The organism is Blastocatellia bacterium (genome assembly GCA_035275065.1).
GTDB lineage: Bacteria > Acidobacteriota > Blastocatellia > UBA7656 > UBA7656 > DATENM01.
In genome coordinates this window covers 1-57,671 of sequence record DATENM010000004.1, presented here as the reverse complement: position 1 = coordinate 57,671, position 57,671 = coordinate 1, and the positions used below count along the sequence as shown (strand labels likewise).

General features: G+C 56.1%; 56 protein-coding genes (1 of these 56 running past the window's edge). 23 read left to right on the top strand and 33 right to left on the bottom strand.

All coding sequences use genetic code 11. The features are described from left to right. From VJ464_01610 to VJ464_01555, 12 genes are all read right to left on the bottom strand, one after another. Positions 1-225: the 5' end (the start) of a methyltransferase domain-containing protein gene (locus VJ464_01610; protein ID HKQ03800.1), read on the bottom strand. Its footprint begins 684 nt before the window's first position; the window shows 225 of its 909 coding nt (coding positions 1-225); the start codon lies at positions 223-225; its stop codon lies beyond the left edge, outside the window. 49 nt (positions 226-274) lie between these two features. Further along, positions 275-1,396 (bottom strand): glycosyltransferase family 4 protein, encoded by a 1,122-nt coding sequence (locus VJ464_01605; protein HKQ03799.1) that lies wholly within the window; start codon positions 1,394-1,396, stop codon positions 275-277. Continuing rightward, on the bottom strand, positions 1,381-1,773 hold the full coding sequence (locus VJ464_01600; GenBank protein ID HKQ03798.1) for a 6-carboxytetrahydropterin synthase: 393 nt from the start codon (positions 1,771-1,773) through the stop codon (positions 1,381-1,383). The genes VJ464_01605 and VJ464_01600 overlap by 16 nt, the downstream gene beginning before the upstream one ends. 26 nt (positions 1,774-1,799) lie before the next feature. Continuing rightward, entirely contained in the window at positions 1,800-2,840 is a 1,041-nt protein-coding gene (locus VJ464_01595; protein HKQ03797.1) for a zinc-binding alcohol dehydrogenase, read from the bottom strand. Next, positions 2,837-4,243 (bottom strand): GTP cyclohydrolase II, encoded by a 1,407-nt coding sequence (gene ribA / locus VJ464_01590; GenBank protein HKQ03796.1) that lies wholly within the window; start codon positions 4,241-4,243, stop codon positions 2,837-2,839. Before ribA ends, VJ464_01595 begins: the two co-directional genes overlap by 4 nt. Before the next feature lie 79 nt (positions 4,244-4,322). Then, positions 4,323-5,078 (bottom strand): methyltransferase domain-containing protein, encoded by a 756-nt coding sequence (locus tag VJ464_01585; protein ID HKQ03795.1) that lies wholly within the window; start codon positions 5,076-5,078, stop codon positions 4,323-4,325. A 46-nt stretch (positions 5,079-5,124) separates the two neighbouring features. Continuing rightward, positions 5,125-6,039, bottom strand: coding sequence for a glycosyltransferase (locus tag VJ464_01580; GenBank protein ID HKQ03794.1), 915 nt, complete (start codon positions 6,037-6,039; stop codon positions 5,125-5,127). Positions 6,040-6,530: 491 nt separating this feature from the next. Then, positions 6,531-7,319 (bottom strand): formate dehydrogenase subunit gamma, encoded by a 789-nt coding sequence (locus VJ464_01575; protein HKQ03793.1) that lies wholly within the window; start codon positions 7,317-7,319, stop codon positions 6,531-6,533. Beyond that, positions 7,316-8,215: a formate dehydrogenase subunit beta gene (gene fdxH / locus VJ464_01570; protein ID HKQ03792.1), complete on the bottom strand. Its 900-nt coding sequence runs from the start codon at positions 8,213-8,215 to the stop codon at positions 7,316-7,318. The genes VJ464_01575 and fdxH overlap by 4 nt, the downstream gene beginning before the upstream one ends. 15 nt (positions 8,216-8,230) lie before the next feature. Further along, positions 8,231-11,011: a formate dehydrogenase-N subunit alpha gene (gene fdnG, locus VJ464_01565; GenBank protein ID HKQ03791.1), complete on the bottom strand. Its 2,781-nt coding sequence runs from the start codon at positions 11,009-11,011 to the stop codon at positions 8,231-8,233. Between the two features lie 21 nt (positions 11,012-11,032). Next, the gene (locus VJ464_01560; protein ID HKQ03790.1) at positions 11,033-11,614 is read right to left on the bottom strand and encodes a hypothetical protein; all 582 of its coding nucleotides are present in this window, start codon (positions 11,612-11,614) and stop codon (positions 11,033-11,035) included. Positions 11,615-11,722: 108 nt separating this feature from the next. Continuing rightward, positions 11,723-12,529, bottom strand: coding sequence for a formate dehydrogenase accessory protein FdhE (locus tag VJ464_01555; GenBank protein HKQ03789.1), 807 nt, complete (start codon positions 12,527-12,529; stop codon positions 11,723-11,725). Positions 12,530-13,056: 527 nt separating this feature from the next. On the opposite strand from VJ464_01555, the gene VJ464_01550 reads away from it, so the two are divergent. Together VJ464_01550 and VJ464_01545 are read left to right on the top strand one after the other, a co-directional pair. After that, entirely contained in the window at positions 13,057-14,655 is a 1,599-nt protein-coding gene (locus tag VJ464_01550; GenBank protein HKQ03788.1) for a serine hydrolase, read from the top strand. 296 nt (positions 14,656-14,951) lie between these two features. Then, positions 14,952-16,160: a heparan-alpha-glucosaminide N-acetyltransferase domain-containing protein gene (locus tag VJ464_01545; GenBank protein HKQ03787.1), complete on the top strand. Its 1,209-nt coding sequence runs from the start codon at positions 14,952-14,954 to the stop codon at positions 16,158-16,160. A gap of 186 nt (positions 16,161-16,346) precedes the next feature. Here the strand turns inward: VJ464_01545 and VJ464_01540 are convergent, their stop codons facing one another. Next, on the bottom strand, positions 16,347-17,594 hold the full coding sequence (locus VJ464_01540) for an amidohydrolase family protein (protein ID HKQ03786.1): 1,248 nt from the start codon (positions 17,592-17,594) through the stop codon (positions 16,347-16,349). Between the two features lie 402 nt (positions 17,595-17,996). Here VJ464_01540 and VJ464_01535 point away from each other — a divergent pair, with 402 nt between their 5' ends. Genes VJ464_01535 through VJ464_01515 form a run of 5 tightly spaced genes read left to right on the top strand, consistent with a single transcriptional unit; the run spans position 17,997 to position 26,289 of the window. After that, positions 17,997-20,189, top strand: a complete 2,193-nt coding sequence (locus VJ464_01535; GenBank protein ID HKQ03785.1) for a bifunctional rhamnulose-1-phosphate aldolase/short-chain dehydrogenase — start codon at positions 17,997-17,999, stop codon at positions 20,187-20,189. 30 nt (positions 20,190-20,219) lie between these two features. Next, positions 20,220-21,707, top strand: coding sequence for a rhamnulokinase family protein (locus tag VJ464_01530; protein HKQ03784.1), 1,488 nt, complete (start codon positions 20,220-20,222; stop codon positions 21,705-21,707). 34 nt (positions 21,708-21,741) lie between these two features. After that, complete coding sequence (locus VJ464_01525; protein HKQ03783.1) at positions 21,742-23,259, top strand: sugar ABC transporter ATP-binding protein; 1,518 nt, start codon at positions 21,742-21,744, stop codon at positions 23,257-23,259. A 2-nt stretch (positions 23,260-23,261) separates the two neighbouring features. Further along, positions 23,262-24,233, top strand: a complete 972-nt coding sequence (locus tag VJ464_01520; protein ID HKQ03782.1) for an ABC transporter permease — start codon at positions 23,262-23,264, stop codon at positions 24,231-24,233. Beyond that, a complete protein-coding gene (locus VJ464_01515; GenBank protein ID HKQ03781.1) occupies positions 24,196-26,289 on the top strand; it encodes a substrate-binding domain-containing protein in 2,094 nt (697 codons plus the stop codon). Before VJ464_01520 ends, VJ464_01515 begins: the two co-directional genes overlap by 38 nt. Positions 26,290-26,351: 62 nt before the next feature. Here VJ464_01515 and VJ464_01510 read toward each other — a convergent pair whose 3' ends face one another. Further along, positions 26,352-27,023 carry a class I SAM-dependent methyltransferase gene (locus VJ464_01510; protein HKQ03780.1) on the bottom strand — a complete coding sequence of 224 codons (672 nt, stop codon included), beginning with the start codon at positions 27,021-27,023 and terminating at the stop codon, positions 26,352-26,354. A gap of 305 nt (positions 27,024-27,328) precedes the next feature. On the opposite strand from VJ464_01510, the gene VJ464_01505 reads away from it, so the two are divergent. Beyond that, complete coding sequence (locus VJ464_01505) at positions 27,329-28,033, top strand: DUF2780 domain-containing protein (protein ID HKQ03779.1); 705 nt, start codon at positions 27,329-27,331, stop codon at positions 28,031-28,033. 233 nt (positions 28,034-28,266) lie between these two features. Here VJ464_01505 and VJ464_01500 read toward each other — a convergent pair whose 3' ends face one another. The 6 genes from VJ464_01500 to VJ464_01475 all read right to left on the bottom strand — a co-directional run bounded on the left by VJ464_01500 (position 28,267) and on the right by VJ464_01475 (position 33,257). Continuing rightward, positions 28,267-28,875, bottom strand: a complete 609-nt coding sequence (locus tag VJ464_01500) for a glycosyltransferase family 25 protein (protein HKQ03778.1) — start codon at positions 28,873-28,875, stop codon at positions 28,267-28,269. A gap of 86 nt (positions 28,876-28,961) precedes the next feature. Continuing rightward, positions 28,962-29,483, bottom strand: coding sequence for a DinB family protein (locus VJ464_01495; protein HKQ03777.1), 522 nt, complete (start codon positions 29,481-29,483; stop codon positions 28,962-28,964). Between the two features lie 140 nt (positions 29,484-29,623). Continuing rightward, positions 29,624-30,400 (bottom strand): alpha/beta hydrolase, encoded by a 777-nt coding sequence (locus tag VJ464_01490; protein HKQ03776.1) that lies wholly within the window; start codon positions 30,398-30,400, stop codon positions 29,624-29,626. A gap of 153 nt (positions 30,401-30,553) precedes the next feature. Next, positions 30,554-31,051: a hypothetical protein gene (locus VJ464_01485; GenBank protein ID HKQ03775.1), complete on the bottom strand. Its 498-nt coding sequence runs from the start codon at positions 31,049-31,051 to the stop codon at positions 30,554-30,556. A gap of 133 nt (positions 31,052-31,184) precedes the next feature. Further along, positions 31,185-32,066 (bottom strand): nucleotidyltransferase domain-containing protein, encoded by an 882-nt coding sequence (locus VJ464_01480; GenBank protein ID HKQ03774.1) that lies wholly within the window; start codon positions 32,064-32,066, stop codon positions 31,185-31,187. A gap of 240 nt (positions 32,067-32,306) precedes the next feature. Next, positions 32,307-33,257, bottom strand: a complete 951-nt coding sequence (locus VJ464_01475; protein HKQ03773.1) for a hypothetical protein — start codon at positions 33,255-33,257, stop codon at positions 32,307-32,309. Positions 33,258-33,917: 660 nt separating this feature from the next. Here VJ464_01475 and VJ464_01470 point away from each other — a divergent pair. Both VJ464_01470 and VJ464_01465 read left to right on the top strand, forming a co-directional pair. After that, positions 33,918-34,502 carry a DUF1579 domain-containing protein gene (locus tag VJ464_01470; protein ID HKQ03772.1) on the top strand — a complete coding sequence of 195 codons (585 nt, stop codon included), beginning with the start codon at positions 33,918-33,920 and terminating at the stop codon, positions 34,500-34,502. 199 nt (positions 34,503-34,701) lie between these two features. After that, positions 34,702-35,748 carry a toll/interleukin-1 receptor domain-containing protein gene (locus VJ464_01465; GenBank protein ID HKQ03771.1) on the top strand — a complete coding sequence of 349 codons (1,047 nt, stop codon included), beginning with the start codon at positions 34,702-34,704 and terminating at the stop codon, positions 35,746-35,748. A 241-nt stretch (positions 35,749-35,989) separates the two neighbouring features. Here VJ464_01465 and VJ464_01460 read toward each other — a convergent pair whose 3' ends face one another. Together VJ464_01460 and VJ464_01455 are read right to left on the bottom strand one after the other, a co-directional pair. After that, complete coding sequence (locus VJ464_01460; GenBank protein ID HKQ03770.1) at positions 35,990-36,880, bottom strand: carbon-nitrogen hydrolase family protein; 891 nt, start codon at positions 36,878-36,880, stop codon at positions 35,990-35,992. A gap of 165 nt (positions 36,881-37,045) precedes the next feature. Continuing rightward, positions 37,046-37,378: a hypothetical protein gene (locus tag VJ464_01455; protein ID HKQ03769.1), complete on the bottom strand. Its 333-nt coding sequence runs from the start codon at positions 37,376-37,378 to the stop codon at positions 37,046-37,048. A gap of 401 nt (positions 37,379-37,779) precedes the next feature. Between VJ464_01455 and VJ464_01450 the strand changes: the two genes are divergently transcribed. The 3 genes from VJ464_01450 (at position 37,780) to VJ464_01440 (ending at position 40,513) form a co-directional block, all read left to right on the top strand. After that, the gene (locus tag VJ464_01450; GenBank protein HKQ03768.1) at positions 37,780-38,808 is read left to right on the top strand and encodes a hypothetical protein; all 1,029 of its coding nucleotides are present in this window, start codon (positions 37,780-37,782) and stop codon (positions 38,806-38,808) included. 30 nt (positions 38,809-38,838) lie between these two features. After that, complete coding sequence (locus tag VJ464_01445; GenBank protein ID HKQ03767.1) at positions 38,839-39,084, top strand: hypothetical protein; 246 nt, start codon at positions 38,839-38,841, stop codon at positions 39,082-39,084. 88 nt (positions 39,085-39,172) lie between these two features. Continuing rightward, positions 39,173-40,513 (top strand): phospholipase D-like domain-containing protein, encoded by a 1,341-nt coding sequence (locus VJ464_01440; GenBank protein HKQ03766.1) that lies wholly within the window; start codon positions 39,173-39,175, stop codon positions 40,511-40,513. Positions 40,514-41,067: 554 nt separating this feature from the next. Here VJ464_01440 and VJ464_01435 read toward each other — a convergent pair. Next, positions 41,068-42,162, bottom strand: a complete 1,095-nt coding sequence (locus VJ464_01435) for a hypothetical protein (protein HKQ03765.1) — start codon at positions 42,160-42,162, stop codon at positions 41,068-41,070. A gap of 59 nt (positions 42,163-42,221) precedes the next feature. Next, the gene (locus VJ464_01430; protein ID HKQ03764.1) at positions 42,222-43,229 is read right to left on the bottom strand and encodes an alpha/beta hydrolase; all 1,008 of its coding nucleotides are present in this window, start codon (positions 43,227-43,229) and stop codon (positions 42,222-42,224) included. Between the two features lie 742 nt (positions 43,230-43,971). Here VJ464_01430 and VJ464_01425 point away from each other — a divergent pair. Continuing rightward, a complete protein-coding gene (locus VJ464_01425; protein ID HKQ03763.1) occupies positions 43,972-44,730 on the top strand; it encodes a hypothetical protein in 759 nt (252 codons plus the stop codon). A 356-nt stretch (positions 44,731-45,086) separates the two neighbouring features. On the opposite strand, the gene VJ464_01420 is transcribed toward VJ464_01425, so the two are convergent. From VJ464_01420 to VJ464_01400, 5 genes are all read right to left on the bottom strand, one after another. Beyond that, the gene (locus VJ464_01420; GenBank protein HKQ03762.1) at positions 45,087-45,584 is read right to left on the bottom strand and encodes a hypothetical protein; all 498 of its coding nucleotides are present in this window, start codon (positions 45,582-45,584) and stop codon (positions 45,087-45,089) included. Between the two features lie 837 nt (positions 45,585-46,421). After that, positions 46,422-47,081, bottom strand: coding sequence for a hypothetical protein (locus tag VJ464_01415; GenBank protein ID HKQ03761.1), 660 nt, complete (start codon positions 47,079-47,081; stop codon positions 46,422-46,424). Between the two features lie 187 nt (positions 47,082-47,268). Continuing rightward, the gene (locus VJ464_01410) at positions 47,269-47,529 is read right to left on the bottom strand and encodes a type II toxin-antitoxin system RelE/ParE family toxin (protein HKQ03760.1); all 261 of its coding nucleotides are present in this window, start codon (positions 47,527-47,529) and stop codon (positions 47,269-47,271) included. Next, a complete protein-coding gene (locus tag VJ464_01405) occupies positions 47,522-47,713 on the bottom strand; it encodes a hypothetical protein (protein HKQ03759.1) in 192 nt (63 codons plus the stop codon). The genes VJ464_01410 and VJ464_01405 overlap by 8 nt, the downstream gene beginning before the upstream one ends. Positions 47,714-47,907: 194 nt before the next feature. Further along, positions 47,908-48,504 carry a hypothetical protein gene (locus VJ464_01400; protein HKQ03758.1) on the bottom strand — a complete coding sequence of 199 codons (597 nt, stop codon included), beginning with the start codon at positions 48,502-48,504 and terminating at the stop codon, positions 47,908-47,910. 234 nt (positions 48,505-48,738) lie between these two features. Between VJ464_01400 and VJ464_01395 the strand changes: the two genes are divergently transcribed. From VJ464_01395 to VJ464_01385, 3 genes are read left to right on the top strand one after another with little or no spacing between them, the layout of a single operon-like run. Then, entirely contained in the window at positions 48,739-49,254 is a 516-nt protein-coding gene (locus tag VJ464_01395; GenBank protein HKQ03757.1) for a helix-turn-helix domain-containing protein, read from the top strand. A 6-nt stretch (positions 49,255-49,260) separates the two neighbouring features. Further along, complete coding sequence (locus tag VJ464_01390; GenBank protein ID HKQ03756.1) at positions 49,261-49,401, top strand: hypothetical protein; 141 nt, start codon at positions 49,261-49,263, stop codon at positions 49,399-49,401. An 18-nt stretch (positions 49,402-49,419) separates the two neighbouring features. After that, positions 49,420-49,899, top strand: a complete 480-nt coding sequence (locus VJ464_01385) for an integrase core domain-containing protein (protein HKQ03755.1) — start codon at positions 49,420-49,422, stop codon at positions 49,897-49,899. 61 nt (positions 49,900-49,960) lie between these two features. Here the strand turns inward: VJ464_01385 and VJ464_01380 are convergent, their stop codons facing one another. Both VJ464_01380 and VJ464_01375 read right to left on the bottom strand, forming a co-directional pair. Further along, positions 49,961-50,215, bottom strand: a complete 255-nt coding sequence (locus VJ464_01380; GenBank protein ID HKQ03754.1) for a type II toxin-antitoxin system RelE/ParE family toxin — start codon at positions 50,213-50,215, stop codon at positions 49,961-49,963. After that, a complete protein-coding gene (locus tag VJ464_01375; GenBank protein ID HKQ03753.1) occupies positions 50,215-50,418 on the bottom strand; it encodes a hypothetical protein in 204 nt (67 codons plus the stop codon). The genes VJ464_01380 and VJ464_01375 overlap by 1 nt, the downstream gene beginning before the upstream one ends. Positions 50,419-50,682: 264 nt before the next feature. Between VJ464_01375 and VJ464_01370 the strand changes: the two genes are divergently transcribed. Further along, complete coding sequence (locus VJ464_01370) at positions 50,683-51,231, top strand: hypothetical protein (protein ID HKQ03752.1); 549 nt, start codon at positions 50,683-50,685, stop codon at positions 51,229-51,231. Positions 51,232-51,266: 35 nt separating this feature from the next. On the opposite strand, the gene VJ464_01365 is transcribed toward VJ464_01370, so the two are convergent. After that, complete coding sequence (locus VJ464_01365) at positions 51,267-51,512, bottom strand: hypothetical protein (GenBank protein ID HKQ03751.1); 246 nt, start codon at positions 51,510-51,512, stop codon at positions 51,267-51,269. A 205-nt stretch (positions 51,513-51,717) separates the two neighbouring features. Here VJ464_01365 and VJ464_01360 point away from each other — a divergent pair, with 205 nt between their 5' ends. The 4 genes from VJ464_01360 to VJ464_01345 all read left to right on the top strand — a co-directional run bounded on the left by VJ464_01360 (position 51,718) and on the right by VJ464_01345 (position 55,877). Further along, entirely contained in the window at positions 51,718-52,569 is an 852-nt protein-coding gene (locus VJ464_01360) for a hypothetical protein (GenBank protein ID HKQ03750.1), read from the top strand. Between the two features lie 756 nt (positions 52,570-53,325). Then, positions 53,326-54,303 carry an IS1 family transposase gene (locus VJ464_01355; GenBank protein HKQ03749.1) on the top strand — a complete coding sequence of 326 codons (978 nt, stop codon included), beginning with the start codon at positions 53,326-53,328 and terminating at the stop codon, positions 54,301-54,303. 8 nt (positions 54,304-54,311) lie between these two features. Beyond that, complete coding sequence (locus VJ464_01350) at positions 54,312-54,503, top strand: hypothetical protein (GenBank protein HKQ03748.1); 192 nt, start codon at positions 54,312-54,314, stop codon at positions 54,501-54,503. 372 nt (positions 54,504-54,875) lie between these two features. Continuing rightward, positions 54,876-55,877, top strand: a complete 1,002-nt coding sequence (locus VJ464_01345; protein ID HKQ03747.1) for a hypothetical protein — start codon at positions 54,876-54,878, stop codon at positions 55,875-55,877. Here the strand turns inward: VJ464_01345 and VJ464_01340 are convergent, their stop codons facing one another. Continuing rightward, the gene (locus VJ464_01340; GenBank protein ID HKQ03746.1) at positions 55,878-56,297 is read right to left on the bottom strand and encodes a helix-turn-helix transcriptional regulator; all 420 of its coding nucleotides are present in this window, start codon (positions 56,295-56,297) and stop codon (positions 55,878-55,880) included. A gap of 270 nt (positions 56,298-56,567) precedes the next feature. On the opposite strand from VJ464_01340, the gene VJ464_01335 reads away from it, so the two are divergent. After that, positions 56,568-57,545: a hypothetical protein gene (locus VJ464_01335; protein ID HKQ03745.1), complete on the top strand. Its 978-nt coding sequence runs from the start codon at positions 56,568-56,570 to the stop codon at positions 57,543-57,545. Positions 57,546-57,671 lie beyond the last annotated feature (126 nt).

The window sequence follows — 57,671 nt, the reverse complement described above, 5'->3', positions numbered from 1 at the left end:
CAGCAGCCGGTCGTTGACGTGCTCCAGTCCCGCCGTCCGCCCGTGCGCCGCTTCACTCGGCGGCGGCACCGCCAGTTGTTTGTGCATGGTGAAGCTGGCGAAGCGGTCGCGATACGCCAGCCAGTTGGCGAGCTGGACGTAGCGCGACAGCCAGTCGTAATACGCCGGAATTTCGTTGTAGGTAATCAAGATTACTAACCTCCATTGCGGGCTCGTTCGTCTCATCGTGACGCGGCGCCCGCGGAATCATTCGGCTTATCAGGAGTGCTGCCATTCATCCCCGCTCGACGGTCTGGACTGACCACGACCTGCCGCGATTTCCGGCCAGCGATTGCAAGTAGTCGCGCACCGGCAAGAAGCTTTGTTGCCACGTCGGGTGGGCGCGGCTGCGATGATAAGCCGCAAGGCTCATTTCGAGCAGTTGTTCAGGCTGTTGCTGAATTCGCCGCAGATAGCCGGCGAGCGTCTCGGCGTCGCCCGGAGGGGTCAAGAACCCGACCTCGCCGTGGCGCACAATTTCGTGCGCGCCGCCCGCCGCCGTCGCGATGACCGGCAGGCCGCAAGCCATGGCCTCAAGATAGACGATGCCGAGGGCTTCGTAACGTGACGGCACGACCAGGAGGTGGTTGCTGTCGAGGCAGCCACCAATCTCTTCATTCGACACGGCGCCCGCCAGGGCCACCGAGTCCGTCAATCCGGCGCGGGCGATCTGCTCGCGGATGCGCCGCGCGAACGCCCGATCCATCGTCAGGCTGCCGACGACCTTCAACCGCCAACTGTCGGGCGGCAAGCGGCGCAATGCCTCGATCAAGGTGTCAAGCCCTTTGCCGGGAAGCACGTTACCGACAAAGATGACGCGCAAGGGGCCGGGCCACTGCGCCCGCTCGGCCACTCGCGCCAGCGACGGCTCATAGCGCAAATGGTCGCTTGCGGGATAGGCGACCACGCCCGGAACCTCGCGCCCTGTGAGCTGCTCCGCGGCTTCGCGCGTCGTCTGGCTATTGAAGATCGCGCCATCCACAGTCTTGAAGTATTGGCGCTCGACCGCCTGATAGACTCGCTTGCGCCAGGCCGCATGTGATTCGCTGCCGCGCAGGAGATGCACAAGTGTGACGATTGGATAAGCAACGCGGCGCTTCAACCAGCGGTTCATCATCCACACTGAAGGGTGAGTCAGCTCGTCTTGAATGAGCACGTCGGGCCGCGCCGCCCGCAAGCGGCCCCACAGGCGGGGCGACAGATTATCCGCAAGATGGCGGCCATAGTTTCGCCACGGCAGCGAGATAATCTCGACGAAATCACCCTGCTCCCGCAAGTAAGCGACGAGCTGGCGGTCGTAGAGAAAGCCGCCCGTCAGCGTCTCAGGGTCGCCATAAATCATCAGTCCGACGCGCATGCAGGCTCCTGCCGGTACGCCGCCCAGGCGCTCTCGTCTTCCCAGATTTTCGTCGTGATGGCGCTCAAGTTCGGCGCCGCGATCTGCCCCGCAAGGCGTTGACAGAAGATACGCGCAAACTGTTCGAGGCTGGGATTCAAGCCGGCAAACTCCGCCAGGTCATTCAGCCGCCGGCTGCCGAAGTAATTTAGCAGCGATTCCATCTGCGCCTTGACCGCGACAATGTCGAGCAGGTAGCCATGCCTGTCTAAAGCCGCGCCTTCAAGTTCTACCTCGATCAGGTAGTCATGCGCATGCGGCTGAGTCTCCGGCCCCCAGTCGCCGCCGACCAGGAAGTGCTCGGCGCGCAAGTTTCGTCTCACGGACAATCTATACATCGTGGCATTCTCCGGCTGCCGACGGCTCAAAGCCGTTGGCCGTCGTAAGTGAGTATGATCTGAATCGCCTCCTGCGGACGCCGGTCGAGCAGCGCGTATGCCTGTGCCGCTTCGGCCAGCGGGAAGCGGTGCGTGATCAAATGCGCCGGGCGTATCTGCTCAAGCATCTGCAAGGCGGTTTGCAAGCGGCGGGGCTTATTCCAGGGCCCCCGGCACCCGTCCGCGATGGTGCTGACCTGACTGCTGATGAGGCGTATGCGGCTGCGGTGGAAACGCCCGCCGAGGTCCAGGCCAACCGCCTGCCGACCATACCACGAGCCGATGATGATGCGCCCTTCGAAGCCGCAGCTCGCAATCGCCTGATCCAGCGCCTGTGGATTGCCCGACAGCTCGTAGATCAGATCGGCCCCGGCGTAGGGGCGATCCTTTTGCAGTAAGCCCGCCAACTGATCACTGGCCCCGACAGCCTCGGGGTCGAGGCTGGCATGCGCACCCATCGCCTGGGATTTCCTGCGCCGTAGCGCGAAGCGGTCGAGCGTCACCAGGCTCGCCAGCGGCAGCCGTGCGAGCAGCGCGGTTGTCAATAAGCCAATCGGCCCCTGTCCGAAGATGGCCACCTGCTCGCCGATCAATGGCTGGCCATCCAACAGAAAGTTGACGCTCGTCTCCATCATCGGCAGCAGCGCGGCTTCCTCCGCCGAGAGCGTCGCCGGCACAGGCAGCAGGTCTGCGACCGGGCTGAGGAAGTGGCTGGCGTGCGGTTGAAAGGCGAAGACCGTCTTGCCTTGCCATTCAGGCGCGACCTTCTCACCGATGGCAATGACCCGCCCGGCGGCGGCGTAGCCATACTTCAGCGGGTAGCCGAACGGGCCGGCGAGCGCCGGAATCGTCTCGTCAACGCGGAGGCCACCCGGCATCTGGCCGCGATAGATCAGGCCCTCTGTGCCGGCGCTAATCGCCGACGCCAGCGTCTCGACGCAAGCCTCGCCGGCGCGTGGGGCTGGCAGAGTCTCTTCGCTCACTGAGACTTCGTAGGGTGCGCGGAAGTAGAGAGCCAGTCGCTTCACGCTTCTCTCCAATCCGGGTTTCCCCAAAGCACCAGGTCGTCGCCCAGCGATTGGTAATGCGGATTACGAAGCTGCGGGAACCGCGGGCGCTCGCAGCGGTCCGAGCGGTTGACGGCAGCCAGGCCGCCGACGATCCGCGGTGCCACCGTCAGCACGAGTTGGTCAAGCAGCCGCTCGGCGAGGAAGCTGGTGATGATGCCCGCGCCGCCCTCGACCATCAGGCGGTTGATGCCCAGCTCGGCGAGACATCGCAGCAGGGCCGCCAGATCAACCTTCCCTTGAGGGTCCGCCGGCAGGCGCAGGACGCGAGCGCCTGCCGCTTCCAACCGCTCTTGACGTTGACGGTCGGCGGCTCCCGTCGTCGCCACCCAGACCGTCCCGGCTCCGGGACGCAGCAGGTTTGCGGTCAGCGGCAAGCGCAACTGACTGTCTACGACAATGGCCTGCGGGTCTTTGCCTTCGACGAGCCGCACCGTCAGCCGCGGGTTGTCGGCCAGCACCGCACCGATGCCGACCAGGATGGCGTCATGGGCGGCGCGCAGTCTGTGAGTCAGTCGCAAGGATTCACTGCCGCTCAGAGCCAGCGGCTCGCCCGAGCGCACGGCGATACAGCCATCAACACTCTGCGCATAACTGAGCGTGACAAAGGGGCGGTCGGGTTGTCGGCCACACTCGGACAGCCTCGCCAACAAACCGTCGAAGCGATCATCAGAATCAGTTGGCTGGGGATGCGCCGCCGGCGCATGGCCTCGTCGCCCGTTCGAGCGAGGGCGGGCGTCGGCCAGCGCGACCTCAGATCGGTCGAGGCTCAGCACATGGCGCATCCGCTGCGCCTTGGTCAGCAGGTAAGCGGCGTTCTCGGAAGTGACACCGGATTGCAATGGCAGGCGGGCGCTCACGGTAATCCCGCAGTGCTCCAGGCCCTCTGTCTTCGACGGGTTGTTGGTCAGCAGGCGCACGGAGTGAATGCCGAGGTGCTTGAGAATCAGCGCCGCAATCGTGTAATCGCGTTCGTCGGCGCCGTGGCCCAGCAACAGGTTCGCCTCGACGGTGTCGAAGCCCTGATCCTGAAGGTTGTAAGCGCGCAGCTTGTTGAGCAGGCCGATGCCGCGCCCCTCCTGACGCATATAGATGAGAATGCCCTGGCCGGCTTCCGCCATTAGCTCCATTGCCTGACTTAGCTGGGCGCCGCAATCACAGCGCAGCGAGCCGAGCACGTCGCCGGTGAAACATTCTGAATGCACCCGCACCAACATGTCTTGCTGACGAGCGACATCGCCGATCAGCAGGGCGAGATGCTCCTTATCATCCCGGTTGCTCGCATAAAGGAGTAGTTGAGCCTGGCCGCTCGGCGTCGGGATACGAGCGGAAGCGATTTGGGTTACTTTCACCTCATCGGACATCACTTTGGCCTCCAAGCTCCGAGCCGCGGCCGGCAGACCGCAGCCGACCCGCCGGCCCGGTCTGAATGACAGTCGCGGCTCACTCTGCTTTCCAACCGCACACCCACAAGCCGCCGCGCCAGGCGGGCACTCTAAACAGCCTGCCAAGCAGGTCCAGCGCACGGCAGACCGTCCCCCACACGGCGGGCATGTCGCCTCTGGGAATGAATGTCCAGCAGCCAGTCTCGACACCAGAGAACCCGGATTCGAACAGCAGGCGCAGCAGTTCATCGCGGTTCAAGAACCTGTCGGTGGAAAGGTGACAGGTCGCCAGTCCGAGCCGGGGGGCGAGTCGCTGATACCAGACATGGCCGCCGTTAATCGTCAGGCAGAAGAACCGCCCGCGCGGCTTGAGCACCCGGCGCACATTGGCCAGCACCGCTGGCTTATCGAGCATGTGCTCGAAAGCGCCCACACAGATCGCCAGGTCAATTGACTCGGCGGCGAGCAGTCCGAGCGTCTGGGCGTCGTCGCTGAAAAAGCTGAGCCTTGCCTGCCCAGTTGACTCGCGCTGCCGCACCCGGGCGATTTCGATCATGGCCGGAGACAGATCAACGCCAATGCCCTGGCCGATGTCGGCGGCGAGCGCCTGAAGGTGATGGCCATTGCCGCAACCGACATCAAGGACGACTTCGTGGTTACGCGGGCGGGCGTGGCGTTTGATCAAGCCGACGCGGTACTTGAGCAGGCGGTCAGGGTGGCCGTGCTGCTCGGCATACGCGGGCGCCGCCCGGTCAAAGAAATCTCTGACGTCGGCCGTACTCCGCACTGGTGTGGTGAACAATCTCGTTCGCATACGTCAAACCCAGAGCCGCCCCTCCGATGCCGGTTGCCCTGTCGTTTTAAAGCCGATCATGGATAAAGTCCAGGAGCGGCTTTCTGGTTTCTTTCAGCGAAAACTTCTTCGCCCATGCCGAGCCATCCAGGCGGATGTCGCGGCTCAATGCCTTGTCCAGCAAGTCAAGGATCGGGCCCCGCTTTGCGGTGGTGTTGCCATAAACGTGCGGCATGATGTCGGCTTCGTCAAAGCCCCAGTAATTGCCATTGATTACACAAGTCGTCCCACAGGCCAGGGCCTCGATTAACGCGATACAGAAGCTCTCTTTCGGCGAAGCCATGACGAATAGCCTGGCGCGGTTACAGAGAGAGGCGACTTGTTCAGGAGGTCTCCAGGCGGTCTTGGCCAACGGCGCCTGGGGGTCTATGGTTGACCGAACGCTGACTTGATCGATGTATTGGCCTACGTGCTGGAAATAATCCGCGTCGCCGACGCCGCCCACCAGGTACAAGGGCAGGCCGTATTTTTCGTATATCCGCTCTTTGTAGCCACTGACCAATTCCAGTTGATTCTTATCCGGGTGGATACGGGCAACGGATAAAATAAACTCTTCCTGCCGCCGGTCGGGGGAGAAAATATCCGAGTTATAACAAGCGCCCAAAAGCAGCGTGTCTTTATGCGGGCTGGTGCTGCGGTGCGTCATAATCCCCTTGAACAGGGGGTCGGGCAGATCGTCTCGCGGGTGCGTATCAGTCAGACAGAAGGAAGGGATTTGAGCGACCAGCTGGCGCGTGAACGCATTCCCCTTGAAGCCGACGAACAGGGCAAATTGAAAATCACGGGCCACTAATTCTTCGATGGCGACGCTGCTTGAGATGAGCTGGTCCCGGTGAAATAAGGCGAGCGGCTGCCAGGCTTCCGAGCCGGTCAGCAGAAAATAAACATCGTAATCCGACAACAGGTGGCGTTGATAGTCCAAAATCAGCCTCTCACACCCACTGGTCACAACCGGGTAGGGGCTTGCGGAAGAGGCTAATAGGACTTTCCTTTTCATACTGAGTAATGGTTGCCAAACGCTGCTCTGGTTTCTGGGTACTTGTCATTAGACGAACTACGCTTTGGCTGCTGTCTGCGTAAACGATGGCGACGCGATCACTTCTCGGTCAACCGCACCGTTTCCGGTTCCTCACCGGAGACAGCGCCGCAGAACGGATGATGAGAAACAGAGACGGTCCTTCCTCCAGGATCATATAGGACAATTATCATAGTGAATTGAAGCTTAGAATAAAATGCCGAGGGATACTGCATCTAGCTTCAAGCCTTTAGCCATATCTTTACCTGTTAATGGCTAATCTCTGGGATGTAACAACTTGCCCCACGATACTTCGCGGCCAGTATAGTATAAGTTATTTTTGAAGTCACGGAAAAAACTGCGCGCCATCATCGCCCCGGCAAAGCGCAGCCCGACACCTAGGGCTCGCGCGGCGGTGGGCCGGCGGCGGGCTCGCCGGGGTGGCTTTCGCGCTGCCGGCGTTGACGCTCGACGGCACGCTGGTAATCTTCGCGCGGGTCGCGCCCGGTCGCGTCCCTATACCATGCCGGATGATGCGTCCACGCCCAGGCGCGCGTCACCGCGCCGCGGGTCATCGCCCTGAGCGTCCCCGGCTGCCCGACCGTGCTCAGGTAGATGTGAATCCAGATGCCGCCCAGCATAATTAATGCCGAGAGGTCATGCAGCACATAGCCGATGGCGACCGCAAGGCGTCCGAAGACTTCCGGGAACCACATGAACAGGCCGGTGATCAGCAGGACGCCCGCGCCGATGACGATCTCCCAGAATTGTAGCTTCTGGCCGCCGTTGAAAAAGCCGACGTACTCCGGCTCGACCGCATCAGTGCCCTTGACGTATTCCGGCAGGCGGCCGAGCCACTTGCGGTCAGCCGCCGTCCAACGCATCAGTCGAAGCCAGTTCAAAAACTGAAAGAAGTAGACGATGACCAATCCTAGCCCAAACCACGGGTGCAAGAATCGCGTCATCGGCCCGCCGCCGAACAGCGGCGTTAGCCAGCGGAACATCCAGGGCGAATAGATCGCCAGCCCCGAAAGCAGCGCCAGGAAGAAGAAGATCGCCACCGTCCAGTGCAGGAAGCGCGTGTAGACGGGATGGCGCAACAACTCGCCTTCATGCACCGTCGTGCGCCCGAGACGACCGAAGCCGCGCCGCGCCCGCTCATCGAATTGCTCAACCGAGGTTGTCATAGGTCCTCCTCTCGCACGGGGGCTTCGGGCTGCGGCAGCTTCGGGCCGGTGAAGATGTAGTGGAAGAAAACCGCCAGCAACCCCATCATCGTGATAAACAGGCCGATGGGCTTGACCAGGTATTTCCAGAAGGTGAAGCTCACAGGAATCTGCGGATTGGCTGGCAATCCGCCATACAATTCCGGCTGGGTGATGTCGTGCAGCACGTAGAGCACATGCGTGCCGCCGATAGACTGCGGATCGTAGACGCCGGCATTCGGTCGGGGGAACAGCGGGTCGTCGCGTAACTGCGCGGCGCGCGTTTCGGCCATCGCCTTCATCTCGTCTTTGGTTCCGAAGTGCAGGCAGCCGGTCGGGCAGGCTTTGATGCAGGCCGGCTCAAGCCCTGCGCCGACGCGATCCGAGCAGAGCGTGCACTTGTAGACCTTCTTGGTGACCGTGTTGAAGCGCGGAATGTTGAAGGGGCACCCCGAGACGCAGTACTGGCAGCCGATGCAGTTCTGTTGTTGAAAATCGACGATGCCGTTGGCGTACTGAACAATCGCTCCATCCGCAGGGCAGGCGCGCAAGCAGCCAGGGTCGGCGCAGTGCATGCACTGATCTTTGCGCATCAGCCATTGAAAATTGCCGTCGCCGTCCTGGTGCTCGTTGAACTTGATGAGGTTGTAGTAGTTCCACTCGGTCGTCGGCATCGTCTGGTAAGTGTTATCGAAAACGGTCTCGCGAAATGGGTGATCGTTCCATTCGACGCAGGCGACCTCGCAGGCTTTGCAGCCGATGCAGGTGGTCACATCGATCAGCTTGGCGACCTCCAGCTCGCGCCTGGCGTCACGACCGGGCACGGTGCCGGGATGACCGGAGATGGCTTTGATTTGCAGGGTTCTTTCAATGTCCATCGGGCTTCCTCCCTTTTATGCTTTCTCGATTTTCACGAGGAAGCCTTTGAACTCCGGCGTGTAGGCGTTCGGGTCCATCACCGTCGGCGACAGCAGGTTGGTCGGGTCGAGCGCCGTCTTGCCCTCATCTTCCTTGATGCCGCGATAGCCCCAGTGGATGGGGATGCCGATCTGGTAAGTCTTTTTCCCGTCGATCATCATCGACTTGATGCGCCGCGTCACCAGCGCCTTGGCGACGTAAGAATTGCGCGCGCTGGTGACGCGGACTTTTTCACCACCGCGCAGGCCCATTTCATCGGCAAGCTCGGCGGGAATCTCGACGAAGGGCTCCGGCACCAGCTCGACGCTCATCGGGTTGTTCTTCGTCCAGTAGTGATAGTGCTCGGTCAGCCGGTAAGTGGTGCAGACCACATTGAAGCCCTGGTCGGGCGTGCCATACTTGTCCAGGTCGGTCTTGAACTTCTTGACCACAGGGTTGGTAGATTGCGCCGGGTGCAGCGGGTTGGCAACCGGGCTTTCAATCGGCTCGTAATGTTCGGGGAAAGGCCCTTCGGCAAAAGCCGCCAGCGGCGCGAAGATGCGCCCGACGCCTTCGGGGTTCATGATGAACGGCCCCATGTGCTCGGCAGGCTTCGAGTCCGCCTTGAAGTCGGGCACATCGTTGCCAACCCAGCGCCCCGCCGATTCGTTCCACCAGACCTGCTTGCGCTCCGTGTCCCAGGGCTTGCCCGCCGGGTCGCACGAGGCACGGTTGTACATCACGCGACGATTCGCCGGCCACGACCATGCCCAGTTGGCGTAGACGCCGAGTCCCGACGGGTCGTCGGTGCCGCGCCGTTGCGACTGCGCCCCGGCTTCAGTCCATGAGCCGCTGTAGAGCCAGTTGCCGCACATCGTGGTGCCGTCGTCGCGCAGCCAGGCGAAGCCCGGCAATTGCTGGCCGGCTTTGATCGTGACGCCGGGCTGTTTCTCGTCGGTGAGGTCGGCGAGCGCCCGGCCATTGATCTCTTTGGCGACTTCGGCGAGCGGCGGGTTGGTCGGGTTCGAGTAAGCCCAACTGGCGTTAAGAATCGCGTCAGGAAACTTGCCGCCCTCCTTCTGGTAAAGCTCGCGCACCTTTAAAAAGATTCGCGCCAGAATCTCCTGATCCATCCGTGCCTGCCCCGGAGTCGGCAGCGCGATGTACTTCCATTGCAGCCAGCGCGCCGAGTTGACGAAGGTGCCGTCCTTCTCGGCAAACCCGGCGCCCGGTAGGCGGTAGACCGCCGTCTTGATATTCTTCATCTCGTCGGGAGTGATGCCCGGCGAGCGCCAGAACTCGCTCGTCTCGTCGGCGAAGACTTCGCAGACGACCAGCCAGTCGGCCTTCTTTAAGGCTTCGATATTCTTCTGCGAGTTCGGGCCGATCATCACGCCGTTCATGCCGAAGGCGATGTGGCCTTTGACCTCGCCTGTGTACATGCGATCCCACATCTCGACCCAGGAATAGCGCCGGTCGATCTTCGGCAGATAGTGGAAAGCGAAATCGTTCTCCTTCTTCGCCGCGTCGCCGAACGTCGCTTTGAGGTACGACACCATGAATTTTGGCGTGTTCGACCAGTAATTATACGAATCCCATTCGGTGGGCTTTGAGACGGTCGGCGTCGTGCGCTTGAGATAAGTCGCAAGGTCCGTGTCGGTCGGGTTCGGCATCTTCAGGTAGCCGGGAAAGATGTCGAAGACGCCGCCCATGTCTGTAGCGCCCTGAATGTTCGAGTGGCCGCGCAGCGCATTGACCCCGCCGCCCGCCCGCCCGACGTTGCCGAGCAGCAGTTGCAGCATGGCCGCCGCGCGGATGATCTGCGTGCCGAAGGTGTGCTGCGTCCAGCCGACGGCGTAGATGATCGTCGCCGCCTTCTTCATGTCGCCATCCTTGCGCACAGAGGTGAAGAGGTCGGCGGCTCTGAGGAACTGGTCGCGCGGGATGCCGGTGATGCGCTCGACCATCTCCGGCGTATAGCGCGCGTACTGCTGCTTGAGCAGTTGAAAGACCGAGCGTGGGTGCTGAAGCGACAGATCATAGGCGGTGTTGGGCGGGAGCGGCGGCGGCGGGTTGGGGCCGCCTTGCCCGGATGCGCCCGGCCCGCCCGCGGCCTGATGGCCGCCGCCGAGCGGCCCCTGGCCGCCATTGCTCTTTTCTTTCGACGCGCCACCGGACAGACTTCCGCCGCCTTGCGCCGACCCTTTCTTCTGCTCGGGGCGCGACGCGGATTGCTGTCCCGCCTGATGTTGCTCAGCAGTCGTCCGCGCTGAAGCCTGGCCGCCGCCGGCAGAGGTTGCCGCCGCAGAACCGGCTCCCGCAGCCGATTGTCCGGCAGCAGGCGTCATGTTGCCGCCCTCCTGGTAATTCCACGTCGCCTTGTCGTAAACCTGGGTGTTGGCATCGAAGCCTGAAAAGAGTCCGTCTTCGGACAGCTCGAACCCATCCTTGATGATGAAGGCGGCGTTGGTGTAATGCTTGAGGTAATCCCAGGCGATACGGTTATTGTTGATCGCATAGTTGATCATGCCGCCGAGGAAGGCGATGTCTGAGCCGGCACGAATCTGTAAGAAGAGGTCGGCGACCGCCGCCGTGCGCGTGAAGCGCGGGTCAACGACGATCATCTTGGCGTTGCGGTTGCGCTTGGCTTCGACCGGCCACTTAAAGCCGCAGGGGTGGTTCTCGGCGGGGTTGCCGCCCATGATCAACATCATGTCGGTGTTCTTGATATCGATCCAGCCGTTGGTCATCGCGCCGCGCCCGAAAGTTGGTCCCAAACTTGAGACCGTCGGGCCATGTCAAACACGGGCCTGGGTTTCGAAATAGACCACCCCGAGGCTGCGCATCGCCTTGACGGCGAGGTAATTCAACTCGTTGGTGTCGGTGCAGCCGCCGGCCCAACTGATGCCTTCGCAGCGATTGACGGTGTGCCCTTGCGCGTCCTTTTCGATGAAGGTTTCGTCGCGCGTCTTCTTGACCAGCCGGGCGATCTCGTTGATGGCATCATCCCACGAGATGTCTTGCCAGTCGGTCGCGCCCGGACGCCGCACCTGCGGTTTCATCAAGCGGCGTTCATTGTGAATGTCCTGCTCAAGCGAAGCGCCCTTCGGGCAGAGCGTGCCGCGGTTGATCGGATGATCGGGGTCGCCTTCGACGTGGACGACCTGCGGCGTCGAATTCTTGCCCTTGTCGCTCAGTGTGTGGATGATGACGCCGCAACTGACCGAGCAGTATGGGCAAGTCGAGCGCGTTTCAGAAGTGCGCTCGATCTTCAGCGCTTGCGTCTGCGCGTAGACCGGCGCGAGATTGAAGCCAAAAGCCGACAGCCCGGCGCTGCCGGCGAGCGTGGCTTTAATGAACGTTCTCCTGGAGACTTCCATGATGACCTCCGTTGCTTGGCCGCCGCCTCCACGCGCGGGCGGGTTGCGAGGCGGGCGCTGGCCGACACCTTGCTGTGAGAAAGGCTACAGACTCGTTCCCCGCGGCAATCATAGCCCGACGAGGTTCAATTCAATCTTGGTATAACCATGCTCGCGCGCCCACAGATCGAGCGCGGCGGCGGCAATCTCATCAACCAGCGGCGCGGCGACACCAAGCCGCGTGAGATCGACGCCCTTAATATAATGGCCGCAGGTGTCGCATGATTCGACGCGAAGATGATCGTATTCCGGCGTGTGGAAATAGGCGAGTTGCGCAGGATGCTCTTCGCCACAGTTGGCGCAGACGACGCGCCGGAAAGTCCAGGCCGACAGGCAGGTCGAGCAGAGCAGGTAGCGGCCTCCGCCGTCGCCGCCTGCATCCTGGGGCTTCAGCACAGAAAGTTGCGGTTTGCCTGCGCAGAATGGGCAGCGATTCTCGCCGCCTTCTAAGTTTCGCTCTACCGGCTTGCGGTCAATCTCGGCCAGCCGGCAGGCGTAGGGTTGCAGGAAGGCCTTGGCAAAGAACTGCGTGTCGGAGGGCGCGTGCCAATATCGCAGCAGCAATTCATTCTGGTCTTCCCTGCTCAGCTGCTTAAGACGGCGCGCTTCGTCGGCGAGCTGCGCCGGCCCGCTGGCCGCAACCATCTCTAGCAGTGGGCGTAAGGCCGGACAGAGGTCGTTGATGTCCTGCGCCAGCGATCCCGAAGGGTGCCAGTCGCGACGACCGCAAATGAACCCGTGGACTTGCTGCTGCGCGCCGAGCAGTCTGGCGTAAAAGGTCAACAGCTCTGCCACTTCACAGCTTTGGGTTCGCAGCAGGTCCGCACGCTTAATCAGGGTATCCCAGGCGACTTTATGCTTGATCCCGCCTACCATAACGCACGCCTTCCGGTTTCCCGTTTGGCAATCTAATCACTTAGCGTCCGGTAAGGCTGGCCTCGGTGAGTCATATTGAAAGTGCCCGAGGTGAGCTCGGTAAAATCATTGCAGAACAAGGAACATTGTTATTATGTACACATTGTACTGCGCCGACCTGCGGGGGTCAATGTGGCAAGGCTGTAACAAAGCCGCTTGTGTGCATGCGCCACTCGTGATCCTTTGTGGCTTGGTGGCTCGGTGGCTAAGGCTTAACGCATTTGCAACCCGCACACCTGCCGCGAGAAATATTCCGCATATTTTTGCCGCCGGTTTAGTGAGTTGTTTCGTATAGGTTGATGGCCACACTCCGAAAGTGTTCTAGTGCCCGATGATCGGCCCTTATAAAACTATTCACAGGTGGTGATCGAATGAGAAAGCTGGTTTTTGGTTTTACCCTCTTGGCTCTTATTTGTGTCAGCGGGCACGCGCAGAGCAACGCCCCTAAAGCAGACGTCTTGGCTCAGCATGATTCGATAGAGTCGAAAGTGGACAAACTGTTTGCGACCTGGGATAAGCCCGACAGCCCCGGCGCATCGCTCATTGTCGTCAAGGATGGGGCGGTGCTCTATAAGCACGGCTATGGCGTTGCCAATCTCGAATACGACATTCCGATTACCCCTTCGACCGTCTTTCATGTCGCGTCCGTGTCGAAGGAGTTCACCGCTTTTGCCATCACCCTACTCGCCAGTCAGGGCAAGTTATCGTTTGATGATGACATTCACAAGTACCTGCCCGAACTGCCCGACTACGGCAAGAAGATCACTATCAGCCACCTGATTCACCACACCAGCGGGCTGCGCGACCAGTGGGAGTTGCTGGCTATGGCGGGGTGGCGGCTTGACGACGTGATTACCAAGCAACACATCCTCAAGGTGGTCAGCCACCAAAAGGAACTGAACTTCGCCCCCGGCGACGAGTACCTCTACTCCAACACCGGCTACACGCTGCTGGCGGTGATCGTGGAACGGGTGACCGGGCAGTCCTTCCGCCAGTTCACCCAGGAGAACATCTTTAAGCCGCTCGGCATGGCGAATACTCACTTTCACGACGACCACGAGATGATCGTCAAAAACCGGGCCTATTCGTACGAAACGCAAGAGCGCGGCGGCTACAAGCTGAGCGCCCTGAACTATGCCAACGTCGGCGCGACCAGCCTGTTTACGACCGTCGAAGACCTGGCGAAATGGATTCATAATTTCGATGACGGAAGAGTCGGCGGCAAGCCGCTGATCGAACAGATGTACCAGCAGGGCACGCTCAACAGCGGCAAGCAGATTAGCTACGCCTTCGGACTAGACATCGGGACGTACAGAGGGTTGAAGCGGGTCGAACACAGCGGCGGCGATGCCGGCTACCGCAGCCACGTCCTCTGGTTCCCATCAGAGAAGTTCGGCGTTGCGGTGTTGAGCAACCTGGCCGGCTTCAATCCGGGCCGGCTGGCGCAACAGGTCGCCAACCTCTACCTCGCTGACAAGCTTGCGCCTGAGAAGGCGAAGACTGAAACGGCTGAGGCGGCAGCCGTTAAGCTAGACCCCGCGGTCTACGACAGGTATACCGGCAAGTACCTGCTGCAAGACGGCACGGTGGTGGACATCACTAAAGAGAATGGCCGACTTTTTGCGCAGCCGGCGGGCGGGCCGAAGCTGGATATGACACCGGAATCAGAGAGCAAGTTCCTCTTGAAGGCATTCGGCATCGAACTCGCCTTCGACGCCATAGAACAAGGCAAGGCTGGCAAATTCACCGTGCTGACGGGTGACCAAACCATTCCCGGCAAGCGGTTGGAGATGGAAGCGTTGAAGCCGGCTGAACTGGCGGAATACGCTGGCGATTACTACAGCGATGAGCTTGGCACGACTTATACGATTGCAGTCGAAAGCGGGCAGCTCGTGGCGCAGCACAGGCGGCATGACGACATTAAGCTGACGGCGACGCAGCGCGACAGCTTCCTGGGCGCTCAATGGTTCTTCCAGTCCGTGAAATTCACGCGGGACAAGGACAAACGGGTGATAGGATTCAGACTGAGTGGCAGCCGGGTTAAAAACGTTCGGTTCGACAAGCAGACGTCGATCAAGGGGCTATAGCGAGCAACCCCAAGTACAGCCGAGAGGCGGCGACAGCATCGCCACTATGCGGCGGCGTGAGGCTTAGTGCGAGAGCGCAAGAAGGGCAGAAGCTTTTGCACTGCCGACCCGTGAGTCTTATCGGCAGCACTCATGGACTTAACCAGATGGGTCAATAGAACCTCGTTAACCCTCCGTAAAATAACCACTCGTTCCGCTGTCGGAGAGCTTCGTGGCTTCATTCGGCGTGTTCGTGCCAATATCCTTGCCCCTGTTTAGCAATTACTTTAGAGTTGGGCCGGTAAAGGGGGATAGGTATGCAGAGCGCCTTCAAGAAGCACCTGGGCACGCAAGCCGAGCGCATTAATGCCGTTGATCTGCTGCGCGGCATCGTGATGGTTATCATGATGCTTGATCACACGCGCGACTACTTTCATCGCGAGGCGTTAAACTTCGACCCGTCCGATCTGACGAAAACCAACACCCTACTGTTCTTCACGCGATGGGTCACGCATTTCTGTGCGCCGGTGTTTGTCTTTCTCGCAGGCACCGGCGCGTTCCTGCAAATCGCTCGTGGCAAGAGCAAATCCGAGTTATCGAGGTTTCTCATCACGCGCGGCCTCTGGTTAATTGTGCTGGAACTGACCGTCATCCGCGTCATCGTCTGGTTCAATCTCGATTATCACTTCGCCTTTATGTTGCAAGTGATATGGGTCATCGGCGTTTCGATGATCTTGCTCGCGGGCTTGATTTACCTGCCATTGCGGGTCCTGGCCATCGGGAGTATCGCCATGATCGCGCTGCATAACCTGCTCGATGGTATCAAGGCACAGTCGCCGCCTGACGCAACCGGTGCGATTTGGATGATTCTGCATCAGCAAGGAGTGATTTTTCTATCGCCCGGCGTTTACGGGCTTGTGCTTTATCCGCTGATTCCCTGGGTTGGCGTGTTAGCGGCGGGTTATTGCCTGGGTGCGGTCTATCAATGGGAGGCCGCGCGCCGTCGGCGTTTCTTAATTCGCCTGGGTGGCGGCGCGCTTGCGGGCTTCATCGTGCTGCGCGGCCTCAATGTCTATGGCGATCCGAGCCGTTGGGTGGTGCAAAAAAATGCGCTGTTTACGGCGCTTTCATTTCTGAATGTCACGAAATACCCGCCGTCGTTCTTGTTTTTGCTACTGACGCTGGGGACGGCGCTGTTGGCATTGCCCTGGTTCGAGCAAAGGGGAGATGGATTCATCTCACGCATTCTGATCACCTTCGGCCGCGTGCCGATGTTTTTCTACATTGGCCAATGGCTGGTCGCGCATGGGCTGGCGGTGCTTGTCGGTTATCTCGCCGGGCAGCCGATTGGCTGGCAGTTTGTCGGGCTGATGGATCAGCCGCGACCCAACCCCGGCAATCTGGGCTTTGGATTGTGGGCGGTGTATGTGTTCTGGCTGTTCGGGCTTTTGCTGCTCTACCCGCTTTGCCGCTGGTTTGCCGAGGTCAAGCGTCGTCGTCGCGATTGGTGGTTAAGCTATCTATAGGCTAAGGGCAATCGCGAATGGCTATGGTAGACGGAGCCATTACCTCAAGCGGCGGCTCAACTGTCGGCGCCTCGACTGCTTAGGCAGGGCTTGAGCTACAGAGAGGCAAGTGCCGGCTGTTAAACACCTGTGGCTTCCCTGCCCTTTGTCTGTGGCGGGTCTGTTCAACAGGAATCCAGAACCGCCTCAGGATTTTCGCAGCCTATTTGTGTCCACCGTAACGGGCAAGGCATTCCCATCCTTGCGCAGCTTATAGAGGAGGTCATTCTCTATAGCCTTGCGAGCCGTATTGATGTCGATCTTGAATATTCGCGCCGCATTTTCACCGAGTATCTTCCGCTTGACCTCTTCCGTAAGCGGCGCATACTTATTCTTCTCAATCAATTCTTCGGGAATCTCGAAAGCTTGGAAAGCTTGAATCTGCCAGTGCGGCGGCCCGATCACAGGGGTATCTGTCCCCCAAAGGATGTGGTCCGGCCCCAGGCCATCGAGCAGCGTCCCCATGAGCTTCGCATACCTGGCTGGCTCTGCAAATATCCGGTACGCCAGCCCGCCAAGCTCGGCGTAGATGTTCTTAACCTTCGCTCGTTTAGCTTGTTCGGCCAGTTCGGCGTCAAATGGATACGCGCTGTGAAAGGCGATGAAGTTCAGGTCGGGAAAGTCGGCGGCGGCACGCGCAAGGTCTTCGGTGTGGCAAAACTCTTCAAGGAAGAGGCCGGGAAGCCCTTTATGCACGCAGATATTCTTCACCCCATGTTTGCGCAGCACCTCGTATAACGGATAGGTGTGTTTCTCGTCGTCCATCCTCCAGCCGCGCGTATCCGGGCCGGGCGGGTAAAGTTTAAGGCCGTCGATCTTAATCGTCTCGCACTGATAGCTGAGCGACTCGACCGCTGATTGACCATCGGGCGGGTCTACGGTGCCGAGCACGCGGATACGGGCCGGCGCCATCGAGCGAATCATTGCCGCTTCGCGCGGCGGGAAGAGGTCTACGCCGTCAAAGGCCGCGCGCATCCCGAAGCTATTGAGAAAGGCGATGTCCGTCTCGCTCTTTAAGAAGAGATCATCGATGAACATGATCCGCCCCATGTCAGCAATGGGGACAGGTTGGCCGATGATGCTCGCTCTTGCCCCGGCCAGCGCCTTAAGAAAGGCTTCGCCCCTGGGCGCGATTTTAGGCAAGCCGCCTTCCCGCCACCAGACATGGGTTTGCGCGTCTATCAAGATGGGCGGATGCAGGTGAGGATCGCGGTCAGAAAGGCGCTCCAGGCTGGTTGAATTGAAGAAGCGGGACGGCGATAGCGGCAGGGCGCTGGCGCGGCGTTGTAAAAAGGTGAAGGCCGTTGCGCCCGCCGTAAGGCGAAGCAACTTCCGTCTCGAAAGTCGCGCAGATTGTCGGGAATCGAAGGTGTCGGGTTGATCCTGGTCTGCCATTGCCGCCTCCTCACAGGTTTCTCAGTCAATGCCTTCTCAAAATAAGTAGATCGTCTTGAGCATAATTGGCTTAAAGCTTCGCACCATCAGAGCCGCCCCGCAGCATATGGCCAATCATCCAATATTGCAAGGTCGCGCCGCATCTCCCCAGGGTCTATTCATTCTCCGGGCTTAAACCGCCAAGACGCCAAGGACGCCAAGAGAACGCCGAGCTTTTCTTGGCGGTCTTGGCGTCTTGGCGGTTCATCCCTAATGGTTATTCGAGAATGAATAGGCCCTGCGCATCTCCCGACCGTCAAATCGTTAGTCGAAGTGTCGGTCAACGGCACGCATTTGGTATTCTCTACAGGTCATACTGCGCGGCGGAGGTCTAGCTCGCGCATAAATCAACCGGAGGGCAGCGTGACCAGGGAAGAAGAACGATTTACGTTTGTGAAGTATTTGTGGAAGGACGATGAGGCCGCACACCTGACGGGTGTAGACCGGTTGGTTTATCGCTCAAACAGGCTCGGTGAAGACCTGAGGCTCACGAACACCGGCGGCGGCAACACTTCGTCCAAGTTGGTTGAAAGGGACCCGCTCAGCGGCGCGAGCGTGGAGGTATTGTGGGTCAAAGGGTCGGGCGGCGATTTGCGAACCGTCAAACGCGATGGCTTCGCTTCGTTTTATCTCGACAAGATTCGCGCGATGAAGCCGATCTACCTCAACCACCCTGGGCGCGGCCCAAAGACGGAGATCGAGGACGCGATGTATCCGATGTATAGCCATTGCGTCTTTAACCTGAACCCGCGCGCCGGCTCGATTGACACGCCGCTGCACACGCTCGTCCCTTACAAGCATGTGGATCACCTGCACCCGAACGCCGTCATCGCCATCGCGGCCTCAGTCAATCAGGAGAGGCTCTGCAAAGAGGTTTATGGCGACGAGGTGATTTACATTCCCTGGCAGCGCCCCGGCTTTGACATCGGCTTGAAGATCGAGCAGTTGATCGCCGATAACCCGCGGGCCAAAGGCATCCTGCTCGGTCATCATGGCATGAGCTCCTGGAGCGACGACGACAAGACTTGCTATGAAACGGCGCTGGAAATCATTGACCGCGCGGCGCGCCACATCGAAGCGCATGATCGAGGCGATGCGACGTTTGGCGGGCAGAAGGTCCAGCCGCTAGCGGAGGCCGAACGAACGCGCGTCATTAGCGAGATCATTCCCTTCCTTCGCGGCCAACTCTCTACGGACAAGCGAATGGTCGGCACCGTGCAGGACGATGAGAAGATGCTGCGCTTTGTCAACAGCACAGACGCCGCGCGACTGGCCGAGCTTGGCACCTCGTGTCCCGATCACTTCTTACGCACCAAGATCAAGCCGTTATTCGTCGCCTGGGACCCGGAGGGCGGCGATGTCGAAAAACTGAAAGCGGCGCTCGAAGAAGGGCTGGTTCAATACCGTAAGGACTACGAGGCTTATTACAATCGCTGCAAGCGCCCTGATTCGCCGCCGATGCGCGACCCCAACCCGACCGTCGTCTTGATTCCGGGCCTTGGCATGATCGCCTGGGGCAAGAATAAGAGTGAGTCGCGCGTCACCGCAGAGTTTTATAACTGCGCCATCGAAGTGATGCGCGGCGCAGAGGCCATAGACCAGTACGAGGCGATGGATCAGCAGGAAGCCTTCGACATCGAATACTGGTTGCTGGAAGATGCCAAGCTGCGGCGGCAGCCTCCTGAAAAAGAGCTTGCCCGGCAGATCGTCGTTATCATCGGCGCGGGTTCAGGCATCGGCAAGGCGGCGGCACATCGTGTGGTGAAGGAGGGCGCGCACGTCGTCTGCGTTGACCGCGACGAGGCGGCGGCTGTGGGAACGGCGCGAGAGATCATCGCCCAGTATGGCGAAGGTATCGGCGTCGCCGGCACAGGGATCAGCAACTGTGGCCCTGCCATCGGGCTAGCGTGTGACATCACGGATCGTGAGAGCGTCGTGCGAATGTTCCGTGACGTCATGCTTGCCTATGGCGGTGTGGATGCCGTCGTCGTCACCGCAGGTATCTTTGTCGCGCCAGACAAGTCGGGTCATATTGATGACAGCAAGTGGGCGCTGACGTTTGCCATCAACGTCACAGGCGCTTACATCGTGACCGACGAAGCCCATGAGCTTTTCAAGAAACAGGGGCTGACCGGTAATATCGTGCTCACCACGAGCGCCAACGCGGTCGTGGCGAAGAAAGGCAGCCTCGCCTATGACACCAGCAAGGCAGCGGCCAACCATCTGGTGCGCGAACTGGCTATCGAGATGGCGCCGCTGGTTCGCGTCAACGCCGTCGCGCCGGCCACTGTGGTCAAAGGCAGCACGATGTTCCCGCGCGACCGCGTGATGGCTTCGCTTGCCAAATACAATATCGCTTTCAGCGAAGATGAAACGAGCGAAGCATTGCGCGACAAGCTGGCCGCTTTCTATGCCAAACGCTCGCTGACGCAGACGCCCATTGAGCCCGAAGATCAAGCCGAAGCGATTTTCCTCTTGCTAACTGAACGGCTCGCCAAGACCACAGGGCACGTCATTCCGGTTGATGGCGGGCTACAGGATGGCTTCTTGAGATAGCGGCCTTGAAAGAAAGAGTCGGCAATCGCCATGAACGATTCGCTCTACATCGCGGTTGATCTGGGCGCGGGCAGTGGGCGCGTCTTCCTCGCAGGGGTCGCGCCGGGCGAGCTTCTGCTCGAAGAGATTCGCCGGTTTGAATATCCGGCAAGACGCTCTGCCGACCACCTCCGCTGGAATCTCAGTTACATCGTTGACGAGATCAAAGCCGGCTTGTGCGAAGCCGGCGCGCGGGCGCGCGAAATCGGGCGGCCTATTCAAAGCGTCGGAGTTGATAGCTGGGGTGTTGATTATGGCCTTGTGGATAGTGACGGTGGCCTCCTCGAAGAACCTGTCTGTTACCGTGACGAACGAACTCAGGATGTGATGGAGCAGGTTTTCGCGCGCATTCCGCGCCATCTGATATTCGAGCGCACAGGCATCCAATTCCTCGTTTTCAACACCCTCTTCCAACTCTATGCACACGCGCAAACGGGTATCCCAAATGCAGCGGCACGGTTGCTGCTGATTCCCGACCTGATCAATCTGAAGCTTACGGGCAGGGCCGTCACCGAGTACACCAACGCAACCACGACCCAGATGATCAATGCACAGACACGAACCTGGGACGCAGAGATCATGGAGAGTCTCGGCTTGCCAGCCGCTTTGTTTGCAGAGATCGTCCCTGCCGGCACGGTTCTTGGCCCTCTCAAACCGGCGCTCGCTGACGAGCTCAGTCTTCATGGCGCGCAGATCGTAGCAACGGCAACCCATGATACCGCGAGCGCAGTCGCGGGCGCGCCGCTTGAAGACGGCAGCGCTTATATCTCCTCCGGCACCTGGTCTCTGGTTGGCGTCGAGCGTGACAGCCCGCTCATCACCCCGGAAGTCGCCCGTCACAACTTCACAAACGAAGGCGGCGCGTTCCGGCGGTTCCGCTTCTTGAAAAATGTGATGGGCTTATGGATTCTGGAAGCCTGCCGAAAGGAATGGAAGGAGCGCGGCCTGGAAGTTGACTATGACCGTCTCTTGCGGCAGGTCGAAGAGATTGAAGGAAGTCAGGGATTGATCTTCGCCGACGACCCGCGCTTCTTCAACCCGCCGAGCATGCTCGCGGCGATATCAGAGCAGATGAACGAGGGCGGACAGCGCCCGCCGGCTGCTCCCCCGGCTGTCGCTAAAGTGATACTCGACTCGCTGGCTTTCCGCTATGCGTCAATCGTCCGCATTATCGAGCAGCTAACGCACACGCGGATCAAGCGAGTGCATATCGTCGGCGGGGGCAGCCGAAATGACTATCTCAACCAGATGACGGCGGGCGCCACCGGCTTGCCGACCCTGGCCGGCCCGGTAGAGGCAACGGTCATAGGCAACGTATTGGTCCAGGCAATCGCGGCAAACCGTTTCGCGTCGTTGGCGGAAGCCCGGCGGCACGTCGCCGAAAACGTGCGACTGAAAGAATTCACCCCGCGACGCTTGCCGGCCTTGGAAGAGGCCGCCGCCCGCTATACGGAAATCGAGGCGCGATACGTGAATTGACTCGAATCATATTATGGATAATGCAAGCCACGGCATGACTGACAGCCTTCTGCTCTGCGCCAGCGATCTGACCAAGTCCTACGCCGGGGTGCAGGCGCTCAAGCGCGCGTCGTTCGAATTGCGCGCCGGCGAAGTCCATGCCTTGATCGGTGAAAACGGCGCGGGCAAATCGACGCTCATCAAGATCATTACCGGCGCCATCGAGCCTGACGGCGGCGAGACGACGCTCAACGGAGAGATCATCACGCGCCTCTCTCCGCGCGCCGCCCGATCACTCGGCATCGTCGCCATCTATCAGCAACCGACGCTTTTTCCCGAGCTCACCGTCGCCGAGAATATCGCTCTCGGCCAGGAGCAGGCGGGACGGTGGGGGCGTGTTGACTGGAAGAAGCGTCGCCGCCGCGCCGCAGAACTGCTCGCGCGCGTGGGGGCCAATATTGATACTGAGATTGCGGCAAGCGACTTGACCATGCCGCAACAACAGTTAGTCGAAATCGCCCGCGCTCTGGGCGCCGAGGCCAGAGTCTTAATCCTCGACGAGCCAACCGCCTCGCTCTCCGAGGCCGACACGCAGAACCTGTTTCGCGTCATTCGAGAACTGCGCGCACAGGGCGTCGGCATGATATACATCTCGCATCGGCTGGATGAATTGCCGCAAATCGCCGACCGCGTGACGGTGCTACGTGATGGCCGCACCATCGCCACGCATCTGATGTCGGAAGTGAATCGCCATCAGTTGATTCAGTTGATGGTCGGGCGCGAGCTGTCAGCGGTCTTCCCAAAGAAGACGGTGACGGCAGGCGATGTCGTCCTTGAGCTTCGCGATCTTGGCTGCACAGAAACGGGGATAAAGCAGGCGAGCCTGTCGTTGCGTGCCGGCGAAATTGTCGGGCTGGCCGGCCTGGTTGGCGCGGGGCGAACCGAGCTGGCGCGCACGATCTTTGGATTGACGCCGGCAGATCAAGGAACCATCTTGCTGCGCGGCGAGGCGGTTAAAATCAACAGCCCGCGTCAGGCGATCAATAGCGGGATCGCTTACCTGCCCGAAGACCGGCGGCGGCACGGCGTCATACTAGAGATGCCCATCAGTGCCAACCTGACACTTGCCTCACTCGATCAGCTCGCTCGTTTCGGCGCGATGGATTTCCGGCGCGAGAAAGCAATCGCCGCCGATTACACGCGGCGGCTCGCCATTAAGACGCCGGCGATCTTCGCTCCTGTCTCGACGCTGTCAGGCGGCAATCAGCAGAAGGTCGCCTTGAGCCGCTGGTTAATCACTCGCCCATCTGTGCTCATTCTCGACGAGCCGACGCAGGGAGTAGATGTCGGCGCCAAGTCAGAGATTCATGGCCTGATGAGCGAGCTGGCCGCAGAGGGTGTAGCCATCTTAATGATCTCTTCCGAGTTGCCGGAGATTCTTGGCATGAGCGACCGCATCGGGGTGATGCGCGGGGGAATGATTGTCGGCATATTGGATCGCAGCGAGGCGAGCCAGCAAGAGATTCTCGGGCTGGCGCTTGGGCACGAACGCGCCGGCAGGCAGGATTCTTGAGGATGAAGCTGAGGCGTTACAAACGAGAACTGGCCGCGGCGATGGCGTATGCGCTGTTGCTCGCGGTGGTCGCCGTGCTGGCGCCGGCGTTCTTCAGTGTTGCCAACCTGCGCGACCTGGCGATCAATAATGCGCCGGTGCTAATCATTGCCACAGGGATGACGGTGGTTATCCTGGTCGGCGAGATTGACATCTCTGTCGGCTCGCAGTTTGCCGTCGCCAGCGTGGCTGTTGGCCTTCTGGCGAAGACCGGCATGCCAATCGGCCTTGTACTGTCGTGTGTTCTCCTGCTCGGCGCGGCAATGGGTGCAGTGAATGGCTTTCTCGTCGGCCGTCTCGGCCTGCCTTCAATTATCGTCACACTGGCCATGCTGGTCGCGTGGCGCGACGCTTTGCGGTGGGTTACAGAGGGCGCCTGGGTGCAAGACCTTCCCGCCAACTTTCAATGGTTCGGGATGGGGCAGACCTGGGGGCAATGGCTGATCCTTCTGATAGCGATGGCGGTGCTGGCTGGTCTTAGCTGGATACTGCGAAACCTGAGCGCGGGCCGCGCCGTTTACGCCGTCGGCTCGGATGCCGAAGCGGCGCGGCTCGCCGGCATTGAGCCGCGGCGGATCGTCTTCGGCGTCTTTGTATTGATGGGGGCTCTTGGCGGGCTCGCGGCCTTACTCAATGCCGTGCGCTTTACGAGCGTGCCGAGCAACACCGGCCTGGGGTTGGAACTGAAAGCCGTCGCGGCGGTCGTCGTCGGGGGGACGCTGATTACCGGCGGGCGCGGGCGGCTGCTTGGCACGTTGATCGGCGCGGCGCTGCTCGGGACTATCGGCCCGGCGTTGACTTTTGTAGGCATCAATCCATTTTGGGAGAAAGCCATTCAGGGAGCGATTATCCTGGCGGCGCTGATTTCAGATGTTGCGCTGGGACGTTTGGAACATCATGGAAGAATCAATCCCATCCGCCCCAACGTCAGTTAAGCTCGAAGCGCCCTGGCGCGAGCGGTTGTTCCCGAATAATGAATGGATGCTGCTCGTCGTGCTGGTAATCGAGTGCGCCATTTTCAGCCTGACCGGCAGTCATTTCTTCAGCGCGGCGAATGCATTCGAAGTCGCGCGGCTCGGCGTCGAGGTCGGGCTACTGGCACTGGCGCTGACGCCGATCATCATCAGCGGCGGGATTGATCTTTCCGTCGGCTCGATGATGGGATTAGCGGCGGTCGTGATGGGCGGCCTCTGGCGCGACGCGCATCTGCCGCTGCCGCTGGCTATCGCTCTCACATTACTCGTCGGCACGCTCGGCGGAGGGTTGAATGCGCTGATCATCACACGGTTGAGCTTTCCGCCGCTGATCGTCACGCTCGGAACCTTCTCCTTGTTTCGCGGGATCGCTGAAGGGCTGACGCGCGGCGTCGAAAACTATTCAGGCTTTCCGTCGCCGTTCCTTTTTCTGGGACAGGGATATGTCGGCGGCGTGGTACCGACGCAGCTATTCATCCTGCTTGCGGCCATCGTCGGCTATGCCTGGTGGCTGCATCGCACGGGGTTCGGGCGCACGCTTTACGCCATCGGTTATTCAGCCGAAGGCGCGCGCTACGCAGGCATTCCTGTCCGCGGGCGACTGGCCATCGTCTATACGCTGTCGGGGCTGTTATCGAGCCTCGCCGCCATCATCTATGTGGCGCATCTCGGACAAGCGAAGTCGGACGCCGGCACCGGCTATGAACTGATGGCGATAACCGCCGTGGTGCTTGGCGGCGCATCAATCTTTGGTGGGCGCGGCACAGTGATGGGAACTGTGCTTGGGCTGTTGGCCATCATCATGCTGCAAAACGGGCTGCGGTTGAGTGCGCAGCCCGCCGAGCTGACCGGGATACTGACGGGCGGGCTACTGGTCGCGACGATTCTGGTTGATCGTTTGTCGAAACGCGCCAAGCGGTTACCGCGCGCTCACATTCTTGCAAAGGAGGACGAGGTGAAGAATTCGCAAGTCGCTATTCTGAGTGCAGTCATCCTTGCCGCCGCCTTGATTGTCGCGGGCAGCAATTGGTGGCTTGCCGGCTCGCTGCGGCAAGAGATGAAGCGCCTGTCGGGCGACGCCCAAACAGCGCCAGGCCCGACCGCCAACGGCCATAAGGTTGTCATTGCGATGATGCCCAAAGCCAAAGGCGATCCCTATTTCATTAGCTGTAAGAAGGGCGCTGAAGAGGCCGCTCAGGAAATAGGCGCCGAGTTGCTGTGGGATGGCCCGACCGACCTCGACCCGGCGAAGCAGAACGAAGTGATTGAAGCCTGGATTACCCGCGGCGTCGACGTGATCGCGGTGAGCGTTGAGAATGAAGTGGCGATCTCAACGGTGCTCAAGAAGGCTCGTGAGCGCGGCATCAAAGTGATTACCTGGGATGCCGATGCTCAAAAGGAAGCGCGCGACTTCTTCATCAATCAGGCGACGCCGCAGGGCATCGGGGTTACGCTAACGGATGAGGCCGCAAGAATACTCGGCGGCAAGGGCGATTTTGCCATCATCACGGCGTCCCTGAGCGCGGCGAATCAAAATGAGTGGATCAAGCACATCAAAGCGCGGCTGGCGGAGAAGTACCCAGACATCAGGCTTGTCGCGATTCAACCGAGCGAAGGCGACCGCGACCGCGCCTTTGCCGAAACCCAGACGGTGCTGAAGGTCTATCCAAACGTCAAGCTGATCATGGCGATTGCCGCGCCGGCTGTCCCAGGGGCGGCGGAAGCGGTAAAGCAAGCGGGCCGAGCAGATGTAAAGGTCACAGGGCTGTCGCTGCCGAATATGTGCAAGCCCTATGTCCATGACGGGGTGATCGAGAGTTTTGTGTTGTGGAACACGGTTGATCTCGGCTATCTGACCGTCTATGCAGCGCGAGCGTTGAGCGCAGGCGAGCTGAAACGCGGTAGCCGCGAGATTGAGGCGGGGCGGCTGGGCAGGATTGGCGTGCAGGATGATCAGGTTATGCTGGGCGCGCCCTTTGTCTTTAACAAACAGAATGTTGACCGGTTCGACTTTTGATCCCTTCTGTCTTCAATGGGACGATGAGAACAGTGCTTTGCGGCCTCCGCTTCGACGGTTGGCTATACCGCCGCTGGCTTGCGCCACACGATGGTATATCGCCATAGCAGATGATATTTCACATCGCCTTCTTGCAAATGTCGATCTCGCATTGCCTTCACTTCCCGCTTTGTCAAGTATCGCTCATTCTTGCCATGCTCGGCCCACGCTTTCCTTACCTCCGGTTCTGCCCATGGCCGCCCTGTTCGAAACCATCTGACAGCGACATTTATCGGCAACCTCACCACGTCGGCCAGCCTGTCGAGCAAGCCGGCTGGTCTTAGCAGATCATGAAGGATGAACACCCCGCCAGGGGTGAGCCAGCGCTTGACCTTTTCGAGAGCTTCTTCAGTCGCCATGTGGTGTAGAGTCGCAATCAAGACAATGCAATCGAATTGGCCAGGGGCCAGGTCCATCTCTAAGACATTCCCGACCGTAAAATCTATGTTGGGATAAAGGGTTGAGCGTTCACCAGCAACGCGTATCATTTCGCTGGATAGGTCTATTGCGGTAACCTGGCCAGCCCGCTTCGCGAGTTGCCGCGTGAAGGTGGCCGTGCCGCACCCGACTTCGAGTGCGCGATGACATGGGGCCGGTACAAAGTTGAGCAGGTAGCCATCGTATATTCCGCCAATGTCACTTTCGCGCTCCGACAGAACGGCAATGTGATCAAAGTCCTGCTGTAGCTTCTGCATAGGTTTCAGCCGATGCCAAGGTGCGATAATGAATAGGCAACGAATCCTGTTGTCGAAAGTAACAAGACCCGACTCACCGCTTCTGACTCCGCAATATTCACCCCTGTCAATTCTGCCAGTTCAAATGCTCTGAAGGTGGCATTAGGATTATGGCATGTAGGTAACAATGAATGAAGGCGGATTTCCAGGTGATCTCTCCACGCCCCTGCAAATCGCCCTTCAACGCCAGCCGTAATTAAATCGAATTTGGCGGAACAATCTCAGCCAAGGTGAGAGGGTTGTTGCTCTAAGAAAGGATAGATACCATGTCGAACAAGCTACGAATCGCGATTATCGCCGCATGCTGCTTCACCGCTTTCGGCGTTGCGAGCGCGCAGCCCGCACAGGCGCAGATACCAGATCAAATCCCAATGCCTAAGGCGCAAATTCCGGCTCAAGTACCGAAGGTGCAGATGCCAAAGGCGCAGATACCCGCTCAACTACCACAGGCTACAGAGACGCAGAATCCAAGCCCGGAACTGATCGACAACCTCACCAAGGAGCTTTCAATCACGCCGGCGCAGGCCACCGGCGGGTCGGGGGCGCTCTTCGGCTTAGCCAAAAGCCGATTGAAACCCGAAGAGTTCGCCAAGGTGTCTGATGCCGTGCCGGGTATGGATGGCCTCTTAAAGGCCGCGCCTAAGCCGGCAAGCGCAGGCGGGCTCGGCGCAATGAGCAACGCGATGTCAGGTCAGGCAGGCGCGCTCGGTGCGATGAGCGGCGTGCTGCCCGGTAAAGCTGGCGCGCTCGGCGCAATAAAAGAGGTGCTGCCAGGAAAGACAGGCGGGGCTGATGCCGTGGGCAGCGTGCTGCCCGGTAAGCCGGGAGGTCTGGCTTCGCTCGATGACTCCTTTAAGTCGCTGGGGCTTTCGCCTGATATGGCGGGCAAGTTTGTCCCCATCATGACGAAGTTTGTCGAAGCCAAAGGCGGGGCAAGCGTCGGCAGCCTGCTTTCAGGCGCGCTGAAATAGCTCGCCGGTGTCGCGTTCAGACCGCATTGTGTTGCGGATAGATGGCGCAGTGACTCGCGCCATCTGTCCGCTCAGACATGCCTTTGCGGCTCGGAAATCAACATCCATCACAGAATGCCCCTCGGACGATATAAAGTGTGATGGCTACTCCCGCGGCAATTGCTACCCCGATGATTACCTTCGTTCTCGTTGATAGATTGTTCCCCTTCACCTCAGCGAACTTCTCCTCTTCCTTATCCCCGGGTATCGGAGTCGATGCGCTCCTGCCAGATCAAATCCGGAACAAAACAGTAACAGTTATAGTCTTTCTGTAATGTCGCCGTATGGTCATCTATAGCTCCTTGGCCTCCCTCACATAGCTCAATTAGCACATCATAGAGGCGGTGTTTTACCGCATAGGCATGGGTTAGGTAGGTCATCTTTGCCCTCGCCACGTTCTCAGAAATCTGAATGGGTTCTTCAAAATGTCTGCCCCCGAAAAACAGAATATCCCAATCTGCGGGCACCTGCTTCATGTGGGACGCAAATTTCTTATTAAACTCAGGATCAAATATGCAATCGTCCTCAAAGATTAGAATGATAGGGACTTCATTTTCTCGGGCCAGCCTGAGTATCGCCAGATGGCTTTGCAGGCAACCGTAGTGACCGGAGGAATAAGGCCAGGTCGCGGGAGTTTGGACGCCCAGGCCATCTATACCTGCGAACCTGATGACCGATAATATCCCATGCTGAGCAAACCTTTCCTCCATTCTTCTCCAGCGTTCAGGCCGCCTATCTAAGTTGATACAGACCTTGTGGGGGAAGAGACTATTTAGGTTATCGGCTTGGTTCTTACTTTCCATAAAAGAGCTCTGAAATTGGAGTCTATGTATCTGTCGTATCGAGGGCAACTGCCCGCGCTCCGGTGCGTGTCCTTGTTCGTCGCCGCTTACACCTCTCCCGCCAACCATTCCGCTGCCGGCTTTCCACGCCATACCCATACGAAGTACTCCGTCAGCGGCGGCTCGCACCCCAACTCTCGCAGCCGGGTGCTGATCTGGCCTCGGTGGTAGGTGCTGTGGCTGACCACCTGCAACACGGTATCCCCTATTGTCGGAACCGCCGCCCCAGAGCCGAGTCGCGCCTCAGCCTTGCTCAACAAGCTCACTGGCACCTGGCCGTCAAGCCCCTCTTCGTTGAACTTCCCGATCTCAGAGGCCATTCCCTCATAAAAGCTTTGCGCCCAACGAGCCAGCGAGGCCATATCGAGATCATTAGCTGCCGGTATCTCGGCAGGCTTGCCGCTCCAGACCTGAAAGAATCCATGCTGCGTGGCATGCACATGGTAGAGTCGGTCAAGTAAGGCCGCATCGGCGGCGGCGGCAGGCGAGGAAAGCACCGTCCTCCAAATCAGCGCGTCTGCCCACTGCATGTGCCTGAGCAGGTCGTCAATGGTATTGGCTAGGGTCATTGGCTCTATTCCTTTCAGATTTCACACGTTGATGTGATCTATGCAATTGCAGTCGCCTGACGCTCGCGTTCAGCGGTCGCGCGAGCGGCACTTCGATATGCATGAGGACTCCGCTTCACGGCCTCCGCTGCAACGCCTTGTTATGCCGCTTGCTCCCACCCCCCGCCGAAAAACTCCAATGCTGTCTCGACAAATCTCTGTCCCATCTCGCCGAAGATTGGCCCGTGCCCCCCGTTCGGTATAATCCATAGGTATGCGCTGGGGATCGCTTCGTACATCTCCACTGCCAGCTTCACCGGGTATAATCGGTCTCTGTCTCCATGCACGATCAGCGTCCGCGCCTTGATCGTCGATAGCAGCGGCGGCGTGAAGTTCATATCCCTATAGCTCTCCTTGAACTGATCTGCCAAGCTCCATAACCACTTGATTTGCTGATCACCCTGCTTATGCCACTCGCGCATCTGTCGCCACTCCGCCTCACTATGGCTGGCAGCTGTAAACTGCCCCATCACTTCGCGGGCTTGCTGCGGAAAGTAGGGCGCCCCACTCACCAGCACCATCGCCTCGACCCGCCCCGGCTGTTGTGTCGCCATGTGCAAAAGCGTCTTGGCTCCCATGCTTAGGCCAATGGCTTTGAATTTTGTGATCCCCAAATGGTCGAGCAAGGCGAACACATCGAGTGCCGACTGCCGAAAAGTGAACTCACCTATGGGGTTGGTTGACCGGCCATGGCCGCGCAAGTCGGGCAAGATCAATTGATAGGTAGCCGGTACGGTTGTGAAGATCAGTTGCCAGTTCGCGCCGACGCCACCGCCGCCATGCAGCAGGACAAGAGGCTGTCCGTCGCCACGAGTTTCAAAGTACATCTCAATGCCGTTGATGGATACAGTTTGCCCTGACGCAGATGTTTCTTTCATTTTGCTCTCCCACTATAAACGGCCACCCTTCAGCGGCATAACGCCCGACATTACCGGGCCGCCGAACGGCATTGAGAGGGCGCTTGAGAGCTGCGCTGCGCCGACTCCAGTGCAACGCCTTGTTCGGCGCGGCTCCGCAATCTGCGCCAATGCCTACACCCCCTCGTACAACTCCCTGGCCGGTGCCGGAGGCACTTCTTCCGCTCGCACCTTTTTCACAAGCACACGCCGCACCAGTTCCCTCTCCGGCAGCAGCACCAGTGTCCCTTCCATACGCCCTCCTGTCACCGTGAATTGCCACAGCCCGTGCGTCTGCCCCCTGGTGAACTCGCAAGTCAATTCCCCTTTCGCCTCGTCGTTCTGGAATTCTAACTTGCCCATCGGCACCCGTCGGCCCTCAATGATCTTGTCCGCCAGCAGGACTACGACGCCCGCCTTACCGGTGACCGCCTCAAAGCGGTATACGACGACCTCGTTCTTACAAGCGGGGTGGTTACCGACACAGAGGGACTCGCCTTTCCAAGTGCCTAATGCGGCGGGCGGGGCGAGGGGCGAAGCGGTGGCCGGGGGTGAGTGGTGGAGGCTCAAAATCCAACCCCATGCAAGGAGCAGCGTCAGAATGAATACGGGCTTCAGTTGGTTACGAATCATGTCCCCTCCTGTAATCCTGGGTATCACGTCATGCGCCGAACGCAAACACATCAACGGACGCGGGCAACGGCACCGGTGAACGTTTAAGAACCGCGCTGCCCGCGCCCCGGTGCATGTCATTGTCAGGCGGCCTTCACTCTGGCAGCCTGAAACGTGGTCGGTATTGTCCCTCCGCCAACTCGACAACCTCCCTGACCAGCTGACCGACCCTGCCTACGGCAGCATTGAGTTCCGCCGCCGTATTGCCCAGATGAGCCAGTATCTGCTCGACGCGTACCCTGAATTCCAGTGGCGCACGGTCGAACTCCGCTGCCTCCGCTAGCACCGTCTTGTCGTTGACCGGATATTTATAGTTCAAGGCGAACAGCACCAACACCAGTTGGTTGATCGCGCGAGTCAGGCAAGCACATGTCCCATAGGCGTCTGCACGAGCGGCGAACTTGGAGGCGAACGCCGCAAGGCCGAATTCAGCCGCCCAGAGGTAGTCCTGTACCACGGCCCGGCGCAGCGCCTCAGGATATTTCTCCACCCGCCGTTTCAACAGTTCGACCCAGCCCTCTTGGTCGTAGAGCGGGATACTCACCGCCATCTCGCCAAGGTACGTTGGCCCAAAGAAGCCGAAGGGCGGCTGCTGTGCATAATCCAGTTCGTAGCGGCCAGCCTCCGCTTCGGCGATGACCCGTTGCAAATGTTCGAGGCTGCGATAGATGAAATCAACCCGCTGGCCGCCGACGGTCAGCCACGCCCCGCCATTGACCCACGGGCCCCATTCGTAAAAGCTCGTGACAACTGGCCCCGGGGTGTCGTTGATCTCCTCGGCCAGGTCACGGACGGTGTTGACGAAGAAAGGGTCCGCATCTGAATAGAAGATTCCAAGGTCGATGTCTGAGGTAGCATGAGCGCGCCCACGCGCATACGAGCCTGCAAGCACAACCGCCCTGATTCCGGGGATCGCTGCAAGACGATTAGCGAGCGAAGTCACCAATTCGCGCTGCTGTGGTGAGAGTTGTTCCACTTGTAAATCTCCGGCATGCCTGCCGCACTCCCGACCCGCGGATCGGGACGCCTAACGCCCGCGTTCAGCTACGGTCACGGATAATATTGCCGCCGAAATAAATCATGCAGAGAGGAGAAAACACATTTATGATGGTTTCAACCAAAGGCTTTTTATACACGTACAGAACACACAAAGCAATCATTAGCAGGGCTGGGAGGAAAAGCTTTATTTTATTTATCGTGAATCTCCGTTCTCGGCTCACTCTAGGCTTGAAGAGGCATGTGCTCCCTTCCAGATCACGGCCGCGTCATAGCCATAGATCGTCCGAACGACGTCGGGGTTCCAGCCCTCGAGGCCACGCATTGCCAGTGGCCGCAGGGTGCGAAGGTCAATCACTTCATGACCCGTGGCATTGGCGTCTGAAAGCACCCGCGTGAGACGTTGGTCGCCGGTTCGGAATTCGTCGAACTCATCGCTCGAAACGGAGACGAAGCTCCGCCCTGGCCCGGGGACAGCCTGACGAGAACCCGGACCTGGGAGGACGAGGATGTGGAAAGCGCGACCCCCGCTGAGGGCCGCCACTTCGTCCGCCATTGCGCCGAGATCGAAGACATTGAAATAATTGGCGCCTCGGATCATGTGGTTGTAGCCAAATTTCAGCATGACCTTTGCGGGCACTTTGCGCCCCTGCTCTTCCCTTAGCCGCGCGGCCATGTTATCCCGGTTCCATTGCGTGCGGCGCTGCGAGTAAGTCCAGTTGCTGGTCCGTGCCGCGACGTTGATGGCAAGTGATTCCTCAAGCGTGCGCAGGATTGTGTCACTCTCAGGGTCTGGATTGGGCCAAGCGGCCCGGACCGCCGACACCACTGCGGGGTCCTGCGACATCGTGAAAATGTTTCCCCGCGCCCAGGCGTTCGTTGATGCCTCCTTCAGACGCGTAAAAGACTCTCTTGCGCGCCGCGGCACCCTGGCTTCGAGCTTGGAGATTAAATAGCGATCACTGAAAATCTCACGGTCGAATCCCCATAGAACCCGCTCACTTCTGGGCGCGGCCTTGATTACATCCGCGAGGAACCGAGTTTCCTCATGCAGGTTGTAAAAGGTAAAAGTGCCAGGGGCAGCAAGGAAATCCACAATCCCCTGGAGGCCATTGCGCCTCGCCGCCGCCTCAATGTCCTGCGCGATGATCGGCGAAAGCTCAATGGCCATTCGGCTGTAGCCGTATCCGCGGAGCGCATTGAAGAGGGCCGCTGAGAACTGCGCGGTCTCCGCGACTCCATGCTCTTCGCCGATTAGAGTGAAGCGGGCATCCCGCGCTTCCTGGACGAGCCAATCCCATCCGCGTCCTGCGGGAGGGGCGCTCATTGTAAGGGGAAGCCTATTTCCTTGCAGAGCTTCGAGAAGGCGCGCTTGCGGACTATTGGGAGTCTGGGACTGTGCGCGAGGAGGCGCGGCGCCCTGCCCAAAAGCGCGCGTGCCCGCAAGCAAGGATAACCCACTTGCGAAGAGTAGGTCGCGTCGGTTTATCTTCATATCCATTACCCCTGCACTACTTTTTACAAAATCAGTTCGCAGCCGCGGCTGCTTTTGCCGGTGCCGCATTTCCTGGTGACGCTGCCGAAGGCGCTGCGCCTCCTACCTCGCTCGAAGCAGAATTGTCTCTATAACGTCCTCTTTCGCGCAACCCAACGGCCCACGTTACCGGGCGCGGGCCGTAGAGAGGAGAATGATCCAGCCATCCGGCGATTTGAAGCCATCATAATTATTTTGATCGAGTAACACGGCGAGGCTTGGATTAACATTATGGCTTGCCAAGCCTGGTCAAGAGTTGGCACTATGTGACAACCGCAATCTAAAGAGGAAGAGATAATGATAAGACATCTACTTGTAACGTCGGCACTCCTGATCATAGGAGGGTTAACATTAACGGCTTCAGGACAACAGGGGCGCCAGGACCCTGCCACACTCATCGCGGCCCAGCGAGAAGCAATGGCCCGGCTCTCAGTTATGGATGGAGTGTGGAGAGGGCCAGCTTGGACCATCCTGCCGTCGGGCGAGAAGCACACCATCACCCAAACCGAGCGGATAGGACCTTTCCTGGATGGGTCAGTCAAGGTCATCGAGGGGCGGGGCTATGAGCAGGAGAACAAGGTCACCTTCAATGCGTTCGGTACTATTTCATATAATCCCACGACACGTGTTTACACTTTACACTCGTATGCGCAAGGCTACGTCGGTGATTTTGTGCTCACACCAACGACCGATGGCTACATATGGGAAATTCCTGCCGGATCAATGACAATCCGCTACACAGCGGTAATCAAGGAAGGTGGATGGCGGGAGGTGGGCGACCGTATCATGCCCGGCAAAGAGCCCGTCCGATTCTTCGAGATGAATCTGAAGCGAGTGAGCGATACGAACTGGCCCGCTGCTGGAGCGGTCAGCCCTAAGTGAAGATACCCTTCCGTCGAAGCCTAACAAGGCGTTGCAGCGGGGGCCTCGAAGCAAGGTTCTTATCGCCCCATCAATGCCATTCGCGGCCCCGCTGAACGCGGGCGTTAGACGGCTCAATGGCGCACTGACTATTAAACCGTGTAGTTGTCGGATCGCGTTATACGGTAGACAGGCTCATTGAGCCTGCGGGAGGCACGCCATGTATCCTTTTCGTGTATTTCTTAGTTATTCAAGTGCAGAACGCGAACTGGCAGAGCAGATAGTTTCGGTTCTTCAGCAGACGGGCCTTTTTGTAATGTGGGACCATGCTTTAGTGCCCGGTCAGCCGTTTACTGAAGAGATCAAAACTCAGATTTCCCGATGCCATCTTTTCATTCCGCTGCTTACACGTAAATCTTTGCCTAAACCTTGGGTCCACCAGGAAACCGGATATGCGATGGGAGTTGGCGTGCCAATTCTTCCAATCGTAATCGGAAACATTGCCCCTGTCGCATTGATCCAACAGCTCCAAGCAATCAGAATCGGCGAAGACGTGGGCCAACTTCGGTCTGTACTCACTGAAGGTCTTGTTGACGCACGTATCGAAGATGGCGCTAAGACCGCTCATCCCAATTATGAGTCTATCGATCATCCAGAACGGCGCACCCAGATGATCGTGCAATATGCTAGGGATGTGCAGCGTCGTGGGGGAGGTAGAATAAGGCAGCGAGGTGCTATGAGTTCCTTTGCTCTGCCCGAGCTACCGCCGGCTCATAGCATATGGCGTGAACGCGATGGCCGCGTTCAGCGAAGCCGATTCTTGTACGAACAGCTATGCCAGGAGCGCCTGGTTCTTGGTGAAGTCGTTGCCCGGTATGGATGCGATATAGTTATTGACCCCACCGTTGAGCTAAAAGCTTATGGATCAGAGGCTCGGCGTATTCGACTGGAGCAACTAAGGAAGTTTCTGCTAGATGAGGAAAGATATCCTGATGTGCGAGTCGCCGTTCGCCCTCGAACAGAACCGGGCAATCTCCTGATCGTGGGCGATTGGTTCTACGCAGAGTCCATTATGCCAGTAGATGGGGCAGGATACCGTCAGACCCTGGTCACTTGGCATGCCCCGACCGTATGGGCACGGATCAAAGAATTTGACCGGGAGTTCACAAACATTCTGAAATCACAGGGAATAACCAACGAACAATCTCGGTCCAAAGCCGCTGCTGCTATAGAGGCAGAGATAAGTACCTCTAGCAGCGCCGGCTAACAAGCGCATGCCGCCAGCAGGCGCTCAACCCGCTTCCTGCACAACCCACGCCTTGAGGTCGCCGAACTGGCCAGCCAAACCGCTCGCGTCCTGGTCACGCAACTGCCACTGGCGGACACCCCTAAGAGCCAAACAACTCTAGCAACCATAAGAACGGCGCTTCGTGGCCTCCGCTGCAACGCCTTGTTATGCGGCTTTGCCGGTCATCAGACATAACACTAACGCTTCGTTGCTGATCGTGTTATCTCGTCGCATTCGACCGAATAAAAGGCGGCTCTACTTCTTCGTCTTTCAGTATCCCGTAGAGACGCGGCCTCCGGTAAGCGTTGCCCCAACTCTCTCGCTCACGGTAGCGGCGGATGCTGCCAATATCGAACGCTGCCATGTATATACCTTCGCTCTCTCCGGCTTCAACAACAAGCGTATCCCTTGCCTCACCATCTTCCACCGGGTAAGCCATCGCGTCAAAAGCTATGCTGTGCCCGTTGTTTTGCGGGCTGGCATAATTAGCCATCGCCACCCCAACCATGTTCTCAAATGCGCGTGTCTTGAATTGGCTGAGGCGATGCTCGTCTAGGCAGCAGGCGTTAGGAGTAAGAACCAGTTCCGCCCCCTTGAGCATTAGAATACGCGCTGACTCAGGAAACTCTCGGTCAAAGCAGATCATAAATCCTACTCGCACATCACCCTGTTCAGTATCCAAAGCGCAAACCGGGAAGCTGTCGCCGGGTGTGAGGGCAGACTCAATATCGAACTCGCAGGTGTGGACTTTCGCGTATGTCAATACGATTTCGCCATGCCGATCAATGAGCGATACGGAATTGCGCGGCCTGCCGGCCCACTTTTCAAGGTAGGTAATCGCCACCGCCATATTTAATTCTTTGGCAACTCTTCGAAAGTGAGTGACGAACGAGTCCTCCTGGCTAATGGCCTGTGCTTCCCAGTGCTGGCGTGCGCCCTCTTGCTTTGGGTCGAAGAAGGTCATACCGACGCTCCACATTTCAGGGAATAGGGCAACATCAGCCCCCATATCCTTAGCGCGGCGACAAAAGATGTCCCCTTTTGCAAGGCTCGCGTTCCTGTCAATACCGCAGCCTATCATTTGTAGCAATGCAATATTGATTGGCTTCACAGATCTCCCTTTGCAGTGTTACGTGTAGCCGCCTAACGCTCGACATTACCGAGCCGCCGGACGGCACTCATTCAACGCATGAGAATTACGCCCGGCGGCTCCGGTGCATGTCTTTGTTAGGCATCGTTTGGATTGCAATGTTATCTTTGCATCCAAATCTCTGTGTCACCAACCATGAATGGCGCTGGGGTCCTGCTTTGTCCGCCGCGCTTCTTTTTTGGAGATCGTTCGTCCATCAAATACCCACAACTCCCCAGGGCCGATCTCTTGCGATACCCATTGCAGAGGTTGGCCTCCGGGGTGATGCTTTAAGACCACGACGACGTAGACGCGCTTGTGCTTCTTAAAACGGCTGTCATCTACCAAGCGGTAGTGCGTCGGCCCGACCGCAGCATTTCTACCGATCTCACTCTTTAGCTTGATAGGCGTGCTGGCGGGGTCGTTTTTTGTGGAGAGGAAGAGATAGGTCCCCTTTGATTTATTCTGAACCAAAGACATGGCGGCTCCTTTCCTGGGCTTATTGTGCCGAATACTTTACACCTTAGTAGGCCGCATCTTGGAGGCCTCAGGTAGCGCAATGAGAGCCAACATTATAGCAGGGGGTACTTTTCTAGCAAGATGCCTAACGCCCGCGTTCACCGGGCGCGCGAGCGGCGCTGGCGGAACCTTAAGAAGCTCGCTTCGCACGCTCCGGTGCATGCCGTTGTTAGATGGCGGCGCTAATAAGTTATAGATTTTACACCCGCGAATGATGGCCCCTTCTTTTGGCTCATCTACCCGTTAGAGTTTTTAATTAGTTTCATATACAGTCCGAAATGTTTTTACCATTTTTCTCATAACTAAGTGGATTCACAGTTTTCAATTACGCAACTGACATACAGAAACGGAGGATGTAACCCATGGTATCTGAAAAAACACTTGTTCGCGCTCTGGATCTTTTAACTGTAGCCCCAAAAGGTGAAGTCGAAAGCTTGAGGGCCGGAGGGCCAGGCCATGTAAAAGAGATTCGTCGTGTCATTGATTCAAAAAACATTGTTGCTGTCGGCATTAGCGAAAAAGTCTCGGCAGGACGACCAACCGGGAATCTCGCCATAACCTTTTATGTTGAACGTAAAATCGCCAAGAATAAACTGAAAGGCGATGAAGTTATCCCGCCGGCTCTGCCCGAAGTAATCAGCGGACCACAGGCCATACCTACAGACGTGATTGTGATCGGCCGCCCACAACTTGAAGTTCAAGACTTGGCTTCGCCATTGGTGAAACGCACTCCGATTCAGCCCGGTTTTAGCATCGGCCACGTGAAAGTCACAGCCGGAACGCTTGGCGCGATTGTTAAACAAGGAGATCAATTAATGCTATTGAGCAATTGCCATGTGCTTGCTAACAGTGGCAAAGCAAGAAAGGGCGATAAGATTCTCTATCCGGGCGACGCTGATGAAGGCCGTTTACCTGATGATTTAGTCGGAGAACTTGCTGATTTCGTGAAATTCAAAACCGGCGGAGATTTTGTCAATAGGGTAGACTGCGCCGTAGCGATTCCTCTGCCTGCGCGCCTTGCTGAAGTGGTGGCAGAGATCAAAGGTCTGGGAATTCCTAAAGGCGTTATCAAGCCGAAGCGAGGAATGAAGGTAACGAAAGTAGGGAGAACAACCGGCAAGTCAACTGGTACGATCAAGGATGTGAATTTTAGAATGACGTTGAATTATCCGGGCGTTGGTGAGGTTGGCTTTCTGGATCAAGTTTTCTGTTCGCGCTACACGAACAACGGCGATTCCGGCTCTATCGTCATTGATAACGCCTCGGGCAAAGCCGTCGGCTTGCATTTTGCAGGGTATCCAGACCAAGATGGTGTAAAAGGTAGCGTCTTTAACCCGATTGATGCGGTGTTGGATGCCTTGAAAGTAAAATTGGTAACGACGTCAATCTAGTTGGCATGAGAGTTTTGAAAGGTGTTCGCTGTGGCTACAGAGAAAGAAGCAAACAAAGCCCGAGAAGCGCATTCGGATTTTCTGAGAAAATCCGGCGCGCACGCAATCTTGGTTGATAAAGTCAAGAGCAGTCAGAGCAAAGATACTTTTGGTGTAGTTGCCTTTTATGAAGAGTTGCCTGATGAACTGCCGGATGATCTCGAAATCGAGATTCATGGAAAGAAAAAAAAGGTTCCCTTGAAAGGCAAAGTAATCCCTATGGCAACTCTTGAATAGCTTCACGAGACCCTGCAAGGAGAGCTTTGGGAAGGGACATCAACCCCTCTCTGTCACCTGTTAACCTGTTACCGAAAGGAGAATCATCATGCCCCAGTTTGTTAAATACCCTGCAACAGTCGAATCTGTAAGTACCGAGAAAGCCGGCGCGCTTGAAGCCTTCGGTTGCTCGCTTGAAGACACAAGCGATATCCTACTCAAAAACATCAAATCATTTCCCACAACGAGCGAATTCATCGCTTATGCCTCGCCCGACTCAACCTATGCCGTAACTAAACGGCTTATGGACAGCGCGAAAAAGTCAATTTTGATTGGCATCTATGATTTTTCTGCCAGCTACATGAAAGCCCTCCTGCGCAACGCCATGATTAGAGGCGTGAAGGTTTCTCTCATGCTTGATATAAACAGCACAGCGGAGCAGCAGTTGATGAAAGACCTGAGTACTTTCGGAGCTGAAACGGTAGCGGCCCCCTCCTGCTCCAGCAAGTTTATTCACTACTTCAGTAATTCACACGAAAAAGTCATCGTCATTGATGATACGTGGGTGATGGTTCAAAGCGGAAACTATTCGGAGAATAGCATTCCCTTTAATGAAAAAGACGGCGGCGACCCGGCCAATTTCAGAACCGGAAACCGGGATATGGGTGTCGCAATAAAATCAAAACCGTTGGCAGATTTTTTCACCAAGGTTTTGCGCGGTGATATGAAGTTGGAGCTTGATGCCGAAGGAACTGAAGCTTTGCTGGAAGCTAGCACAAAAGATTTCCCCCTGCTTGTCGAAGCCGCGCCCGCGAAAATTCCCGTCAAGCTTTTTAAGAGCAAAAGCTTCAATCCGACAAACAAAATCAAAGTGCTGCCCGTTCTTTCGCCGGATAATTACATGAGCGTAGTGCCTGGCTTTTTGAAATCCGCTACTAAATCAATCTTCATTGAGCAACAATACATTCGCAGCAATCAGAAAGCCGTCGGCCAGTTGCTTTTAGCCATACGAGAAGCGATGGACGCCCACCCAAATATGGATGTGCGAATCATTCTCGGGAAAATATTCAGCAAAGCTGACATCAAGAAAGAAAAAGCCAATCTTGATAACCTGAACAAAAAGTTCGGTCTTAAATTAGGAACGAATGTCCGCTACATTGATACGGACAGGTTTGTGCATTGCCACAATAAGCTTATTGTGGTTGATAATCAGTCTTTGCTTGTAAGCTCACAAAACTGGTCAGATACAGCAGTGCTGCAAAATCGAGAGGCCGGGCTTATGTTTGAATTCCCTGAGATCGCCAGATACTACGCCGGAATTTTCGAGGCCGATTGGAGTACGGCAAAGAAAACGCTGCCGCAGGTAGGTGCACCGGAGACGATTTCTCCAACTAAGGTTGCAAAAGGAAACTTCATAGAAGTAAGCCCGGCTGATTATATGGAAGTCTAAACTAGATCTGTCCGAAATCAGGCAAGACAATTGCCAGCTTAAAAACTTGAGGCGCGGTGAAATTCACCGCGCCTCAAGTTTATCCGCTAACTCTGCGGGCACTTCATCGTCAACGGGTCGGCCAACGGCATGCGAATGACCTTGCCGTCTTGGGGGAAGTGGGGCAGCTCAACTGCGATTTATCAGCATTGCCTTTCGTGATGTCGTCAACGTTGCCAACGACCAGAATCACCAGCTTATCGGGTTGCAGGTATTTTTGCGCCGCCCGCGTTCCGCGTTTTCTCCTTTTTCAGGGCGGCATAGGGCATACGCCAAAAGCAACAAGGCACCGAGTACCAGCCCCCACATCAGACCGTTCTCAATAGTTTTGGCCCATCGCCAAGTTGGTTTATACGATTTCGTAACCTCCTTGGACATCTTTCGGCGATTAACTGGTCAATATGATTATACGCTGTTGCGCCTAACGCCCCGGTTCAGCGGGCCGCCAAGCGGCATTGGTAGAAAGATGAGAGAGGTGCTTCGGCGGCTCCGGTGCAAGGCATTGTTAGATGGCTTCATTCGGACATATGCCATTTGAATCCCGGGTTGCCTTTGAAAAAGTACTGGAATTCTATTTTGGTCCTAGCTTTAGCTCCGCTGAAGTCATAAAACCATAGAGGATGTGTTAGCCCTGATTCATACTCACCTATCGTTACCATTCCGAAAACGGTTATGATTGTCGACAACATTAGTTTGTGCCCTTCAGCTATTTCCTGGGGAAGATCAATCGCTGCTGCCGGTAGATACGCCTCTGCAGAGCACGTTCTCCTGCCTCTTTTCCTTGCAAGTTCCAATGCCTCTTCGGCGGTCAGGTCGAATACTTTGCCGAGCTTAATCCTCGCCCCACCGGCGTGCTGCGTCACTGGAAGCGGCTTATCGCTGTCACGATCCCCTGGCACGAACTCGTTGCGAGGATCGCAGAGGTTGGCATCTATGGTGACGCGCTGTGGAATGAAGATACCACTGGCGCATAGCTGGGGAGCCAGGTTGAGGGTGATCGCCAGCTGGGGCTCTTTACTTAGCGCCTTCTGCATGGTTTCAGTGATGACCATGTGGGGCGGGTGAGGATGAGCATATGACGCGGCGTCGCTCTGGATATAGCCCCGCACATAGTCCTCCACCCCGAAGGCCAGAGCAATATGCCGCGCAGACTCTAGTGATCGAGCGTGTATGTCGAGCAATGTAAACTGAATCTGGTCGGCTTTGAACTGTGTGGTCAACGGAATAGCTAAAGGGGCAAAGGGCCCACAGCCGGCGTAAAGGATTTCAATTGCGCCATTAGGGAAACGCTGTTGCGCCTCCAGTAATGCAGCGTATATCCCCCGCAGGAACTTCGACGTCCGGGCAGCATCGATGACACACCGCGCAGCATTTCTAGGAGAGAGGGCTTCCCCCACCGGTAAGACCGAATTAAGAGAATCGGAAGCATCAATCGGATTGTCATTTATACCTGAAATCGCCGAGAGTAAAGAATAAAGCTTTAGGACAGTGTCATTAAGTTCCTTAGGATTGTCTGATAACAATAGGACATCGGTGATTTCTTGCAGTTGCTCGATACGCGAGGGTCGAGAAGAAGGCAAGTAAGAAGTTGTTTTCGGCTTTATGTCCATTGCTTGTTTGATATGAGCTGCTGAACGCGGGCGTTAGATGGCTAAACAGGCGAGCAGCACTATCGCCTAGCAGCCTGGTTCGCGGCACCGCCGCTTCCTGACGCTGCCGGCTTCAGCATACCGTGCATGCTGATCCAGCGCACAAAGGCTTCGAACCAACCGGTGCTCGTCGTTTCCTTGGGATACATCCCGAAGCCATGGCCACCCTGTTCATAAAGATGGAACTCGACGGGGCGCTTCGCTACCTTCCAGCTATCAATGAGCCCATAGCCCCCGTTCGCGAAGAAAGGATCGTCGGCAGCAAGGGCGATGAACAATGGCGGAGCGTCGGCCGGCACGGTGACCGGCGCGAGAGGACCGTAGATGATGCCGATGAAGGCTGGCTTCGCGTCCCCGCCCGCAAGCGTGGTCGCCATTGTCAGCATCGCGCCGGCGGAAAAGCCAACCATGCCGATCCGATGGGGGTCGACGTGCCACTCGGCAGAACGCTTCCGGATCAGTGCAAACGCCGCGCGGGCGTCGGCGATCTGCGGAGCGAGGCCGGCCATCGCCTTCTCAGGGTCGGGGCGCGGCGGCCGCGGTGTTGCCGAAAACATTTCCCGCATGGACCGCTCGAACCCCGGCATGTCCGCCGGGGTCTGGTTCAAGCGATACTTGAGGACGAACGCGGCGACGCCCCTTTCCGCCAATGCGCGGGCGACGTTCCAGCCTTCATTTTCCATGGACAAGGTGCGGAAACCGCCGCCGGGCGCGACGACGACGGCGGCGCCGCTTGCCTTGGCGGGATCCGGCAGAAAGGGTGTCAGCGTCACAACCGTTACATTGCGCGCAAACCGGCTGCCGTACTGGCTATGCCAGGACTCCGGGTTCTTCGCGTCAGGCAGCGGACCGGTCCCAATTTCAATCGCATTGGGCTGCGAAGGCGTAGGGATGGGCGTCATCCGGTCGTCTTGTGCCTGGGCCGGCGCCGCAAGCGCAGCGACGAACGCAAGCGCAACGACCGCCAAACGAGAAATGGTAGACCCCGCGAAAGCCCGCTTCGTCCAGAGATTCGACACTTGCCTCATGCCCCCTTCTCCTCCAACTTTGTTTTATTCGTAGGCAAGCGATACTACTCTATAGATCGAGCCGTGTCATGCGAAAGAGGCATACGAGGGGATGTAGAGAAAAACCTTGATAGGGCAGTGCGCGCCGAGCAAGCCGTTGCACCGTAGCCGCCGAAACGCACCTCTTATCGTTGCTTGTGAGGCCATTCGGCGGCCACGACAGGTTATCGGAGACAGAAGATCAACGGGAACCTGATATGCAAAGAAAACGGATCAGAGAGCTGGAGGGCAAACTATAAGCCGTCTAACAAGGCGTTGCAGCGGAGGCCGCGAAGCGTAATTCTCTTGAGTGCTTGCAATGCCGTCAACGGCCCCGCTGAACGCGGGCGTTAGGCGGCTATCTTGAGCGATGAGGCGATAAAATGTGTAAGCATTGACTAGGCCCCTACATCGTCATATTATTGCGGCATTCAATGGGCCGAATCTTCTGATTGGGAGTGCCAATATGTCTGAAAATGAGCTGAATTACACAGATTCTATAGTATCTCAACCGTTATCAGTTGAGACTTCGCGTGTCCTAAAAGAAACAAAGAAAAGAATCCATCCAATAGTTGTTTACCCTTTTTCGCATCCCCAGAATACGGGCCATTTGAAGGCTTTATACTCTAGACTGAGTGACCTGTGCCATAACCAAAATGGGAATTACTGCACTCCAATAACTGTGCTAAACAGACAGACCGTAGATAGGATTACCCCTCCAAAAATGAATCAGATCGAGGCTAAAGAAGCCAGGGCAAGATTTGATAACTTTCTGGCAACCGAGATTAAGCCACACTCTAAGATCATTGAGGCCTGGTGTGTAGATACTTGTCAGATGTGGTTAACCGGTCTGGGTAGAGCATCTGATGATAACGATGCTCTTGCCGCGGTTTATTGGCTTATCCCTGGGGACTTTGACTATGACAACGTAGAAGGGAAAAAGGTGCTTGCTAAGTTTGAAGAGATTCCTATGTTTGTTTATCAAGGGCGTGAGGTTGATTTAAGTCTGGGGGAAATAAAGGTCCCCTTAAACAGTGCGAAGCAACTCATTGATACATACGGGACCTATGGATTACTTTACAATTGGTTTCCTGCAGAAGCGCAGGGAATAAGACTGATAACCGATAAGCCTCGAACGGAGTTCTTTGCCATTAGCGATTCATACTTAAAATATGTGCTAAGTAAAAGGTGGTACGCTTATGAGCAGACCATCGTCTTATTATTACATGCTATGTCTGGTCAGAATCCGGTTCGCGGAATAAGGAAGGTAGAACTCGGTAAAATACAGGATGAAGACCAGGGCAGGAGTCGTTTGGAAGGTGCTATGCAACAGGTGGAGAGAACTGAAAGAGTCTTGAAGCTTTTCTGGCGTGAACGACACGGCGATGATAGAGCCTGGCGTGAAAGATTTCGAGTATTAGATCGGCAATCTGAACAAGTGAGAGGTGCTGCAATGGTAATCTTCGAGCAGATTCTAGCCTAGAAACCCCTACTTATAGCGCCGCCGCCTAACGCTCGACATGCACCGGAGCCGCCGAAGCGCAGCTCTCATCCTTCCTTCAATGCCGCGCGGCGGCCCGTTGATGTCAAGCGTTAGGCGTCTCGGAGCGCCTCGCTGGCACAATATCCTGACACCCGGAATAACTTTAAACGAGCGGCTTGAGCCCGACCGGGAATGGCAAGGGAAACGGGTCGCGAGACCACACAAGGCAAATGAACAACAGCCGCATGGCAGACCTACTAATCTATGGGAGGGGTATAGTGGCGGGGCATGCCTGAGGCCCCGCCAACTTTAAACATTCTCTACGGCCTGGGCTGAGCGGATGAGTACTGTTGCGCTCACCACCCGTATTTCCAAGTTCCGGTGCCCTTCAAGTATCCCGCCCCCGGGAACCCACCGGGGCAAATTAGGGTGCACACTACGCCGTCCGATTTGTAGAAGACGGCTATGGCTTGTATTGCGGTGAATTCGACTTCGAATCGGGTTTCGCCCAGAAGGTTACTCGGCTGGTTTGTGGCCCCTCCTCCGCCTCCTCCCGCGCCGCCTCCAAGCCCAATCCCCCACCCTGTGCCGTAGAACGACAGCTTGGTCCCGTCCGGGTATTGTATCAGTTCGCTTGTTGAACCCCAGATGGCGGGCTCAGCAATGGTGAGAAGTCTACATGTGACGGCCACGGAGTACTTGGTGAATGACTCCAGGTTATGCGCCGCCGTTTCGGCGTAGGAGCTATTGCGCGTTTTCAGCGCATCGTGAAAAGCCTGTTGCTTCTGGCGAAAAACCTCGCGGGCCTGTTCTTCGATTGCCGGGTTGGCATTGGGTCCTGCGGCTTGGCTCATGGTTTTCTCCTTTATTGAAGTATGATTGTGAGTGACAGCTCACACCCCGATCCGCGCTTCGAAGTTGACCTCCTTGCGCTTGCTGACAGCCCGCTGGCATACCCCCGGGCTTCTCCGATCAGGGCTTCGCTGCATCCGTACGCGAACATACCTTTTTCAAGATAATGCTCGGCCTAGGGATAGTACTCGAATGTAGGGCCAGATTTCTGTCCAATATTAGACACTAATGGAATTAATCTTCCAGAATGCGGAATTCGGGACGCGGAAGCGGATGATCGTCATGCGGCGGCGCATCCTCAAAGCGGCGAGAATTTCTGGCTGAGTTTGCCGCGCCTGGACACGGCGATGGTGCAGATGTTCCTTGATGAGTTTGCCAAAGCGTATGCGTTAGAGTTCCCTGCTATGCGGCAAAGCCGCATAACGCTCGCATTCACCGGGCGCGCGAACGGCACTCGTACCACGTTAAGAAACTCGCTTCGCGCGCTCCGCTGCATGCCATTGTTAGACGCCGACGGTAGCACCACTAATTACCAACAAATCCAGAAACATCTCGAAACCTTACAGACTTCTGAGGAAGAAGATAATGAATCTCATCATATATAAGTAGCGCTCGTTTATAGTCATTCTGCGAAAACCATCCCAGGCCGTCACACATGATCGCTGAAAGCACCGGGGAGGGCATTGAGTTCTGCTTATCCATAATTACATCCTATCACAAGACATTAAGGCGTCTAACGCTCGACATGACCGGGCCGCCGAACGGCGTTGCGAGTAATCATAAGAGCAGTGCGGCGGCGACTCCGGTGCATGTCGAGCGTTAGACGCCGTTGCCTTCGCCTATGCAGCTTTCTTGAGAATGCGCACCGCGAGATATTGCCTGGACGTTACTACTGAATCCGGGTTCTTCCGTACCCATGCCATAGGCACTGAACCACAGTGGTACTGGTGAGGATAACTCGCCGCAGCCATGATAACCCCATACCTCGATGGGGTGCTGAAAATGGCGTAGTAAGTGCCTGGCTTTAGCCTCAACTTAACCTTGACCGACTCATAGGACGTCAGCGTTCGGTCGTTGTCATTCGATAGTTCGTATGAGGCGATCACGGAGGCAACATCCGGTTTGCCATACAATTGCGGGTGAATGCTGACATACACCGGCGGAAACGGCTGACAGCGGTCGGGGTATTGACTTGGATCCAGCCAGCAGCTTTCGACATAGGCGCCGATTTCGGTGATCGTTGTGGGTTTGCTCAGGGTGAATTCAGGGCCCTGGCTATAGTTCTCACATAGGAGCCCACCCGAGCTAGCCGGATGCTCGAAGCGCGTGCTCGTCGGCAGGTTGCCGATTGAGTCGATGACCACATCATTTGACGGCGGGGAAGCATCTCCGCCGTTGGCCTCCCGTTGCTGCGCACTACTCGTTCCAGCGGGCACCGTCATCAGAGGAATAAGCAGCAGCAAAGCGATGTTGCGGAGAATCAAAGGTCTCGTTAGCATGTTGCCACCTCCTGAAAAAGGTTTACCCTGGTAAGTGAAATTGCCCGAGGAAACACTGTTTCTTTCAGCAAGCGGCCTAACCCCCGCGTTCAGCGGGGCCGCGAACGGCAATCAAAGTATGCATGAGAACTGCGCGGCGCGGCCTCCGCTGCAACGCCTTGTTAGACCGCGTCCGTTGGACATCATCTTATTCGTAGGCTACGCTCCGATGACGAACCCCTATTATATCGACTTCTTTCTTGTCGTCATAAATCGCATACACTACTCGATACTCGCCAATCCGGATTCGCCATAGCTTCGTCTCGCCTCGCAGCTTTCGGCACCCTTTTGGCCGTGGCTCTTTCGCCAGCGACTCTATCTTCGGAAAGATTCTTTGGATTAGGCTCGCATTCAAGCATTCCAATTCCTTCCGGGCCGAACGCGCAAAGGTGATTGTATAATCAGCCATTCAGTTTGCTTTGCTTAATCAGGCGTGCCTTAACTGAATCAAGAGTTTCCCTTGGCTCTTTCGCGCGCTTCCGCGCGACCAGGTTATCGTAAACATCTTCCCAGAGATCGCCATACTTGCGGAGGTCAATCTGTACAGCAACCTTTTCGCCTTTGTCATTCGTCACGTATTGAATGCCTTCCATAATCACCCTCGTAAAATTCTTTCCGCCAGATTATACATTATCCGTCGATTTGTTCCGAGTTGACACGATACAGTCAGCGGTCTAAGGCCGCACATCACCGGGCCGCCGAACGGCACGACGAATAACCACGTGAACTGCGCTTCGGCGGCTCCGGTGCATGTCCTTGTTAGACGCCCCTGGCCATATTCAGAACTCTATTTCTCCGGCGCTGGGATATGTTGCCAGCTTATCCTACAGTGATCCCCTTGCTCGATCTCTTCCACTCTGAATAAGACGTAGAAGTCCACGTTGTTATCTTTCACATGCACTAAATACATATATCCGGCTTTCGCCTTCACAAAATGGCTGGTCGTTTTTGCCCACTGCTCGTGGGTATCGGCAGATGAATCTACAGTAATCTCTCGGCGTTCTCCTTCCTTCAGCATCGGCAGTGGCTCAAGCGCTGGTATGTTGAAATACTCTCCCCAGCGATACTCGCCCAGTTCCTTCATCACACTGCGCTGGTCAGGCGTGGTTGTGCCGACCATGAGCCAATCTTCATTACTGATACTTGCAAAGCCATAGCCTAAATCCCAGTCGGTCGAGTGAGGTGGCTTGTTGCTTCCCAGCTTAAAGCTGTAGCAAGCTCTCGTCTCATCATACTGACCGGTGGCTTTATCTTTCGGAGGGTATAATGTCACGGCTTGTGGAGTGGCACTATGAATGCCCTGCTGATACCCGTCGCTTTTAGCACTAATAATCAAGCCACAGAAGGTCAGGGCCAACACGATGCCCGCTTGTCTGAATCTCATAGATAGCTCCTTTCGCGAGGGCGTCTAACGTCTCGCATCAGCGGGGCCGCGAACGGCATTGAAGCACCGATAAGAAGCTTGCTGCGCGGCCTCCGCTGCAACGCCTTGTTAGGCAGCACTGCGGTATAGTCCAGGTACATAGGTAACAGATTAGTCCAGGTACATGGGTGACACTTTTCCGGCATACTGGCTTCTCGAAAGGAGCCTCCCATGCCTTGGAGTCACTCATCACCTATGAGCCAGAAAACTCAGTTCATCGCCGATTTCCTCCGGCAGTCTCATTCCATCACCGAACTCTGCCTCCACTACGGCATCAGCAGAAAAACTGCCTATAAGTGGATCAGCCGCTATCATGACGCCGGCCCCGCTGGCTTGCAAGACCGCTCGCGTAAGCCGAAGTCTTGCCCCCACCAGACCGAAACCGAGTTGGTCGAAGCCCGGCTCGAATCCCGCCGCCGCCACCCCACCTGGGGCGCTAAGAAACTCCTCAAGCTCCTCAGCAAAAGCCAACCCGAGCGCGACTGCCCGGCCCGCTCCACCCTCTGCGACCTGCTTGCCCGCCACGGCCTCATCAAGAAGCCTCGCCAGCGCCGTCACCTCGGCCACCCCGGCAAGCCTTCGACGCTTATCAACGCTCCTGACCAAGTCTGGTGCGCCGACTTCAAGGGCCAGTTCAAAACTCGCGACGGCCTCTACTGCTACCCGCTGACCATCAGCGATGGCTTCTCGCGCTACTTGCTCGCTTGCTAGGGGCTGTTGACCACCGCCTGCGCCGACGCCAAACCTGTTTTTATAAGAGTTTTTCGCGAGTTCGGCCTGCCCGAGCGCATCCGCACCGACAATGGCGTGCCGTTCGCCACCGTCTCACTGGCAAGGCTGTCGTCGCTTTCGGCCTAGTGGATCCGCTTGGGCATCGTGCCGGAGTTGATCGAGCCCGGCAAGCCGCAGCAGAACGGCCGCCACGAGCGCATGCACCGCACGCTGAAGGCTGAAACGACTCGCCCGCCGGCAGCCAATCGGCGTGCTCAGCAACACAAGTTCAATAGCTTTCAAGAAGAATATAATCGGCTCCGCCCCCACGAAGCACTCGACCTGGAGACGCCGGCTTCAGTCTATCAGCCGAGCGTGCGGCCATACCCGGAGAAGCTGCCGAAGCTCGAATATCCTTCGCACTACGAGACGCGTTATGTCAGCTACAACGGTGGCATTCGCTGGAACAGCGACTGGGTGAATGTCAGTCTCTGCTGCGCCGGGGAGTACGTCGGGCTAGAGGAGATTGACAACGGCATCTGGCAGGTCTACTTTGGGCCGGTCAAGCTCGGTCGCCTGGTCGAAGAACAGATGCGCATCGAAGACGCTTCTGGGCAACTGTGGCGACATAAGAAGGACTTGTAACCCATGTGCCCAGACTTTTTTGTTACCTATGTCCCCGGCTACTCACGGTGGCCATACAGCCTTACTTGTAAACGTCTCGCCGGTGCCCAATGTGCAGTATCGTTAAGCTCTGTTGCGGGTCGTTTATCTCATAGATCACTCGATAGTTACCGACCCTTATACGCCACCCTTCTCGCCCACTCAATTTCTTGCACCCTGCTGGCCTGGGGTCTTGGGTAAGGCTCTTTATTGCTTCTTTAATCCGCTCGTATTCTTGTTTCGATAGTTGAGCCAGCTCTTTTTGAGCACGCCGGAGAATCCCTACGCTGTAACTCATTAGTTCCGGCTCTCTATTTCATTGATTGCGTCGTCGAAAGGAATGATTTCATCATTTGCAGCTTTAGCGTCATCATAAGCATTTATAGATTCTAGTTCTTCAAGGGCTTCTAGGATTCTCTGGTACTCTTCAATATCAATAAGTACAGCGACTCGGTTGCCCGTTTCGTCTATAACGTATCGCCCTTTGAGATCAACGCTCATGGTTACCTCCAGGATTGTTTATACCATCAGCCCTTTTGAGCAACAATCTGATTCACGACGCCTGCGGGCGTCTAACGTCTCGCATCAGCGGGTAGTGATGCAAAAGTGTGTTGCTTCCAGTATGTAATCCTACAAAGTCTGCCTTTTTACCCCGCCTCAGACGGTTTTGCCCAAAAAACCCAACCAAAAAGTAGCGGGGTCAACCAAAAAGTCCCCGTGATCAGAATTGCTCACCATTTAGGTGTAAGATAATATCCACACATAATGTCTGATAGTGATTTCGCAAAAAAGATGATGGAAAATGAAGACCTATCGGTTTTCATTATAGCCTACCAGCGCGTAACGGGTTACAAGCTAACCATCGCTGACCCTGGAGAATGCCCCGATTTTATATGTGTTGATGCGGGCGGGCGACGTATAGGCATTGAGCTAACTAAGGTCTATGCTTCAACGCATACAGAACGGACCTTAGAAGGATTTCGAGAAGCCTTTGAGTTGGAACCCGTAACAGGGTATGACCTATGTTGGGGAATTGATGAGGCCGCCTATCATAAAAGCGAAAAAGTAAGAAATGGCTCGTGGAGATTTAAGCGAAATATGCTTGTCTTACAGGTTTATGAGTGCCCTTTAGACGAAGTTGCGCCGTGCTTAGACGACCTAGTTGATGACATAGTATCAAACTCAGTCTTCCAGCAAATATGGGTTGCTGGTTTTTACGAACAAGATGCGTATTCAGAGATTGACTTGTACTGCATTAAACCAGCCCGATTTAGAGGTTATCACTCAAGACCATTCGAGAAGCCTTACGGATAGAGCAATACAGGATTAGGCAAGTTGTTTCAATATGTTCATGCTGGCCTGTGTTCCTTAAATAATGCCTTAAATTTGTCCGGCCCAAACTGTTCGGACAATGTAGGCTCGGTAAACACGCGATAGGCGTATATACCTGCCGTTCCCCGAAAAATCGCCCCGTCGTAGATCGTACCTGCTTTGAAAATGCCGTAGTCTTTAATACATTCTGCTCTAAGGCGACTTTCAGAGCCAAAAACGTCTATAGGACCATACTCTAAGTTGTTGATCACATCATCATTCATAACTCGATTTATACGCGGGGACTCCGCTAAATTCAATCTGTTCCCAGCGGCACTACCCTGCTGCCTTAGCTCATTCACCTCTGCTATAATCCAACCATCCTGTTGACTCGCCTTACATCGGCCTCATGAACCGATGGACAACCGCGCATTCTCTGAGCGCGGCTGGCGAGTCAAGTCAATCAGAGTGCCTGTGCAGAGGAAAGGCATGGCTTATCGGACTCGTCCGCCTGAATCCCGCATTGATATAGTCATTGGCCCGCCTGATGATCCTGAAATTAAAGGACACATTTTCAAGTTAGCAGGATCGCCAAGCGTAAAGGCATTTCTTGCCGGGTTGGGTTGGCAAGAAGATTTTCCAATAGAATGCTGGTACTCGATTGTTTTGAATGGAAAATTTTTCCATACAGAATTTGGGCGATATACAGTTGAGATGATTGGTAGCCAGGTCACTGCCGAAACCGCGAAGAATTGTAGTCCTTGCCATGCCTTGCAATATGCGGGAATATTCTCAGAATCCTACCCTCTGCTACTCTGGCGACAGAGGGTTTTTTACCAAGCCGAAAAGGTTTGGGTTCCGAGCTTGGAAACAACCTTAAGCCCGACATATCCGCAAGTACCTTACGTCGAATCTGTTTGGCATCCTTTTCAACGGACTCAGGAAATCGTCTTGAGTTGTCCCATAAATACACCCAAGAGCATAAGAGACTCATTGCTTAAGAACGGAAAACGGATGCTTCAGCAAATCAAAACAGAAGATATTCCATCTAGTCGCGTTGTAGCCTTTGGCGATGAAACTATTGATCATGCGATTAGAACGATGGCCAAACAACAAATAGATAAGCGTCGCATCGCTAAATTCACAAAGACTGCGTTTTGTTCGGCCTTACCCGCGCCGTTCATTATGACCCCACAGAATCTCTATAACTACATCCCTAAGGAAGACCCTAAATGGCAGCAAATCGAGTCAGACTATTATGAGCGATGCAAGCAAATCAGAGGCGACTCCCAAAAGCTTCAGAAACTTCAGAAGTATCAGAAACCTCAGAAACTTCAATAACTTCAGATGTTGGGGCAGGGTATTTACAGCGAATGCAAGCTGTTATAGGCTGAAGGCGATGATATAAAGCGAAAGCGCCGAAATGATGGTCAGATCATCCGGCGCTAAACCCAAAACTGAAGTTTGCTAATTCAAAACTCGCCCGTTCACTACAATGGGCTATGAGGTGTACGTGTCTACGATAAGGCTAAAACTTTCACCTGTCAAGCACAACTTTCATGCCGCCTCGCATGGGTTGTCGAGTTGCACCATTCGCCGTGATAATCGCATAACGATTATCACGATTCAAATTAACAACGTGACGATCATTATCGAAGTCCCGCCATAGGTAGCGGTTACGAGCGATGCGGGTCACTTCTTGCCCTGTGCGCCGCATTCGTGCGTGACTTGTTCTTTCTGGGTTTATTCCAGTAAGGGGATTTGCAGCTAGGACAAAAGCGCGGCTCTTGTTCAGCATCGCGTGGAATCCATTCGTTGCCGCATCGCTCGCATTTCCAGCCCCATACGGTGATTTTTATCTTGGCCATGCAGACAGTATATGGCCGCAAAATATATTATGTCAAGTAATAGATTTTTCTTGATATTTTATTCGATTTCAGATAATATGCTTGCGTTGTAAGTCGTTTTGAAATCTAAAAGTTAAAGGCTCTAACGGCTGGAACCATTAGAGCCTTTTTGAAAACTAACGCGATTGCTCACGTCAGTCTCCGCCAAAAGACATTGTGAGCCAATCGCCAAAGAAAGGCAAGGCTCACGATGGTCTGTCATAACTGCCAGATTGAAGCTCGCAAGCATGGCAAAGATCGCAAAGGCAATCAGCGATTCTATTGCCCGTCCTGCTCCAAGTCCTTTATCGAGCCGCAAGACAAGCCGCTCGATTCAATGTACCTGCCGATTGAAAAGGCTGGTGTCTGCATATCGCTTCTGATGGAAGGGACTTCCCTTCGCTCTGTCGAACGGCTCACCGGCATTAGCCTCCACACGCTGTTAGACCTTCTGGTTCTTGTTGGCCGCAAGTGCGAAGCGTTCCTTGATAGCCGCATCAAGAACGTTCCGGTTGATGATGTTGAATGCGATGAGCTTTGGTGCTTCGTCGCTATGAAAGAAAAGACTCTCAAAGAGAAAGTCAAATACATGGATAACATTGAATGGGAAGAAGTCGAGAAGCTAGGCGACGCTTACACATTCGTTGGCTTTGAGCGCAATACAAAGCTGGTGTTGGCTTGGCATCTTGGCAGACGCACCGCAGAAGATACATGGGAGTTTTCAAAGAAGCTGGCCCGCGCCACGTCTGATGATTCTTTCCAGATCACCACTGACGGCTTTGCTCCCTACCGTGATGCTATCGTGCGCGCCCTTGAAGGCAGAGGGATTGACTTCGCACAACTCACCAAAGTCTATGCGGCCCCGCGTGACGGCGAAGCCCGTTACTCGCCACCCGTTGTGGTGGACATAGTAACTTCGATCATTCACGGAAACCCTGCACCCGGCAGAATCTGCACAAGCATTGTTGAGAGACAGAATCTCACGATACGCATGCAGATGCGGAGATTCACGCGCTTAACTAACGCTTTCAGCAAGAAGCGGGAAAACCTGAAAGCGGCCCTGGCGCTGTTCTTTGCTTTCTATAACTACTGCCGCAAGCATGGCGGAATCGAGAAGCAAACGCCCGCGATGGCTGCTGGCCTGACTGACCACGTTTGGACTGTGCGAGAGCTTCTGATGGCTCTCTAAGGGGATTTATGACCATAGATCAACTGACCGATATTGCTTATGAAGTCGCCAGCGAGTTAGAGCCAGGGCGCAGCATTGATGTGTTTGACGTAGACGACTCGCACATCATCTTTGAAACCGAGCATGGGCTAAAGCGGGTTTGCGTGGCCTGCGTCAGTGGCTCAGTGAAAGAGCAAATCAAGAGGCAGCTATGCGAATGAATCAGCGAACACACACCAGATCGCCACCAAGAGCATGAGCGCCTTCGGGCGCTTTTGCTTTTTATGTAACTTCCGATTTGCAATCCTTGTGTTTTTGGTTACAATGGCGCGGACAGATATTAAGCCGCCACGAAAGCGGCGCAAGTTACCTTGATTTTGCTTGTCGCTTAGGCTCTGTATCTGAGCAGTAGCAGCAGCCCAAAGACAGCTAGTAGCACTTCGGAGCCTAAACCTTTAGGCACGTCATTCCCCGTCGCTGCGGTTCGCGGATTGTCGCTTCCGTCGCAGATGCAGTCCATGTTGTTACAAGGATCACAGTAACCGCCGCCCACTACGGAGTGTCCGCCCAAAGCTGGAAAGGACAGACAGAGCATGAGCACCGAAACAGCCAAAAGCCTTTTCATAGTTTCCTCCATGCCCGCATTGTATCAACAGCTACTCAGCGGGATTAGTAACTATGAACATCTTGCGGCCCGCATCCTTCGGCAAATCAAAACCGCTCATGCTTTTCGTCAGGTTGAACGGGTTAGAGAGTTTTCAACACTGCTTTGCAGCATTCCGTTTCGAGAATATCAACTTATCGGGCAGTATTATCTTATATGGTGTGACTGCCGAGAAGCGGTATATAAAGCAGAGGCATTAGAAAACCTTGCCGGGCAAACACAGACTTACAAGACGCAAGTTTTATCATCCAGAGCCGGAATTGAAGTTTATCAAGGTAATCTGGAAGTGGCTTTATACTTTTATAATGAAGCTCTGAAAACCTCTCCCACCATCCCTGATTACATCCATATGAAATTAGGAGTCGCTCAAGTGAAGGGCTTTGAAGGCTTCCATCAGTCGGCCCTGAACGATATAGAAAGTCTTATTCCTATAATCCGGTATGCAGAGCCGAAACCGTTTTTTGAAACGCTCAATTCCTACGCAACCGAACTCGGCGCGGTAGGCCGGGTTTATGAAGCTCGTAACATTATGCGCGCTGTCCTTGCTTCGCCGTTTATCTCCGCTTATCCTGAGTGGCGCGAGACAGCGGAGGAACTGAAAGAAGCAAATCGCTCAACCATCGCCGTCAGTACATCGCACTATAACATAGTGACCATGCCAGAGCGGGAAGTGAGCGAGCCGCGCACATTTCAACCCAGACCGGCGCGAGTCTTAGACCTGAGCAAATGGAAAAAGAAGATGGCCAAGAAAGCCAAAGACAAACAGACTGAGCAATTTCTGGAAGACATGAGCTTGCAAGATATGGGCTTCAAGTTGCTCGGACTCATCAGCGACAACCGCATGGATGAAGACCAGATGCGGATTATTTTAACTTTCGTCATGAACCTCCTGTCAGAACCCATCGGGCCACCGGACAAGCCTTCTGCCTAATCACTTCTTGCGCGGCTTGCCTTTCTTTCCCGATTTGCCGTTGGATGGCGGTCGTTTGATATACTCCATGTAATCAAGCAAGGTCTTGCGCTCGTCAGGTGAGAAGTCGAGCCACTGCTGCAATAGGTCAAAGCCGTGCGCCTCACGGATGAGTTTGAGCATTTGATCTAAAAGTAAGCGCCCGTCGATCTGAGGGAATTCACTTGCCGGAATACCCGTCGCCGCCGCAAAGATTTCGTGAGCATTCACGTCGAGTGCCATCGCCAGTTTCTTCACTGTTTGGACAGTCAGGTTGTCAGACCTTCCTTTGCGGAGTCTGCCGATATAGCTATCGGTGAGGCCGGAGCGTTTCGACAGTTCTTTGGGCGTGAGATTTTTCTGGCGCATCAGGCGGTCAAGATATTCTCCGAGCTTCTCCATTCGCTCATTCTACAATCTATTTTCGGGGATGCAAGTTTGCCCTACCTGAAAGACAGGGGTAAGCCGCGCAAGCCTTCATGTAGCTATCACGATAGGTAACAAACCCACCCCTTTCGTGCAACACAGATTTCAGACACGACCTAGAATTTCTTGATGTTGTGAAGGCGTTAGAAGCTGATCCCCACAAGATTATCGAGAAGATCGTGGATTGAGCTGCTTTCTATCTGGTTTCCGGTTTGGTAATCTTTGCAGGCATCGAGGCCCAAGAAGATGAAACCATTTTCTGCCATTATTACTAACATCTATATCGAGCGTTCCTATGCCGCAAACAAGTTGCCCGGTTATCGAATCAGGCCAACACCAAGGCGACTCCGCACCATGGCGTCGTACCCATTTAGGATAGGTTGGCTTATTTGGTTGGTAATTGCGCCTGCGCCCGCTCGTATAGCAACGGCGCAGGATTCCGCTCACGGCACTGCGATTGCCGCAATAATTAGGCCGGGTGAAATTGTTGTGGCTGCTGATAGTAGGGCTGTGGATGGTAACAATCGCCCCGACCCCGAACCTATTTGTAAGATTAGACAAAGTGGTAGCGTTTTTTATGTAGTACATGGCTTCGTTGAGAACAAACCTACTCGTTACGATTTTTTCTCTACTGCCGACACCTCTTTGAATGCTAAGGGTACGACACTTAGTAAGATTGTAACTTTTGAACAGACGGTTAAATCGCAGTTGGAAGCTACCCTGCAAAACATCAAACACAATAATCCAACTAGGTTTGAGGAAATGCGGGTTGATGGGGCTGCCGTTGGAATACTGTTTTTTGGTATTCAGAGGCAGAAAGAACTCTTTTTCTACTATCGGAGATTTCTGATAAGTAACCTCCGTGAAAACGCCGTTGAAGTCGACGTTGAAAGGCATAACTGTCCTGGGAAGGACTGCCCCTTCGGAATCGCTTTGGTTTTCGCGCCTAAAGAAGATTTGGAACAGTTTCAGAGAGAAAATCCATCCTTTTGGAATGGGAACCTGATAGATGCTACTAGAAAATTCGTTCAAAAAGAGATTGACAAAGGCTTGGTTCACATTGGCCCGCCTATTGATATTCTCAGAATAACCAAGCGCGGGGCAGATTGGATTCAGCACAAGCCAGAATGCCCAGATATACAACCATATTGGCAGGCCAAACCGCTGCCAAAACCTGCAAACCCTGGCGGTAAAAAAGGACGACCAAAGGACTTTGTTGAATAAATCGGGATCACGAGCAGGCTAGCGCCTCAACCTTGCGTTTGCCTCACACGCGATAGCTGTCGGGCATGCCGAGCTGCGTCATGCGATTCAAGGCCGCGCACCGCGTCATCGCCTCGGTCGCTTGCG

Coding starts and splice junctions, on each gene's coding strand:
- VJ464_01440 (HKQ03766.1), top strand. CDS start 39,173: ATGCCCCAGTTTGTTAAATACCCTGCAACAGTCGAATCTGTAAGTACC.
- VJ464_01555 (HKQ03789.1), bottom strand. CDS start 12,529: ATGGTAGGCGGGATCAAGCATAAAGTCGCCTGGGATACCCTGATTAAG.
- VJ464_01475 (HKQ03773.1), bottom strand. CDS start 33,257: ATGGCCATTGAGCTTTCGCCGATCATCGCGCAGGACATTGAGGCGGCG.
- VJ464_01450 (HKQ03768.1), top strand. CDS start 37,780: ATGGTATCTGAAAAAACACTTGTTCGCGCTCTGGATCTTTTAACTGTA.
- VJ464_01530 (HKQ03784.1), top strand. CDS start 20,220: ATGAACGATTCGCTCTACATCGCGGTTGATCTGGGCGCGGGCAGTGGG.
- VJ464_01355 (HKQ03749.1), top strand. CDS start 53,326: ATGGTCTGTCATAACTGCCAGATTGAAGCTCGCAAGCATGGCAAAGAT.
- VJ464_01425 (HKQ03763.1), top strand. CDS start 43,972: ATGAATCAGATCGAGGCTAAAGAAGCCAGGGCAAGATTTGATAACTTT.
- VJ464_01600 (HKQ03798.1), bottom strand. CDS start 1,773: ATGTATAGATTGTCCGTGAGACGAAACTTGCGCGCCGAGCACTTCCTG.
- VJ464_01495 (HKQ03777.1), bottom strand. CDS start 29,483: ATGACCCTAGCCAATACCATTGACGACCTGCTCAGGCACATGCAGTGG.
- VJ464_01525 (HKQ03783.1), top strand. CDS start 21,742: ATGACTGACAGCCTTCTGCTCTGCGCCAGCGATCTGACCAAGTCCTAC.
- VJ464_01545 (HKQ03787.1), top strand. CDS start 14,952: ATGCAGAGCGCCTTCAAGAAGCACCTGGGCACGCAAGCCGAGCGCATT.
- VJ464_01435 (HKQ03765.1), bottom strand. CDS start 42,162: ATGGACATAAAGCCGAAAACAACTTCTTACTTGCCTTCTTCTCGACCC.
- VJ464_01430 (HKQ03764.1), bottom strand. CDS start 43,229: ATGAGGCAAGTGTCGAATCTCTGGACGAAGCGGGCTTTCGCGGGGTCT.
- VJ464_01335 (HKQ03745.1), top strand. CDS start 56,568: ATGAAACCATTTTCTGCCATTATTACTAACATCTATATCGAGCGTTCC.
- VJ464_01490 (HKQ03776.1), bottom strand. CDS start 30,400: ATGAAAGAAACATCTGCGTCAGGGCAAACTGTATCCATCAACGGCATT.
- VJ464_01500 (HKQ03778.1), bottom strand. CDS start 28,875: ATGGAAAGTAAGAACCAAGCCGATAACCTAAATAGTCTCTTCCCCCAC.
- VJ464_01360 (HKQ03750.1), top strand. CDS start 51,718: ATGGCTTATCGGACTCGTCCGCCTGAATCCCGCATTGATATAGTCATT.
- VJ464_01505 (HKQ03779.1), top strand. CDS start 27,329: ATGTCGAACAAGCTACGAATCGCGATTATCGCCGCATGCTGCTTCACC.
- VJ464_01405 (HKQ03759.1), bottom strand. CDS start 47,713: ATGGAAGGCATTCAATACGTGACGAATGACAAAGGCGAAAAGGTTGCT.
- fdxH (HKQ03792.1), bottom strand. CDS start 8,215: ATGGACATTGAAAGAACCCTGCAAATCAAAGCCATCTCCGGTCATCCC.
- VJ464_01380 (HKQ03754.1), bottom strand. CDS start 50,215: ATGAGTTACAGCGTAGGGATTCTCCGGCGTGCTCAAAAAGAGCTGGCT.
- VJ464_01350 (HKQ03748.1), top strand. CDS start 54,312: ATGACCATAGATCAACTGACCGATATTGCTTATGAAGTCGCCAGCGAG.
- VJ464_01575 (HKQ03793.1), bottom strand. CDS start 7,319: ATGACAACCTCGGTTGAGCAATTCGATGAGCGGGCGCGGCGCGGCTTC.
- VJ464_01560 (HKQ03790.1), bottom strand. CDS start 11,614: ATGGAAGTCTCCAGGAGAACGTTCATTAAAGCCACGCTCGCCGGCAGC.
- VJ464_01395 (HKQ03757.1), top strand. CDS start 48,739: ATGAGCCAGAAAACTCAGTTCATCGCCGATTTCCTCCGGCAGTCTCAT.
- VJ464_01520 (HKQ03782.1), top strand. CDS start 23,262: ATGAAGCTGAGGCGTTACAAACGAGAACTGGCCGCGGCGATGGCGTAT.
- VJ464_01470 (HKQ03772.1), top strand. CDS start 33,918: ATGATAAGACATCTACTTGTAACGTCGGCACTCCTGATCATAGGAGGG.
- VJ464_01410 (HKQ03760.1), bottom strand. CDS start 47,529: ATGGCTGATTATACAATCACCTTTGCGCGTTCGGCCCGGAAGGAATTG.
- VJ464_01465 (HKQ03771.1), top strand. CDS start 34,702: ATGTATCCTTTTCGTGTATTTCTTAGTTATTCAAGTGCAGAACGCGAA.
- VJ464_01515 (HKQ03781.1), top strand. CDS start 24,196: ATGGAAGAATCAATCCCATCCGCCCCAACGTCAGTTAAGCTCGAAGCG.
- VJ464_01605 (HKQ03799.1), bottom strand. CDS start 1,396: ATGCGCGTCGGACTGATGATTTATGGCGACCCTGAGACGCTGACGGGC.
- VJ464_01585 (HKQ03795.1), bottom strand. CDS start 5,078: ATGCGAACGAGATTGTTCACCACACCAGTGCGGAGTACGGCCGACGTC.
- VJ464_01455 (HKQ03769.1), bottom strand. CDS start 37,378: ATGTCTTTGGTTCAGAATAAATCAAAGGGGACCTATCTCTTCCTCTCC.
- VJ464_01375 (HKQ03753.1), bottom strand. CDS start 50,418: ATGAGCGTTGATCTCAAAGGGCGATACGTTATAGACGAAACGGGCAAC.
- VJ464_01510 (HKQ03780.1), bottom strand. CDS start 27,023: ATGCAGAAGCTACAGCAGGACTTTGATCACATTGCCGTTCTGTCGGAG.
- ribA (HKQ03796.1), bottom strand. CDS start 4,243: ATGTCCGATGAGGTGAAAGTAACCCAAATCGCTTCCGCTCGTATCCCG.
- VJ464_01400 (HKQ03758.1), bottom strand. CDS start 48,504: ATGAGATTCAGACAAGCGGGCATCGTGTTGGCCCTGACCTTCTGTGGC.
- VJ464_01340 (HKQ03746.1), bottom strand. CDS start 56,297: ATGGAGAAGCTCGGAGAATATCTTGACCGCCTGATGCGCCAGAAAAAT.
- VJ464_01485 (HKQ03775.1), bottom strand. CDS start 31,051: ATGATTCGTAACCAACTGAAGCCCGTATTCATTCTGACGCTGCTCCTT.
- VJ464_01370 (HKQ03752.1), top strand. CDS start 50,683: ATGTCTGATAGTGATTTCGCAAAAAAGATGATGGAAAATGAAGACCTA.
- VJ464_01345 (HKQ03747.1), top strand. CDS start 54,876: ATGAGCACCGAAACAGCCAAAAGCCTTTTCATAGTTTCCTCCATGCCC.
- VJ464_01415 (HKQ03761.1), bottom strand. CDS start 47,081: ATGCTAACGAGACCTTTGATTCTCCGCAACATCGCTTTGCTGCTGCTT.
- VJ464_01365 (HKQ03751.1), bottom strand. CDS start 51,512: ATGAATGATGATGTGATCAACAACTTAGAGTATGGTCCTATAGACGTT.
- VJ464_01420 (HKQ03762.1), bottom strand. CDS start 45,584: ATGAGCCAAGCCGCAGGACCCAATGCCAACCCGGCAATCGAAGAACAG.
- VJ464_01540 (HKQ03786.1), bottom strand. CDS start 17,594: ATGGCAGACCAGGATCAACCCGACACCTTCGATTCCCGACAATCTGCG.